Source organism: Rouxiella aceris (assembly GCF_012933545.1).
Taxonomy (GTDB): domain Bacteria; phylum Pseudomonadota; class Gammaproteobacteria; order Enterobacterales; family Enterobacteriaceae; genus Rouxiella; species Rouxiella aceris.
Genome location: NZ_JAADJU010000007.1, coordinates 1 through 57,671 on the forward strand (window position 1 = coordinate 1; position 57,671 = coordinate 57,671).

45 protein-coding genes (1 of these 45 running past the window's edge) are annotated in these 57,671 nt (G+C 51.4%); 23 read left to right on the plus strand and 22 right to left on the minus strand.

Going from position 1 to position 57,671, the window contains the following annotated elements; all coding sequences use genetic code 11:
- The coding region (locus tag GW590_RS24205) for a hypothetical protein (RefSeq protein ID WP_211186777.1) at positions 1 to 204 on the plus strand (204 nt) is incomplete at its 5' end.
- A 990-nt stretch (positions 205 to 1,194) separates the two neighbouring features.
- On the opposite strand, the gene GW590_RS13705 is transcribed toward GW590_RS24205, so the two are convergent.
- From GW590_RS13705 to GW590_RS13715, 3 genes are all read right to left on the minus strand, one after another.
- A complete protein-coding gene (locus GW590_RS13705) occupies positions 1,195 to 2,850 on the minus strand; it encodes a methyl-accepting chemotaxis protein (protein ID WP_169403618.1) in 1,656 nt (551 codons plus the stop codon).
- Between the two features lie 661 nt (positions 2,851 to 3,511).
- Positions 3,512 to 4,384, minus strand: a complete 873-nt coding sequence (rluF, locus tag GW590_RS13710) for a 23S rRNA pseudouridine(2604) synthase RluF (protein ID WP_169403619.1) — start codon at positions 4,382 to 4,384, stop codon at positions 3,512 to 3,514.
- Positions 4,385 to 4,478: 94 nt separating this feature from the next.
- Entirely contained in the window at positions 4,479 to 5,585 is a 1,107-nt protein-coding gene (locus GW590_RS13715; RefSeq protein ID WP_169403620.1) for an ABC transporter ATP-binding protein, read from the minus strand.
- 365 nt (positions 5,586 to 5,950) lie between these two features.
- Here GW590_RS13715 and GW590_RS13720 point away from each other — a divergent pair, with 365 nt between their 5' ends.
- From GW590_RS13720 to GW590_RS13745, 6 genes are all read left to right on the plus strand, one after another.
- Positions 5,951 to 7,186, plus strand: a complete 1,236-nt coding sequence (locus tag GW590_RS13720) for an extracellular solute-binding protein (protein WP_169403621.1) — start codon at positions 5,951 to 5,953, stop codon at positions 7,184 to 7,186.
- 59 nt (positions 7,187 to 7,245) lie between these two features.
- Positions 7,246 to 8,553: a carbohydrate ABC transporter permease gene (locus GW590_RS13725; RefSeq protein ID WP_408014938.1), complete on the plus strand. Its 1,308-nt coding sequence runs from the start codon at positions 7,246 to 7,248 to the stop codon at positions 8,551 to 8,553.
- 10 nt (positions 8,554 to 8,563) lie between these two features.
- Complete coding sequence (locus GW590_RS13730; RefSeq protein ID WP_169403622.1) at positions 8,564 to 9,415, plus strand: sugar ABC transporter permease; 852 nt, start codon at positions 8,564 to 8,566, stop codon at positions 9,413 to 9,415.
- 4 nt (positions 9,416 to 9,419) lie between these two features.
- Complete coding sequence (locus tag GW590_RS13735) at positions 9,420 to 10,622, plus strand: glycoside hydrolase family 53 protein (protein ID WP_169403623.1); 1,203 nt, start codon at positions 9,420 to 9,422, stop codon at positions 10,620 to 10,622.
- A gap of 53 nt (positions 10,623 to 10,675) precedes the next feature.
- Positions 10,676 to 12,736, plus strand: coding sequence for a beta-galactosidase (locus GW590_RS13740; protein WP_169403624.1), 2,061 nt, complete (start codon positions 10,676 to 10,678; stop codon positions 12,734 to 12,736).
- A 71-nt stretch (positions 12,737 to 12,807) separates the two neighbouring features.
- Positions 12,808 to 13,128: a PTS transporter subunit EIIB gene (locus GW590_RS13745; protein ID WP_169403625.1), complete on the plus strand. Its 321-nt coding sequence runs from the start codon at positions 12,808 to 12,810 to the stop codon at positions 13,126 to 13,128.
- Positions 13,129 to 13,321: 193 nt separating this feature from the next.
- On the opposite strand, the gene GW590_RS13750 is transcribed toward GW590_RS13745, so the two are convergent.
- Entirely contained in the window at positions 13,322 to 14,584 is a 1,263-nt protein-coding gene (locus tag GW590_RS13750) for a maltoporin (RefSeq protein ID WP_169403626.1), read from the minus strand.
- A gap of 266 nt (positions 14,585 to 14,850) precedes the next feature.
- Here GW590_RS13750 and GW590_RS13755 point away from each other — a divergent pair, with 266 nt between their 5' ends.
- A complete protein-coding gene (locus GW590_RS13755; RefSeq protein ID WP_169403627.1) occupies positions 14,851 to 15,924 on the plus strand; it encodes a LacI family DNA-binding transcriptional regulator in 1,074 nt (357 codons plus the stop codon).
- A gap of 836 nt (positions 15,925 to 16,760) precedes the next feature.
- Here GW590_RS13755 and GW590_RS13760 read toward each other — a convergent pair.
- The 3 genes from GW590_RS13760 to GW590_RS13770 are packed head-to-tail and all read right to left on the minus strand — an operon-like array spanning position 16,761 to position 19,345.
- Positions 16,761 to 17,573, minus strand: a complete 813-nt coding sequence (locus GW590_RS13760; protein WP_169403628.1) for a PfkB family carbohydrate kinase — start codon at positions 17,571 to 17,573, stop codon at positions 16,761 to 16,763.
- An 11-nt stretch (positions 17,574 to 17,584) separates the two neighbouring features.
- On the minus strand, positions 17,585 to 18,562 hold the full coding sequence (locus tag GW590_RS13765) for an SIS domain-containing protein (protein WP_169403629.1): 978 nt from the start codon (positions 18,560 to 18,562) through the stop codon (positions 17,585 to 17,587).
- A gap of 3 nt (positions 18,563 to 18,565) precedes the next feature.
- The gene (locus GW590_RS13770) at positions 18,566 to 19,345 is read right to left on the minus strand and encodes an ABC transporter substrate-binding protein (protein ID WP_169403886.1); all 780 of its coding nucleotides are present in this window, start codon (positions 19,343 to 19,345) and stop codon (positions 18,566 to 18,568) included.
- 236 nt (positions 19,346 to 19,581) lie between these two features.
- Here GW590_RS13770 and GW590_RS13775 point away from each other — a divergent pair, with 236 nt between their 5' ends.
- From GW590_RS13775 to umuC, 6 genes are all read left to right on the plus strand, one after another.
- The gene (locus GW590_RS13775; protein ID WP_169403630.1) at positions 19,582 to 20,352 is read left to right on the plus strand and encodes a GntR family transcriptional regulator; all 771 of its coding nucleotides are present in this window, start codon (positions 19,582 to 19,584) and stop codon (positions 20,350 to 20,352) included.
- 194 nt (positions 20,353 to 20,546) lie between these two features.
- Positions 20,547 to 21,149 carry a TetR/AcrR family transcriptional regulator gene (locus tag GW590_RS13780; RefSeq protein WP_211186778.1) on the plus strand — a complete coding sequence of 201 codons (603 nt, stop codon included), beginning with the start codon at positions 20,547 to 20,549 and terminating at the stop codon, positions 21,147 to 21,149.
- A gap of 76 nt (positions 21,150 to 21,225) precedes the next feature.
- A complete protein-coding gene (locus tag GW590_RS13785; RefSeq protein ID WP_169403631.1) occupies positions 21,226 to 22,335 on the plus strand; it encodes an efflux RND transporter periplasmic adaptor subunit in 1,110 nt (369 codons plus the stop codon).
- Positions 22,332 to 25,421 carry an efflux RND transporter permease subunit gene (locus tag GW590_RS13790; RefSeq protein WP_169403632.1) on the plus strand — a complete coding sequence of 1,030 codons (3,090 nt, stop codon included), beginning with the start codon at positions 22,332 to 22,334 and terminating at the stop codon, positions 25,419 to 25,421. Before GW590_RS13785 ends, GW590_RS13790 begins: the two co-directional genes overlap by 4 nt.
- 106 nt (positions 25,422 to 25,527) lie before the next feature.
- Positions 25,528 to 25,950, plus strand: a complete 423-nt coding sequence (gene umuD / locus GW590_RS13795; protein WP_169403633.1) for a translesion error-prone DNA polymerase V autoproteolytic subunit — start codon at positions 25,528 to 25,530, stop codon at positions 25,948 to 25,950.
- Positions 25,950 to 27,215, plus strand: coding sequence for a translesion error-prone DNA polymerase V subunit UmuC (gene umuC, locus GW590_RS13800; protein WP_169403634.1), 1,266 nt, complete (start codon positions 25,950 to 25,952; stop codon positions 27,213 to 27,215). The genes umuD and umuC overlap by 1 nt, the downstream gene beginning before the upstream one ends.
- Here the strand turns inward: umuC and GW590_RS13805 are convergent.
- Positions 27,212 to 27,538: an EthD family reductase gene (locus GW590_RS13805; RefSeq protein WP_169403888.1), complete on the minus strand. Its 327-nt coding sequence runs from the start codon at positions 27,536 to 27,538 to the stop codon at positions 27,212 to 27,214. The genes umuC and GW590_RS13805 overlap by 4 nt on opposite strands.
- Before the next feature lie 282 nt (positions 27,539 to 27,820).
- Here GW590_RS13805 and GW590_RS13810 point away from each other — a divergent pair, with 282 nt between their 5' ends.
- Positions 27,821 to 28,732 carry a LysR family transcriptional regulator gene (locus GW590_RS13810; RefSeq protein WP_169403635.1) on the plus strand — a complete coding sequence of 304 codons (912 nt, stop codon included), beginning with the start codon at positions 27,821 to 27,823 and terminating at the stop codon, positions 28,730 to 28,732.
- A gap of 355 nt (positions 28,733 to 29,087) precedes the next feature.
- Here GW590_RS13810 and GW590_RS13820 read toward each other — a convergent pair whose 3' ends face one another.
- Positions 29,088 to 30,281 (minus strand): pyridoxal phosphate-dependent aminotransferase, encoded by a 1,194-nt coding sequence (locus tag GW590_RS13820; RefSeq protein WP_169403636.1) that lies wholly within the window; start codon positions 30,279 to 30,281, stop codon positions 29,088 to 29,090.
- A 292-nt stretch (positions 30,282 to 30,573) separates the two neighbouring features.
- On the opposite strand from GW590_RS13820, the gene GW590_RS13825 reads away from it, so the two are divergent.
- On the plus strand, positions 30,574 to 32,262 hold the full coding sequence (locus GW590_RS13825; protein WP_169403637.1) for a sensor histidine kinase: 1,689 nt from the start codon (positions 30,574 to 30,576) through the stop codon (positions 32,260 to 32,262).
- The gene (btsR, locus tag GW590_RS13830) at positions 32,256 to 32,975 is read left to right on the plus strand and encodes a two-component system response regulator BtsR (protein ID WP_169403638.1); all 720 of its coding nucleotides are present in this window, start codon (positions 32,256 to 32,258) and stop codon (positions 32,973 to 32,975) included. The genes GW590_RS13825 and btsR overlap by 7 nt, the downstream gene beginning before the upstream one ends.
- Positions 32,976 to 32,998: 23 nt before the next feature.
- On the opposite strand, the gene yjiA is transcribed toward btsR, so the two are convergent.
- From yjiA to GW590_RS13855, 5 genes are all read right to left on the minus strand, one after another.
- Positions 32,999 to 33,952 (minus strand): GTPase, encoded by a 954-nt coding sequence (gene yjiA / locus GW590_RS13835; protein WP_169403639.1) that lies wholly within the window; start codon positions 33,950 to 33,952, stop codon positions 32,999 to 33,001.
- 13 nt (positions 33,953 to 33,965) lie between these two features.
- Positions 33,966 to 34,169, minus strand: a complete 204-nt coding sequence (locus GW590_RS13840; protein WP_169403640.1) for a YbdD/YjiX family protein — start codon at positions 34,167 to 34,169, stop codon at positions 33,966 to 33,968.
- An 81-nt stretch (positions 34,170 to 34,250) separates the two neighbouring features.
- On the minus strand, positions 34,251 to 36,404 hold the full coding sequence (locus GW590_RS13845) for a carbon starvation CstA family protein (RefSeq protein WP_169403641.1): 2,154 nt from the start codon (positions 36,402 to 36,404) through the stop codon (positions 34,251 to 34,253).
- Between the two features lie 339 nt (positions 36,405 to 36,743).
- Positions 36,744 to 37,664 carry a L,D-transpeptidase family protein gene (locus GW590_RS13850; protein WP_169403642.1) on the minus strand — a complete coding sequence of 307 codons (921 nt, stop codon included), beginning with the start codon at positions 37,662 to 37,664 and terminating at the stop codon, positions 36,744 to 36,746.
- Between the two features lie 413 nt (positions 37,665 to 38,077).
- Positions 38,078 to 39,238 carry an epoxide hydrolase family protein gene (locus tag GW590_RS13855; protein ID WP_169403643.1) on the minus strand — a complete coding sequence of 387 codons (1,161 nt, stop codon included), beginning with the start codon at positions 39,236 to 39,238 and terminating at the stop codon, positions 38,078 to 38,080.
- Between the two features lie 307 nt (positions 39,239 to 39,545).
- Here GW590_RS13855 and surE point away from each other — a divergent pair, with 307 nt between their 5' ends.
- Positions 39,546 to 40,466 (plus strand): 5'/3'-nucleotidase SurE, encoded by a 921-nt coding sequence (surE, locus tag GW590_RS13860; RefSeq protein ID WP_169403644.1) that lies wholly within the window; start codon positions 39,546 to 39,548, stop codon positions 40,464 to 40,466.
- A 119-nt stretch (positions 40,467 to 40,585) separates the two neighbouring features.
- On the opposite strand, the gene GW590_RS13865 is transcribed toward surE, so the two are convergent.
- Both GW590_RS13865 and GW590_RS13870 read right to left on the minus strand, forming a co-directional pair.
- Positions 40,586 to 41,107, minus strand: a complete 522-nt coding sequence (locus tag GW590_RS13865; protein ID WP_169403645.1) for a chromate transporter — start codon at positions 41,105 to 41,107, stop codon at positions 40,586 to 40,588.
- Positions 41,104 to 41,688: a chromate transporter gene (locus tag GW590_RS13870; RefSeq protein ID WP_169403646.1), complete on the minus strand. Its 585-nt coding sequence runs from the start codon at positions 41,686 to 41,688 to the stop codon at positions 41,104 to 41,106. The genes GW590_RS13865 and GW590_RS13870 overlap by 4 nt, the downstream gene beginning before the upstream one ends.
- Positions 41,689 to 41,798: 110 nt before the next feature.
- Between GW590_RS13870 and GW590_RS13875 the strand changes: the two genes are divergently transcribed.
- On the plus strand, positions 41,799 to 42,725 hold the full coding sequence (locus GW590_RS13875; RefSeq protein WP_169403647.1) for a LysR family transcriptional regulator: 927 nt from the start codon (positions 41,799 to 41,801) through the stop codon (positions 42,723 to 42,725).
- Here the strand turns inward: GW590_RS13875 and GW590_RS13880 are convergent.
- On the minus strand, positions 42,722 to 43,081 hold the full coding sequence (locus GW590_RS13880; RefSeq protein ID WP_169403648.1) for an ArsR/SmtB family transcription factor: 360 nt from the start codon (positions 43,079 to 43,081) through the stop codon (positions 42,722 to 42,724). The two genes, GW590_RS13875 and GW590_RS13880, sit on opposite strands and share 4 nt — an antisense overlap.
- A gap of 326 nt (positions 43,082 to 43,407) precedes the next feature.
- On the minus strand, positions 43,408 to 44,205 hold the full coding sequence (locus GW590_RS13885; RefSeq protein ID WP_169403649.1) for a helix-turn-helix domain-containing protein: 798 nt from the start codon (positions 44,203 to 44,205) through the stop codon (positions 43,408 to 43,410).
- A 131-nt stretch (positions 44,206 to 44,336) separates the two neighbouring features.
- Here GW590_RS13885 and cfa point away from each other — a divergent pair, with 131 nt between their 5' ends.
- Positions 44,337 to 45,485: a cyclopropane fatty acyl phospholipid synthase gene (gene cfa, locus GW590_RS13890; protein ID WP_169403890.1), complete on the plus strand. Its 1,149-nt coding sequence runs from the start codon at positions 44,337 to 44,339 to the stop codon at positions 45,483 to 45,485.
- Between the two features lie 242 nt (positions 45,486 to 45,727).
- Here the strand turns inward: cfa and GW590_RS13895 are convergent, their stop codons facing one another.
- Positions 45,728 to 46,078 carry a YebG family protein gene (locus GW590_RS13895; RefSeq protein ID WP_169403650.1) on the minus strand — a complete coding sequence of 117 codons (351 nt, stop codon included), beginning with the start codon at positions 46,076 to 46,078 and terminating at the stop codon, positions 45,728 to 45,730.
- A 460-nt stretch (positions 46,079 to 46,538) separates the two neighbouring features.
- Here GW590_RS13895 and GW590_RS13900 point away from each other — a divergent pair, with 460 nt between their 5' ends.
- The gene (locus GW590_RS13900) at positions 46,539 to 47,921 is read left to right on the plus strand and encodes a diaminobutyrate--2-oxoglutarate transaminase (protein ID WP_169403891.1); all 1,383 of its coding nucleotides are present in this window, start codon (positions 46,539 to 46,541) and stop codon (positions 47,919 to 47,921) included.
- A gap of 13 nt (positions 47,922 to 47,934) precedes the next feature.
- On the plus strand, positions 47,935 to 49,407 hold the full coding sequence (locus GW590_RS13905; RefSeq protein WP_169403651.1) for a pyridoxal phosphate-dependent decarboxylase family protein: 1,473 nt from the start codon (positions 47,935 to 47,937) through the stop codon (positions 49,405 to 49,407).
- 224 nt (positions 49,408 to 49,631) lie between these two features.
- Here GW590_RS13905 and GW590_RS13910 read toward each other — a convergent pair whose 3' ends face one another.
- Positions 49,632 to 50,336, minus strand: coding sequence for an SDR family NAD(P)-dependent oxidoreductase (locus GW590_RS13910; RefSeq protein WP_169403652.1), 705 nt, complete (start codon positions 50,334 to 50,336; stop codon positions 49,632 to 49,634).
- A 160-nt stretch (positions 50,337 to 50,496) separates the two neighbouring features.
- Between GW590_RS13910 and GW590_RS13915 the strand changes: the two genes are divergently transcribed.
- On the plus strand, positions 50,497 to 51,432 hold the full coding sequence (locus GW590_RS13915; RefSeq protein ID WP_169403653.1) for a LysR family transcriptional regulator: 936 nt from the start codon (positions 50,497 to 50,499) through the stop codon (positions 51,430 to 51,432).
- 47 nt (positions 51,433 to 51,479) lie between these two features.
- Here the strand turns inward: GW590_RS13915 and GW590_RS13920 are convergent, their stop codons facing one another.
- On the minus strand, positions 51,480 to 56,186 hold the full coding sequence (locus GW590_RS13920; RefSeq protein WP_169403654.1) for an SET domain-containing protein: 4,707 nt from the start codon (positions 56,184 to 56,186) through the stop codon (positions 51,480 to 51,482).
- Positions 56,187 to 56,295: 109 nt separating this feature from the next.
- On the minus strand, positions 56,296 to 57,671 hold the 3' portion of the coding sequence (locus GW590_RS13925; protein WP_169403655.1) for a TraB/GumN family protein. Its footprint extends 1,192 nt past the window's final position; the window shows 1,376 of its 2,568 coding nt (coding positions 1,193-2,568); the start codon falls outside the window, past its right edge; the stop codon is at positions 56,296 to 56,298.

Genomic DNA, 57,671 nt, shown 5'->3' on the forward strand with positions numbered 1-57,671 from the left:
AGAACTCGAACCGAGGGCACGACACTTATCAATTTGGACAAGGCGCAGGATTCCAAAGGAGGCGCGCCTTCGCCTCCTTTGGGCGGTCTGGGCCGCCGCCCAGTGAGCGCAGCGAATGCCCTTGAAGTTGACCTTGACCTAAACCTTAAAAGCAATTTTGCAATTAAAACCGAAACTCTCTCCTCACAGCCAATTACCTTTTAAGCCCCGCCCCAAAAATAAAAAAAAACCCGCCAGCTGGCGGGTTAAATAGCACAAATTATTTATCATCAGGGACAGGATGTTGCTAATACACCCTGAAAATAAGTATAGGTAGCACTTTTAATTCCTTCAATTAAATCGCTTGAATATGTGATCCACGAAAGATTTTAAATTTTATAACGATACTTATCCCAAATTTTATTGTCTGCACGATACTTCAATACTCCCTTGTGATGTAAATAAGCTGAAATTCTTGAAGGGATTTCTAATTTCGCAGATATAAATAAGTAAGAAAACAAAAAAACATGATGGCCATTTAATGTTCAATAAATATAGTCAGAAAATTAGCCTGGTAATAGTGATTTTGTTTACGGTCACTCAGGTTGCTGTGTTTAATCATTTTTTAAGTTTTTGCAGTAATAGCAGTAATTATCATTAGCGAGGACTAATCATTATGAGGGAAGTGGGCGGATATGAGCAGCCACAGGCAAACCCGCAAGTACCGATGTTGCTGGGGACAGGAGTATAGCTGGCAGGAGTCACGGTATTACCAGTACGCTAAATCTTTAACCTTCTCGGTTTCCGGCGATGCAGGCGGGGGCTGACTGGCCGCGTAAAAGTCTCGCAACAGATTGTGGTGTCTCTGTGCTATTGGAAAAGTAACTGCAAAGCGTCAGCGTTAACACTGTTTTAGAAAAATAAGATGTTTTTTAGAAATGCCCTGGTGTAGGCGTATAAAAAGGCGTTGTTAACAAAACATTCTTTTTAAAAAATCTATTACTCGGATATTAGTCACGGTGTTTATTTTTTTAGTCGTTAAAAGTCAGAGCGCAATATAAATACCTTTACACTGTATCTATGTCCAATCCCTGCTTGATTTCTATCAAGTTTAGTTATCAGCTAAATGAAGCAGTGGCAGATTGAAGATATCTGTCACTGCTGCTGCAGGATTATCGAAACATAATCCTGCAATTTAAAGTGCTTTATTGGCGCTTAAAACTTCGACCAGCCACCTTCCTCAATGGCTAATACCTTGGTTTTTGCTCGCGGAGCAGGCCTTTTAAGCGCCAGCACTTCAGAGCGGTTACTTGACTGGCCAATTTTAAATATTGAAACAATCTCGGTCAGCTGACGAGCCTGCTCTTCAAGCGAGGCGGCGGCCGACGCCGATGCCTGTACTAACGCCGAGTTTTGCTGGGTCACACTGTCCATTTGTACGACTGCGGCCCCAATCTGGCTGATGCCTTTGCTTTGTTCAGTCGAGGCTGAGGCGATCTCACTCATAATGTCATTAACATGGGTGACCGAGGTGACAATTTTGCTCATTGCCTCACCGGCATGGGTGACCTGCTCGGAACCTGATTTTATATTGTCAACCGACTCATTAATCAGCACACCAATCTCTTTCGCGGCTTGCGCACTACGCTGTGCCAGGCTGCGCACTTCGCTGGCGACCACGGCAAACCCACGGCCTTGTTCTCCGGCGCGAGCGGCTTCAACGGCAGCGTTCAACGCAAGGATATTGGTTTGAAAGGCAATGCTGTTGATCACGCTAATGATATCGACAATTTTATGCGAACTGCCACTGATTTTAGTCATGGTCGCGATCACGCCACTGACGATATCGCCACCGCTATTGGCTTCTTTCGTCGCCTGACTTGCCAAGGTACTGGCCTGTCCAGCATTATCCGCATTCTGTTTAACCGTGGAACCAAGTTGCTCCATGCTGGCGGCGGTTTCTTCCAGCGCCGAGGCTTGTTCTTCAGTGCGTGAGGAGAGGTCGGTATTACCGATTGAAATCTCGGTGGACCCCTGGTAAATCGCATCTGCACTGGTTCGAATATCCTGCACCGTCTGTGCCCAGTTCCCTTGCATCTTGTTGATGTAAGGAACCAATTGACCGAGACAGTTTCTCCCTTGATCAAGGATATTATTGTCCAGTACGCCTGCTGCCAGGGATTCAAGATGACCTTTCAAAATATTAGAAGGCTTAACCAGGAAATTAACCAGATAACGATCGCCCGCCAGAATGATCACCACACTGACAAACAATGCCCAGATAAGAATATACTGACACCACTGCACCCACAGGCCGATTCTGTCGGTTGCCTGGCCATTCAACGTCGCAATTTTGGCATTGTATTTATCAATAGCGGTGCTGAAATCGCGTCTTAGCTGCAGATATTTATCAGTTTTAATTTGCTGGAAATCACTGAATTTTTTATCTTTTGCTGCATCAAATAATGGCAGCATGGCGCTATTGAACAGGCTGAATGAACTGTTATAGATTTCATCCGTAATGGCAGTATCTAATTTCCCGTGGTCAATGGCTTTAAAGTCCATCAGTCCCTGTTTCAGGCTGGCCAATTCGGCTGCTGTCGCCTGCATTTCGAGATTGTAAACGTCAGTATTGCCTTTATCGGCTCCGGCCACGGCGCGCTCAAGCGCAGTGATTGCGCGGTAATATTGTGCGTTGGCACCATTAATAATGTCGCCATTTCTTTGCTGAACATTACTGACAGCCAGTTCCATTTTTAATTCTTTAAGCGAGTACAGAGCAAAACCTGAAGCCGCTGCCCAGAGAAGTGAGAAAAAGATGAGAATGAGTACTAGTGCTGTTCTTATTTTAATATTGCGCAAAAAATTCATATTCTTGAACCTCGTGTGGCGCATGCCTAAAGATCGCTATATAACAGACCATGACAAAGTGTCCGCCGGTCAGTCAGGAGGCGAGGTATTGTTGTGGATGAGATTTTTCCTCTTCTTTGTTATCGGTTCATAAATCTTTATCTTTAGTTGTTTAAGACAATTCTGGTGGCAAATCTCGGTTATTTTATCGAAGGCAGTTAACTGTATGATTAATTTATAGACTTTTAAAGAAAAGCAAGATCTTAGTTAGTTTGGTAATTAAAAAAATTGGCATTAAGGAGAGTGAAATAACACCTGTTATTATTTCTTGCATAAGAATCACTTGAGAAATGTGATTTACTCCATAAATAAAACGGGTATGCCACTTTAGTGGTGTGCCAGGCTTGCTATTGGCATATGGGCAAGATATTAGAGATTTAAATAATTTGGCAGGAGATATAAGTTTATCAATAGCATAAATTTACCTAACTTAAAAATCACCGGAGACACACCCGGCAATATTTATAATAAATCGGTTATTAGCTAATTTGTGATATTTATGGATAAACCTGCGCAATAATATTATGTAAATAATTGGCAATCGCATCTTACCCCCGATAAAGGGGGTTGGAAGGGCGAAACACAGCCTGTATAGAGGAGGGGCTACGAGGATAAGAGACGCTTAACGCCCCTTTTTCTTACGTCCGGGTTGGGCAAAACGCTTGCGGGAGGCGGCGTTATTATCGGTTTTTTCGGCACTTTTGGGGGGGCTGATACTCACCTTTTTGATTGCTACCGGCTTGGCCTGCGCTTTTTTTGCCGGTTTTTCGTCGGAAGATGAGTTTTCAACCAGTTTGAACAACACCTTTAGTTCCTCGTCGGTCAAATCTCGCCATTCGCCTGGTGGCAGCCCTTTGAGGTTGATGTTCATGATACGGGTACGCTCAAGCTTGGTGACTTCATAGCCAAAGTGTTTGCACATGCGGCGGATCTGACGATTAAGCCCTTGTACCAGGGTAATACGGAAGACAAAGGTGGCGTCTTTCTCTACTTTGCATTTTTTAGTTACCGTGCCCATCATCGGCACACCGGCACGCATGCCAGCAATAAACTCGTCGGTTACCGGCTTATTGACGGTCACCAGGTACTCTTTTTCGTGATCATTGCCGGCGCGCAGGATCTTGTTGACCAAATCGCCGTGATTGGTGAGGAAAATGAGTCCCTGCGAGTCTTTATCCAAACGCCCGACAGGGAACACGCGTCGACTATGGTTAACAAAATCAACGATATTGTCTTGTTCGGTATTTTCCGTGGTACTGATGATGCCAACCGGCTTATTCAGCGCAATTAACACCAGATTTTCTGCGTCACGTGGCTCGATAAGCTGGCCGTTAACTTTTACCACATCTCCGGCAAACACCTGAGCGCCAACGCCCACCCGTTTGCCGTTAATAAAAGCGTTTCCTTGTTCTATGTAACGATCGGCATCGCGACGAGAACAGATACCACTCTCACTGATGTATTTATTGAGACGAATGGAGGAGTTGGTCAGCATGCTACCTTCATAAAAAGCGCACTATACCCTATCCAGGTCATTGACGCACGCCTGCAAGTGTGGTGTGCGTCATGATTCTGCTGTTTAATCTGCTTCAGGGGTGGGGCACGGCGATCTCGGCGCTGATCCGCAGGCCATCGGCATTGAATACCATGCATTGGCTGGCATCAAATCCTGGCTGCAATTTCTGATAGGGCTGGAAATGTGCATCCCCCGGCAACAGCATTTTGAAGCCATCATGGCCATGGCATTGGCCGAATAAATAGGTGCTGTTGCCCAAACGCTCAACTACCTCGCATTGAAACTCCAGACGCAGGGGCGAATCACTCAGCGTCGACAGATGTTCCGGACGAATACCCAGGGTAACTATTTCACCGGGGGCTACCGGCAGGGTTTTTAGCGCCAACGACAGCGTTTGATTGTTGCCAATGCTGACGGTCAGCAACTCTTCTGCCCAACTGACCACGGTAACCGGCAGGAAATTCATTTTCGGTGAACCAATAAAACCTGCGACAAAACGGTTTATCGGGTTGTAATACAGTGCCATCGGGGAACCGACTTGTTCCACCTTGCCATAGTTCATCACCACAATTTTGTCGGCTAGGGTCATGGCTTCAACTTGATCATGGGTGACATACACCATGGTAGTTTTTAGTTCGTGGTGCAATTTGGCGATATGCAAACGCATTTCGACGCGCAACTCGGCATCGAGGTTAGACAGCGGTTCATCAAACATAAATACCCGCGGATCGCGCACGATGGCGCGGCCAATCGCCGTGCGCTGGCGTTGCCCGCCGGAAAGCTCTTTCGGTTTTCTGTCCAGCAAATGGGAAAGCTGCAGGGTTTTGGCCACCATTTCCACCTGATGACGGACCTCGGCTTTCGGCATACCGTTCACTTTCAGTCCGTAGCCCATATTTTCTGCCACGGTCATATGCGGATAGAGCGCATAGGACTGAAACACCATCGCCACACCACGGTGCGCCGGGGCGACATCATTCACCCGTTCTTCATCAATCAGAATATCCCCTTCTGTTACCTCTTCCAGCCCGGCAATCATCCGTAACAAGGTGGATTTACCGCAGCCGGAGGGACCGACAAATACCGCAAACTCACCGTCATTGATCTGCAGATTGATGCTGTTGAGGGTCACGGTTTTACCAAAATGCTTGGTGACGTTATTGAGTCTTATGCTGGCCATTTAGGGTTCCTCGAAAAATTGTCAGTGATTGGCCATATCAGTCGGTGTCTAAACGTGTAATTCAACTTGTATGTAATACGTATAACAACCATAGGGCAAGCCAACGTGGTCAATGAAAAAGCGTGCTATGACTATAACTGCGCATGATTCCTGGCTATATCTCCGCTTTTCATTTCTGCAATCATGATCACATAATAGCGATATTCGCATAGTGTTATCAGCCACCTGGAGGTAACGTATAACAAAACAGGGCGAAGAAGGACTCTTCAGGATATGGCTTTGTGCAGAAGGATCTAGACTCTGGTTTATTTTAAAAAATCCGATGGCGAAACCAACAAATGTAATACCTTCACATGAGGCAGGAAATGAAAACCAATAAAATCACCGCTTTGGTATTGGTCGCACTGGCCGCCGGTCAATATTCTGGTTTTGCGTCAGCTGCGGCCGGTCAGCAGCTGACGATCTGGGAAGACATTAAAAAGTCTGATGGTATCAAACAGGCAATCAGTGATTTCGAAAAGCAAAATGACGTCAAGATCACCGTGCAGGAGATGCCTTTTGCCCAGCAGATAGAGAAACTTCGACTGGATGGACCGGCGGGTATTGGTCCTGATGTGTTAGTGATCCCCAACGATCAACTGGGGGCTGCGGTGGTTCAGGGGTTGCTGGCACCGATGAAGGTGGACCAGGCAAAAATTGACCTGTTTACCCGGCCATCCATCAACGCTTTCACCATGAATAACCAGCTGTATGGCTTGCCAAAAGCCGTTGAAACGCTGGTGCTGATTTATAACAAGGATCTGCTGCCAAAACCGCTGGCTACCTTAACCGACTATTACGACTTCTCCAAAAAAATGCGTGCGGAGAATAAATACGGCCTGCTGGCGAAGTTCGATCAGATTTATTACAGCTGGGGTGTGATGGCCGCAATGGGCAGTTATATCTTCGGCAAAGATGATAAAGGAGCGCTGAACACCCTGGATATTGGTCTGGCGACGCCAGGCAGTATTGCTGCGGTGAATGAGCTGAAGAAATTTTATCACGACGGCCTGTTTCCAGCGGGGATTATCGGCGACAGCGGGTTGAATGCCATTGACTCCCTGTTTACCGAGAAAAAAGTCGCGGCGGTAATCAACGGTCCCTGGGCCTTTAAACCCTATGCTGAAGCAGGCATTAATTATGGTGTCGCGCCGCTGCCTAAACTGGCCAATGGCAAGCCGATGAATTCATTCCTCGGTGTAAAAGGCTACGTGTTGTCAACCTGGAGCAAAGACAAGGTACTGGCGCAGAAATTTATTGAATTCATTAACCAGCCGCAATATGTCAAAACCCGTTACCAGGTCACCAATGAAATTCCCCCGCTGCTGGCGATGATTGACGATCCGCTGATCAAGAATGACGAGAAAGCCAGCGCCGTTGCCGTCCAGGCCAATTTTGCCAACGCCATGCCAGGCGTTCCTGAAATGCAGGAGGTCTGGGGACCAGCCAATGCCGCTCTGGAGCTGAGCATGACCGGAAAGCAACAGCCTGAGGTCGCGCTGAAAGAGGCGGTGAAGCAGATCAAAATGCAAGTCGAAGCGATGAAGGCCAGCAACCAGTAAAACCTGGCTCATCTCAGCTGAACGGGAGGGGTTCCTCCCGTTAACACAAGGAACACTCTGTGATTATCACTCCCAGTGAAAATTTTGTCGCCGACAAGGTGAGCCGTCGCCATGCCATGACTGGGCTATTGCTGGCGCTGATACCCGGCTGCGGCCAGTTCTATCACCGGCAATGGGCCAAGGGCCTGATCTTTCTGCTATTACTTAGCAGTTTTATCGGCATATTTCATGATTTTCTCAGCGAAGGGATGTGGGGGTTATATACCCTCGGTGAAGCCGTCCCACGGGATAACTCGATCTTTCTGTTGGCTGAAGGGATTATCAGCCTGTTGGTTATTGCTTTTGGGCTGGGAATTTACGGCTTATCACTGCATGACGCCTGGGTAAACGGCAAAAAACGCGATGAGGGCAGGGAACTGAACAGCGTGCGCCGTCAGTACCAAATGCTGCTCAGTGAGGGCTTTCCCTATCTGATGATCACCCCGGGTTTTATCCTGCTGGTGTTTGTGGTGATTTTTCCGATCCTGTTTGGTTTTTCCATCGCCTTTACCAACTACAACCTCTATCACACACCGCCGGCCAAGCTGGTTGATTGGGTTGGCCTGAAAAACTTCGTCAATATTTTTACCTTGTCGATCTGGCGCTCAACCTTCCTCGATGTCCTGCAATGGACCGTGGTCTGGACACTACTGGCTACCACGCTGCAATGCACGGTAGGGGTAATGCTGGCCATTCTGGTCAATCAGAAAGATTTACGCTTTAAGGCGATGATCCGTACCATTTTTATTCTGCCATGGGCGGTGCCGGGTTTTGTCACCATTCTGGTGTTTGCCGGGATGTTCAACGACTCCTTTGGGGTGATCAATAACTCGATTTTGGCCTTTTTTGGCATTGCTCCCAAGGCGTGGCTGACCGATCCCTTCTGGACCAAAACGGCGCTGATCCTGATGCAGACCTGGCTGGGTTTTCCGTTTGTCTTTGCCATGACCACCGGCGTGTTGCAGGCCATTCCCGACGATCTCTACGAGGCCGCCACCATGGACGGTGCCAGTAGTCTGACCAAGCTGCGCACTATTACGTTGCCGCTGGTGCTTTACTCCATTGCGCCGATCATCATTACCCAATACACCTTCAACTTTAATAACTTCAACATTATCTATCTATTTAACAACGGCGGACCTGCGGTGGCCGGGTCAAATGCGGGAGGCACCGATATTCTGGTGTCATGGATTTATAAACTGACGATGTCTTCCTCGCAGTACGCTATTGCCGCCACCATCACGATTTTGTTGTCGATTTTTGTGGTGGGTATCGCGCTGTGGCAATTCCGCGCCACGAAGTCATTTAAAAATGATGAGATGGCTTAAGGAGAACCGCATGGCAACCTCAAAAAGTATCAAGCAAGAGAAATGGGTGCGGTTATCGCTCTCCTGGCTGGTGATCCTTACTGTTTCGGCAATCATTATCTATCCGCTGGTGTGGACCATAGGCGCGTCACTCAATGCCGGCAATAGTTTGCTCAGTAGCTCGATTATTCCCGAAAATCTGTCATTTCAGCACTACGCAGATTTGTTCAATGGTCAGGTCAATTATCTGACCTGGTACTGGAATTCGATGAAAATCAGCTTTATGACCATGGTCCTGACACTGATCAGCGTCAGTTTTACCGCCTATGCCTTTTCCCGCTTCCGTTTTCGCGGGCGGCAGAATGGCCTGATGTTGTTTCTGTTATTGCAGATGATCCCGCAGTTCTCCGCGCTGATTGCCATTTTTGTGCTCTCGCAGTTGTTGGGACTGATTAACAGCCATCTGGCCCTGGTGCTGATTTACGTCGGCGGAATGATCCCGATGAATACCTATCTGATGAAAGGCTATCTCGATGCTATCCCCAAGGATCTGGATGAGTCGGCGCGGATGGATGGGGCCAGTAACTTTCGTATCTTTATCGAGATCATTATGCCGCTTTCCAAGCCGATCCTGGCGGTGGTCGCGCTGTTCTCTTTCACCGGGCCGTTGGGGGATTTTATTCTCTCCAGCACGATTTTACGCACCCCGGACCAGTACACCCTGCCGATCGGCTTGTACAACCTGGTCTCGCAGAAAATGGGCGCCAGTTACACCCTCTATGCGGCGGGCGCGGTGTTGATTGCCGTCCCGGTAGCGATTTTATATCTGGCCTTGCAGAAGTATTTTGTCTCCGGCCTGACCTCTGGCAGCACGAAAGGATAATGTGATGAAAACGTTTCAACCCGCATTTTTGAGCCTGAGTCTGGCGCTGGCTATCAGTTGTTCCACCGCCATGGCCGCCTCGGTGATTATCAAACCGTTGGTGAATCAGCCCGCCGACTTTATTAAGGGCGTCGATATCTCCACACTGACCGACGTTGAAAAACACGGTGGCGTATTTTATGACGAGCACAATGTCAGGCAGGATCCGCTGGTTATCCTCAAACACGACGGGGTCAACTATGTGCGTCTGCGCCTGTGGGTCGATCCCAAAGACAGCGCCGGCAATCCTTATGGCGCCGGTAATAACGATCTCGCCACCACTCTGGCCCTGGCCAAACGCGTCAAAGCTCAGGGGATGAAGCTGTTACTCGACTTTCATTACAGTGATTTTTGGACCGACCCCGGTAAACAGGTTAAGCCAAAAGCCTGGGCCAAGCTAAACAATGAGCAACTGAAAAAAGCCATTCACGACTATACCCGTGACACCATTGCCACCTTTAAACAGCAGGGCGTATTGCCGGATATGGTGCAAATTGGTAATGAAATAAATAGCGGTATTTTGTGGCCGGAAGGCAAAAGCTGGGGACAGGGCGGCGGTGAATTCGATCGTCTGGCGGGATTGCTGAACGCGGCGATTGCCGGTCTACGAGAAAATCTCGACTCGCCGTCGCAGGTCAAAATTATGCTGCACCTGGCCAAAGGCACCAAGAATGATACCTCTCGCTGGTGGTTCGATGAAATTACCCGGCGTAATGTGCCGTTCGATATTATTGGCCTGTCGATGTACACCTATTGGGATGGTCCAATCTCGGCGCTACAAAGCAATATGGATGACATCAGCCAACGTTATAATAAAGATGTCATTGTGGTAGAAGCTGCTTACGGTTATTCCCTGGAAAATTGCGACGATCTGGAAAATAGCTTTACGGCAAAAGAAGCCAAAGAGGGCGGGTATCCCGGCAGCGTACAAGGGCAGGCTGACTATCTTCACGATATTATGCAAAGTGTTATTAATGTGCCAAATAAACGCGGCAAAGGATTATTTTATTGGGAACCTACCTGGATTGCAGTAACCGGAGCAGGTTGGGCGACACCTGCGGGCATGAAATATATCGGGGAATCTGGTAAGCAGGGTAATGCCCGCGAAAATCAGGCGCTATTTGACTGCAAGGGTAAAGCGCTGCCTTCGCTCAAAATGTTTAATTAACCCATGCCATACGTCATATATGATTTCTGTTGTTAATCTTTAAGGAATTAGTAATGAATAAATTTCCTCCTTTAAGTGCAAAGGTTCATGGCCTGCTGCATGGAGCGGATTATAATCCCGAACAGTGGATAAATATTCCGGGGGTGATTGAACAAGATATTCCGCTGATGAAACAGGCCCACTGCAATGTTATGTCGGTGGGTATTTTCAGTTGGGCAATGCTGGAGCCGGAAGAGGGAAACTATCAATTTCAGTGGCTGGATGAGGTGCTTGATAACCTGTATGCGCAGGGTATCCACGTTTTTCTGGCGACCCCCAGCGGGGCACGACCAGCGTGGATGTCACAACGCTATCCTGAAGTGCTGCGCGTCGGCCGTGACCGGGTGAAAGCACTGCACGGAGGACGGCATAACCATTGCCTCTCTTCGCCGCTTTACCGTAGGAAAGTGCAGGCTATTAATCAGCAACTGGCGCAGCGTTACAGCCATCATCCGGCAGTCATTGGCTGGCATATTTCCAATGAATACAGCGGAGATTGCCATTGCGAGCTGTGCCAGCAACAGTTTCGCCACTGGCTACAGCAGCGTTATCAGACGCTGGATCAGCTTAATGCTGCCTGGTGGAGTACGTTCTGGAGCCACACCTACAGCGACTGGTCGCAGATCGAGTCCCCGGCACCGCAAGGGGAAGTCTCCATTCATGGCTTAAATCTCGACTGGCGGCGTTTTTGTACCGCCCAGGCCACGGATTTTTGTGCACAGGAAATCGCACCACTCAAGGCTGTCAATCCGCAGTTGCCGGCTACCACCAACTTTATGGAATACTTCTACGACTACGATTATTGGCAGATGGCGCAGGTGATTGATTTTATCTCCTGGGACAGCTACCCGATGTGGCATAACGCCAAGGATGAAACCGAACTGGCCTGCTACACTGCCATGTACCATGATCTGATGCGTACCCTCAAGCAGGGCAAACCCTTTGTGCTGATGGAATCCAGCCCGAGCGTCACTAACTGGCAGCCGACCAGTAAACTGAAAAAACCGGGAATGCATATTTTGTCCTCGCTGCAGGCAGTGGCTCATGGGGCTGATGCGGTGCAATACTTCCAGTGGCGCAAAAGCCGTGGCTCGGTAGAAAAATTCCACGGCGCGGTGATCGATCACTCCGGGCGTCTTGATACCCGCGTGGGTAAAGAGGTTAGCGAACTGGGGCGTATGCTGGCGGCCATGGCACCGCTGGCCGGTAGCCGGGTCGAGGCGCAGGTAGCCATTATTTTCGACTGGGAAAACCGCTGGGCGATGGACGATGCACAAGGGCCAAGAAATAGCGGTCTGTATTACGAAAAAACCGTGGCTGAACACTATCGTCCGTTCTGGGAACAGGGGATCGCGGTCGATATTATCAATGCCAACTGCGATCTTAGCCGCTATAAACTAGTGATTGCGCCCATGCTGTATATGGTGCGTCAGGGCTTTGCCGAAAAAGCCGAGGCGTTTGTCAGCCAGGGCGGTCAATTTGTTGCCACTTACTGGAGCGGCATTGTTAATGAAAGTGACCTTTGTCATCTTGGCGGATTTCCCGGGCCGCTGCGGCCGCTGCTGGGTATCTGGGCTGAAGAGATTGACTGTCTGACTGACAATGAAACTAACACCGTGCGCGGATTGCCCGGTAATGCTCTGGGATTACAGGGGGCTTATCAGGCTCACCACCTTTGCGAGCTGGTTAATCTGGAGGGGGCTACGGCGCTGGCAGTGTATGGCGATGATTTCTATGCCGGACATCCAGCGGTCACGGTCAATGCCTTCGGTCAGGGTAAAGCCTGGTATATCGCTTCACGTAATAATATCGCCTTCCAGCGAGACTTTTTCCTGCGTATTGCGGCGGATCTTGCCTTGCCGCGGGCGATAGCGACCGATTTCCCACCGGGAGTTACCGCGCAACGGCGCAGCGATGGCGAAAGCGAGTTTATCGTTGTGCAGAACTACAGTGAAAAAGCGAAAACCCTGCATCTACCTGTGGCTTATCAGGATATGGTCGCCGGGGAACCGCTTGGTGGTGACCTTAGGCTGCCCCCCTGGGGTTGCCGGGTACTCTCCCGCCGGTTGGTCTGATTTATCCCACCAATACCTGTTCAATTGAACGGGTATTTTTTTCTCATTGTTAAACCTGTAAGGAATGGCTTATGGTCAGTCTAAAATCTTTTATTCACTATTTTACCCAGCCAGCAAAACCGGAAAAAGATAATAATGTCGATAGTCAATATTTAGCCAATCTGCTGACCTGTTTTGGCGGTCGGGATAATATTGTTCATATGGATGCCTGCATTACCCGTCTGCGGGTGACGGTAAAGGATCTCGCCCGTATTGATTCAGAAGGCTTACAGAAAGCTGGCGCGCTGGGGGTGATTATTATTGGTCAGGAGGTACATGCTATATTTGGCAAACAGTCAGATAATTTGCGTGAACTGCTGGCTGCTCGTTTTTCGGTAAATAAAGACCAATAAAAAAATGGATAACCACCGAGAGGTGGTTATCCATTGACGACAATAGCCGGAGAGCATTATTAATCTTGATGAGGGATTAATAACCTACGTCAATAAAATTTACTAGCGACACAGATTAATCATAAATAGGGTAATGAGCTTTTAGAAAGTATATCTGTTTAAGTAAATAAGAAACCTTTAAGCGTAAATATTATTACCACCAGGCTTCTACCTGCACACCAAAGTTCCAGGTGTTATTGGCGGTATTGTCCTTAAAGGATTTACCGTTTTCGCTGTCATTGAGATAGGAGGCAAATACGCGCAACTCAGGACGAGACATAAATGCCGGGCCATCAGCCAGCGCCAGGGCAACGGTGTACTTTTCGCCGCCTTGTTTATAGTGGCTGCCATCACGGTTATCATCTTTTTGGTAGAAACCGCCGACTTCACCAATACCACGAACATAATTGGTGAACTGATACTGCGCGCGCCCCACCAGAGAAAGCAGGCGACTTTTGTCGGTATCCTGGGTGATCTTATCGGCCGAACCCCATGTCAGCACATGGTTAAGAGAGAATTTTTCGGTGATTGGGATCAACCCGGTATTGATCACGCGGTAACCGGTGGCCTCTTCGGTGTTGTGCCAGGCGTCATACCAGCCGCCGCCCTGGGAAATCATATTCTGCGCCAACCCTTTGGTGGCGTACTGCAACACCGTCTTGTTGGAGGAACCTTTCCACATATCCTGGCTGATTTCACCGGTCAGCATCACACCGTTTTCGGCATTGTACAGTCCGCCGTACTCTTTTTGTTTGCTGGTTGGATTAGGCATGGCGTAGTCAATACCAAATTCGGTCCAGGCACCGGTCCACGGCTTCCAGCCGGCATAGCGAGCATCGAGGTAGTTGATATTCAGATTGTTGTCGTTATCTACCCGATAGTCGATATCGTTATTGTCGCCACGGATCCAGGCGACAGACACTGCGCCGGGGCCGAAGGAGACATTTTCAATCCCCGCACCGGAACCGGAGATATTCCAGTATTTGGTATCGATGATATGCAGATCGTGGCGCTGGTAGTAACGTTTACCGCCCCAAATCACTGCATTAGGATCTCCCGGGACCAGACCTTTGACCTGCAGGTTAAGCTGACGCAGGCCGAACTGGGCGTCATTGTTGACGGTCGATTCACTGTCGTTGGAACCGTCCGACACCATGCTGATCATGCTGTCTACGTAGAAGCTGACATCGTCCTTTTTATACACCTGGCTACCCAGCTCAATTTCGCCATAAGTGTCGGATTCATTGCCCAGGCGGCCGACTTTATTTTTTTGATACTCCTGCAAGGCACCATCGCTGGAGACACCGACGCCGGAACGGAAATAGCCATGAAAATCAACGGAATCAATATCAGCAGCGAACAGGGTAGGAGAGGTCATCGCCATTGCCAGCGCCAGAGTGTGTAGCTTAGTCTTCATGTATGCCCCATATTTATTTGTAATACGTTCACATTAGGAGGCTATAAAATGACAAAACGTGACAAACAAACAATTTGTTTATCGATTTATTGTGAGTTACTGCAAATAAAACAACGGGATTTATACTTTTTAGTGAAGGGGATCACTATGTGATGTAATGTGAACGAATGACTTTTGTGCCATTTTCTTAGTCTTTGGCAAGGGGACTATGTTGACCTGAAGCTGCCTGTTACAATCGCAGCAGGATTAAACGCAGAGAACTTAAGATGAAGTCCAGAAACACCACGTTAGAGGATGTTGCCCGTCATGCCGGGGTGTCGTACCAGACGGTTTCGCGCGTACTCAACAAGTCGGAAAGTGTATCGGAAACCACGCGCCGCAAGGTGCAGCAGTCTATTGAGCTGTTAAGATATGTACCCAATCGCCTGGCCCAGCAACTGGTAGGCAAAGAGAGCAAGACGCTGGGGCTGGTGACTATTTCCCTGGCTCTGCATGCTCCATCGCAGGTGGCGGCCGCGGTAAAAAGCTATGCCAATGCCGAAGATTATCAGGTGCTGATTTCCATGATTGATGAGAACGTCAATTATGCCATACAAGATTCGATTAATGAGCTGAAGTCGCAGCGGGTAGAAAAGGTGATTATCAACGTTCCGCTGGAAACCGCGGCCGCCGAAAAAATCGCTGCGGATAACAATGATATTACCTGCCTGTTCCTCGACGTTGACCCTTACAGCTCGGTGTTCAACGTCTCTTTCAATCCGGCAGATGGTACCCGCGCCAGCGTGAAGTATCTGTATGAGCTTGGTCATCGCGATATCGCCTTGCTGCCCGGCCCCAAACGTTCCATTTCCGCCAATTTGCGTCTGAAAAGTTGGCTGGAAGCACTGAGTGACTATGGTCTTAACCCGGTGAATACCGTGCACGGCGAGTGGGATGCCAAGAGCGGCTATGCCGGTGTCTTGCAGATGCTGCGTGAAACGCCCAATTTCTCGGCGCTACTGGTGGGCAACGATCAAATGGCCCTCGGGGTGCTGAGCGCCTTCCATCAGAACCAGATCACCGTGCCGGGACAAAAGTCCATTATTGGCTACGATGACACCAATGAAAGTGCCTTCTTCTCCCCGGCATTGACCACCGTTTCTCTGGATCTGGATTTACAGGGCAAAGAGGCGGTCAGGCGCGTATTGAGCGCCAGTGAAAATGAGATGCAGCGATCCTCCTCGATACTGCCGGCGCGGCTGGTTATTCGTCATTCAACCGGGCCGAAAGTTCATGAGGAAAAAGATTTACACAGTATTGCTGAAGCATTACGACTGATCGCGCAACGTCTGGAGCATTGAAGGTAGCGGTGAAAACAAGGGAAGAAATATTGTAGTCTCTTGTTTTCACAGTATTTGCTGTTTCTCTGCCAGTATGCGGAATAGCGACTGGGGTCACAGCATATTATTATTATCCCTGATGGAAGTGAGCGGACAGTTTAAAAGCCCTGGCAGGAATACTGGTAATAAAAGCATGTTATTAAAAACAGTGTTGACACGGCGCTGAGAGTGAGTAGATTAGAACTCAGCACCGGCGCAAACGGCAATAAAATGTTCTTTAACCCGGTCATTAAAATAACTGTAAAATCAGTTATCAGTACGGAAGTAAATACAGTGCGATACAGGCCACGTAATATTTTAGTTTGGGATCGTCGATATCGGGTTTACCCTTTTCGACCCTGATTTAAGGCCACGTAGTCAGTATCTATAATCGCATGCTGGGACAAACGCGATGATGTAAGGCCTTGTTGTGAAGAGTAATGTTCGCGATTTTGGGTGTACAATTTGAAATCGAGAATATCGCGACGAAAGTAAGGCAACGCATCAAAGAGTATATATCGCGAGGGTGATGTACCTCACATAACCAGATTATTTTTTGAAATGGTTAAGTGAATTAAACAGGATTACCATCTCGTTCAATTATTTATCGGAGGAAATGTTTAAATAGCGTTACCTATATCCTGTGAGAAAAGTACATCTTTGAAGAAATATCAAGTGTAGTGTTATGTTACTAAGTTGATTAATGTTAAATATCAAGTCTGTAGTTCCTTAAAAGCCCTGGCAATCTCGCCGGGGCTTTTTTTATCTCTTTTTTCTCGTCATCGCTTCCCTTTACTCACATCCTGGCAGCAGGGAAATCAGTAGTTTATACCTTCGCCAAAAGCGCCTTCCATCAAGCAGATCTGAGCAGCAAATCGGCTTCCCTGATCCAGGCTTGCGGCCAGCGTTTGCCCCTGGCTATGAGCCAGCAGGAAAGCGGTAATAAACGCATCCCCGGCCCCCAGGGTATCTACCGGGGTGATAAGCTCCGGCAACTGGCTAAGCCATTGGTTGCCGTCGAACAGTAACGCCCCCTCGGCACCACGGGTGGCAATTGCCAGTCGACAGCCCGCCTGCTGTGCCGCCTTCAGCAGCGTACGCGTATCCTCGAGGCTTTGCTCTGCACAGGAGAAAAAGCCGTAATCCAGATGCCGACACAGCGGCAGTGCCCGCTCGATAACAAAATCATCTGAAAAATCATAAGATAAACGGCCGGGCAATATATCAAGCGCTGGCAATAGATCATCGGCATAGCTATAGGCACCGGTATGTATCAGTGCAAACTGCCTTAGCCAGGGGATATCCTCCAGCACAAAATTCATGGAGGTTGTCTGACGAATCCCGCCAGCGTTCGATGCCAGAAATCGGCGTTCTCCCTGTTCAATGGTCAGGCTGGCATGGCCATTTTCACCCGCTACCACCAGGCAGTGAGAGATATCCACGCCTCTTGCTTGTAGCACACGGCGAATATGCTCTGCACCGCGATCGTCGCCAAACACCCCGAGATAAGCGGCGTTCGCCGACAACAACCGGGCGTAGACGCTAAAGTTAAGGGCGTTTCCACCTGGATAACCGATACCGGTGTGGGTATAACGGTCTATCACATTATCGCCAAGGCCGAGTACTTTCATTATGTTATCCCTTAGTAGGCAACCTGGCCCATATATCGCCGTGTCTCCAGCGGATGCTGGCGTACCTGCGCCAGCGCGGCGCGGTATTCACACATGACGCTATAAAACAGTACCGGGTTAAAATACTCTACGACGCTTGCTGGTACTACGCCAAGTCCCAGCTCCCGGGCATCGACAATCTCGATCTTCTCGCCATACTGCTGCAAAAAGCTGCGCGCACGTTCGTCAAGCGCTCGGGTGCGGCCTTCGTTGATCATCAGGATCCACGGCGTAGTGGCATCGGTAACTTCAAACGGGCCGTGAAAATACTCGCCGCTATGGATGGATGCGGCGTTAAGCCACTGCATTTCCATAAGCGAACAAATGGCAAAACCGTAGGCATGGCCGTAGGACGCACCGCTGGAGAGGATATAAAACAGTGATTCCTGCGCATAACGATCGGCAAAGGCAGCACTGCGCGCCTGAACCTGACGGCGTGCTTTGGCAATAACCTCATCGATTTGCGTCATTCCCGTGAGGAAATCGCTATAGCCGGCAAACCCTTCACTCTGCTGCAGGGCTTCGACACAGAGGCTGAGGATTATCGCCATCGGATTATTAATTACCTGACTGTCTTCTCCCCAGGCATACAGCAGATTACTGTCAGAGAAATTGATCAGGCTGGCGTGCTCATTGTGGGTCAAGGTGACAGTGACGCTGCCCCGGCTCTGCGCCAGTTTTGCTGCTGCTACCGACTCTGGGGTGTCGCCACCGTGGGAACACACAATGGTCAGCGATTGCTTGCCCAGCGTCTTTGGTGCGGCATAAACAAACTCATTGGCGGTCATCATATAGCTGTGCAGGGTGGTGGCTTCACTATTGAGGAAATAATTTGCCGGGTACATATCTACCAGCGAGCCGCCGCAGGCCACCAGAAATACCTGGCGTAGCCCACCCTGTGGCAGGAAACGCTGTTCGATCAGAGACGAAATAATTGCCGCAGTATTCATAAATCACTCACCATACACATTGAAATTAAAATATTTTTTTGCCAGTCGGTCATAGGTGCCATCGCTGCGTATTGCCTTGATGGCACCATTAAGCTGCGTCAGTAACTTCTCGTCCTGCTTGGCAACGCCAATGCCGGTGCCGGGACCAAAAATGGCTTCATCCTTAACCTGCGGATCAATCAGGGCGAAATCCTTGCCCTGCGGTTTGTTCAGCAACGCTTCGCTGACCACAGTGGCATCATCGAGGGTGGCGTCCAGACGTCCTACTACCAAATCGGCATATACCGCGTCAGCACTGGGGTAGGAAACCACTTCGACCCCCTGGTTTTGCCAGTATTTTTTCGCATAGCTTTCAAATACCGAGCCTTGTTGCACGCCCAGGCGTTTACCACGCAGGGTGTCGAGCGTAGGTTTAAGGCCGCTATCCTTTTTGGCGACCAGAAACGCCGGAGTATTGAATAATTTATCGGAGAAGTTGATGGCCTTTTTACGTTCATCAGTAATCGACAGCGAAGAGATAATGGCATCGAACTTGCGGGCATGCAGGGCAGGGATCAGACCATCAAAACCATTCTCCACCCAAACACATTTGGCCTTGAGTTGAGCACAGATGGCATTGCCGAGGTCAATATCAAAGCCCTGCAGAGTGCCATCAACAGCTTTAGACTCAAAAGGGGGAAAGGTGGCATCGGTGCCGAAACGGATTTGTTGCTGGGCCGATACCTGACAGGAAAGGCCAGCAAAAATCAGGCCGATGGATAACAGGGTAAGCGCTTTTTTCATCATTCACTCCCAATAAGTGTACCGTAAAATAGACCACATAAGGTATACCCTTGCCGTCAAAGCTTCGCAACTCATTTTTATATTTTATTCAACTATAATAATATCTTATGTAGCCATGGTCTGATTGGTGTTTGTTATTTCTTCGCCGCAGTCGGCGAATTTTCGGTGACAGATCAAGCGCTGGCTGGCTATACTACGGTCTTTATTTGCGTAAGTTTCGGACTATAAAACAGACCATGAGTGAGCCGATTGAAGGTAAGCGCCGTCCGCGAAAAGCCTATTTGCAAGCCCGACAAGCATTGCTGAATTTATTGAACACCCCAGAGTTCAACGATGGCGATCAAATTCCGGCAGAACGCGATCTCTCGTCCCTGCTGGGTATTAGCAGAATGACATTGCGCAAAATCATTGATGAGCTGATCGCCAGTGGCGTCCTTGAGCGGCGGGGGAATCAGGGCACCTGGCTGACCCATACCACCATTGAGCGTCCACTGACTCAGACAATTGAACATGGTATCAGCAAGATCACCGAACTTAATGGCGCGGTGCCTGGTAGCCGATTGATCTATTTTCAGGACACCCTAGCCAGTTCTCGCCTGGCACTGCTACTTAAAATTAGTGCCGGTGATCCTTTGGTGATGATCAAACGCCTGCGCCTGGCCGACGGTGAGCCATTTTGTCTGGAGACCAGCTACCTGCCGCGCGCCCTAATCCCGGATTTGACTGCCGAGATGCTGGAACAGAGCGGCTCACTGTATCGTCTGCTGGCGGAGCAATATCGCATTTTTGGCGTGTCTGACGAGGGGACTATCCGGGTGGCGATAATGAATGAAGAAGAACAGGCGCTATTGAATGCGCCGCCAGATAGTCCGGCACTGGTCTATCGCGGGGTGATTGCCGACCGTTTTCAGCAGCCCGTGGAATATCTGGTATCCGTTAATCATCCGCAGCGGGTGTCGTTTCGCATTAGCCACAGTCAGGATGCCGGGCAATTGATAAAGCCCTAATGATTAACGAGTCCCCGGGAATGATAATCCGCTTTAACTGTGCAATCTGCCCATCGGCCTGTACTGACAAACAAGAGTACAGGGGGAAATATAAGGGGATCCTTGAGTCGTAGACAATACGTGACTATATTACCATTTGGTCACATGCTATCAATCAGGGCTCATCGAGCCAAGCCAGAGAAATAATTAAAAATATGAATACACATCAGACGCGTGGGCCATTGGACCACAGCATTCGCGATCAGGTCGTGGAAGCTGCCACCGAGCACTTTGGACACTTTGGCTATGAGAAAACAACGGTGTCAGACCTGGCTAAAGCCATCGGTTTTTCCAAGGCATACATATACAAATTTTTCGATTCCAAACAGGCCATTGGCGAGGTGATCTGTAAAAATCGGCTGGGTATGGTGATGGATATTGTCAATGCCGCAATCGCCGACGCCCCCACTGCTTCAGAAAAATTACGCAGATTATTCAAGTCAATCACCGAGGCAAGCGGCGATTTATTTTTCCACGATCGCAAGATTTACGATATCGCAGCCGTCGCTTCTCGCGATCAATGGCCTTCGGCAACTGCCTATGAACAACGTCTGCATCAGTTGATCCAGCAAATTATTCTCGAGGGACGACAGACGGGAGAATTTGAACGCAAAACGCCGCTGGATGAAGCTGCGCATGCCATATTTCTGGTCATGAAGCCTTATATCAGTCCGGTGCAATTACAATATAACCTTGAGACTGCCTCATCGGCAGCGGTCCTTCTGTCGGCGTTGATATTGCGCAGCATGGCGCCTTAAATTTAGTGACTATTGACATTATTGGTCACTAGTCTGAGAATGCGGTTACTGTCTTGCTAAATAAATAAGGTAACCCATGCTCAGGCTTAAACCTGTTACATTTGCCGTTTGTCTGCTGCCTTTTGTTCTGGCAGCGTGCGGCGACGCTTCCGGTATCGACGACCCGCGCAATCAACCACCTTTGGTCAGGGTGGCGAGTGTGGCCAGCGCTGTCGATACATCTCGCGCATTTACCGGTGTTATTGTCGCGCGTATTCAGAGTGATCTTGGTTTTCGGGTGCAAGGCAAAATACTTGAACGTCTGGTGGATACCGGCCAGAACGTTAAACGCGGCCAGATATTAATGCGTTTGGACCCCGTCGACCTTAACCTGCAGGCGCAAGCTCAGCAGCAGACGGTTTCTGCCGCTCGGGCGCGCGCCAAACAGACAGCTGCGGACGAGGCTCGTTATCGCAGTCTGGTCACCGCAGGGGCAGTTTCAGCTTCGGCCTATGATCAGATAAAGGTCGCGGCAGATACCGCCAAAGCGGATCTCAGTGCTGCTCAAGCCCAGGCTGATGTTGCGCGTAACGCCACCGGCTATGCCGTCCTGCTGGCCGACGCTGACGGCGTGGTCATGGATACACTCGCCGAACCCGGTCAGGTGGTCAGCGCAGGGCAGGCGGTGGTCAGACTTGCCAGGGCCGGGCAACGTGAGGCCATCGTGCACTTACCCGAGACGCTGCGCCCAAATATCGGCAGCGAGGCACTGGCGACGTTATATGGCACCAGTAAAGCGTCAACGTCCGCCAAACTGCGGCAACTTTCCGATGCAGCCGATCCGCTGACCCGCACCTTTGAGGCCAGATATGTCCTTGAGGGGGCGTTGGCAAATGCACCACTCGGCTCTACCGTGACGCTGCAGATTGCTGAAGGAAAATTACCCGTCCAGGTGGTGCAGGTGCCGATAGCCGCCCTCTACGATGCAGGCAAAGGGGCAGGGGTCTGGCGCATTGCAGGCAAGCCGGCAAAAGTCTCATGGCAGCCGGTTCAGGTGCTTGGGCTGGGGGACGATGCTGCGCGGGTAACCGGTAACATCAAGCCCGGTGAACAGATTGTCGCCCTGGGGGCACATTTGCTGCACGACGGAGAGGCTGTTCGCCTGCTTGATCCGCGCGATAACGGTGCTGCGGGGAGCCAACCATGAGTGAAGGACGGTTCAATCTTTCAGCCATCGCCGTTCGTGAGCGCGCGATCACCTTATTTCTGATTATCCTGATCACCGTGGCCGGTATTTTCTCGTTCTTCGCATTGGGGCGCGCCGAAGATCCACCGTTCACGGTCAAGCAGATGACCATTATCTCGGCATGGCCGGGAGCCACCGCCCAGGAAATGCAGGATCAGGTGGCTGAGCCACTGGAGAAACGCCTGCAGGAGCTTAAATGGTACGACCGCAGTGAGACTTACACACGTCCGGGTCTTGCCTTTACCATGTTGTCATTGCAAGACAGCACCCCGCCTTCACAGGTACAAGAAGAGTTCTATCAGGCACGAAAGAAAATCGGCGATGAGGCAAAAAATCTTCCTGCCGGTGTTATTGGACCGATGGTTAACGATGAGTTCTCGGATGTCACCTTTGCGCTCTTTGCGTTGAAAGCCAAAGGCGAGCCACAGCGCTTGTTGGTGCGTGATGCCGAATCCCTGCGTCAGCGTCTGTTGCATGTGCCGGGCGTCAAGAAGGTGAATATTATCGGAGAGCAGGCAGAGCGTATCTTTGTTTCCTTCTCTCACGATCGGCTGGCGACATTGGGCGTCTCTCCACAAGATATTTTCTCGGCGCTGAACAGCCAAAACGTACTGACCCCCGCCGGTTCAATTGAAACGCAAGGATCGCAGGTATTTCTTCGTCTGGATGGTGCCTTCGACAAGCTTGAAAAGATCCGTGATACGCCGATTGTCGTTCAGGGACGAACGCTGAAACTTTCCGACGTGGCAACCGTTGCACGTGGCTACGAAGATCCGGCAACCTTTATGATCCGCAATCAGGGTGAGCCAGCGCTACTGCTGGGCATTGTGATGCGCGATGGCTGGAACGGCCTGTCGTTGGGTAAGGCACTGGATGCCGAGACGGTTAAAATCAACGAAGGCATGCCGCTGGGTATGAGCTTTTTAAAAGTCACCGATCAGTCGGTGAATATCAGTTCGGCGGTTGACGAGTTTATGATCAAGTTTTTTGTCGCGCTGCTGGTGGTGATGGTGGTGTGTTTCGTCAGTATGGGCTGGCGGGTAGGCGTTGTCGTGGCGGCTGCGGTTCCGCTGACATTGGCTATTGTCTTTGTGGTGATGGAGTCATCAGGCAAGAATTTTGACCGTATAACCCTGGGTTCACTGATTTTGGCGCTGGGGCTACTGGTCGACGATGCCATTATTGCCATCGAAATGATGGTAGTGAAAATGGAAGAAGGGTACGACCGAATCAAAGCCTCGGCCTATGCCTGGAGCCACACCGCTGCCCCTATGCTCGCCGGTACGCTGGTGACGGCCGTCGGTTTTATGCCCAACGGTTTCGCGCAGTCTACCGCGGGAGAATACACCAGCAACATGTTTTGGATCGTGGGTATTGCCCTGATTGCCTCCTGGGTGGTTGCCGTGGTGTTTACGCCTTATCTGGGTGTCAAGATGCTGCCCAACATCAAAGTGGTTGCCGGAGGACACGCGGCTATCTATAACACCCGCCATTACAACCGTTTTCGCCGAGTCCTTACCTTCGTTATCGCCCGCAAATGGGGGGTAGCAGGCACGGTGATTGCGATGTTTGTGGTGGCAATTGTCGGCATGGGGTTGGTCAAAAAACAGTTTTTCCCGACCTCTGACCGCCCGGAAGTCCTGGTTGAAGTGCAGATGCCTTATGGCACGTCGATTGAGCAAACCAGTGCTGCCACGGCGAAGATTGAAGCCTGGCTAAAAACCCAGAGTGAAGCAAAGATCGTCACCTCTTATATCGGCCAGGGCTCACCACGTTTTTATCTGGCAATGGCGCCAGAGCTGCCCGATCCGTCGTTTGCCAAGATTGTCGTGCTGACCGACAGCCAGCAAGCGCGTGAGGCACTCAAGTTCCGTCTTCGCCAGGCGGCGGCCGACGGGCTGGCACCTGAAGCGCGTGTCCGTGTCACGCAACTGGTCTTTGGCCCTTATTCACCCTATCCGGTGGCCTACCGGGTGATGGGGCCGGATGCGGTCAAACTGCGCGAGATTGCCGACAAGGTGGCCGGGGTGATGCAGGCCAGTCCAATGATGAGGACCGTCAACACCGATTGGGGACCGCGAGTGCCGACGCTACATTTCACGCTCGATCAGGACCGTTTGCTGGCGGTGGGATTGACATCGAATGCGGTCGCTCAGCAACTTCAGTTCCTGCTTTCCGGCGTGCCGATCACCTCGGTGCGTGAAGACATTCGTTCGGTGCAGGTGATGGGACGCGCGGCCGGGGATATTCGGCTCGATCCTGCAAAAATAGCCGGTTTTACCTTGGTGGGTGCTGCCGGTCAGCGTATTCCGCTGTCGCAGATTGGCGATGTCGAGGTGCGCATGGAAGACCCGGTTTTGCGGCGGCGTGACCGAACCCCGACTATTACCGTTCGGGGAGACATTGCCGAAAATCTGCAACCACCTGATGTGTCCACGGCGATGATAAAAGCGCTACAGCCGATCATCGACACCCTTCCTGGCGGTTATCGCATTGAGCAGGCCGGCTCCATTGAGGAGTCGGCAAAAGCCACCGCGGCGATGGCACCGCTGTTTCCTATTATGATTGCCATGACGCTACTGATCATCATCCTGCAGGTGCGTTCCATGTCCGCGATGGTGATGGTATTTCTCACCGCCCCTCTGGGACTTATTGGCGTGGTGCCAACGCTGTTACTCTTCCACCAGCCATTTGGCATCAATGCCCTTGTCGGGTTGATCGCACTGTCTGGCATATTGATGCGTAACACTTTAATTCTGATAGGGCAGATCCATCATAATCAACAGCAAGGGCTAGATCCGTTTCATGCCGTGGTGGAGGCGACAGTTCAGCGCGCCAGACCCGTGTTGCTTACCGCGATGGCCGCCATTCTGGCGTTTATCCCGCTGACTCATTCGGTGTTCTGGGGCACGCTGGCTTACACATTGATTGGTGGAACCTTTGGCGGAACCCTGATGACATTGGTATTTTTGCCGGCGATGTATGCCATCTGGTTCAAAATACGCTCAGGCAATCATCAGCAAGCCGTAAAACAGGTATCGGCATAAACCATAAAATATGATCAGCGTGGCAGGCAAAGCGGATTTCTTGCTTTTACGTTCGCGGTAGTTATGCGTATACTGTATATATAAACAGTATTCATAGGTACTACAAATGAAAACGTATAGCGCCAATGCGGAACCTGCCAAACTGCTGATCCCGCTTTTTCAGGATAAGGTCCCGGCAGGCTTTCCGTCACCGGCGCAGGACTATATCGAAAAAGGCCTCGATCTTAATGAGCTCTGTATCCGGCATCCGGCGGCCACCTATTTTGTGATGGCCACCGGCATGTCGATGGTTGATGCCGGTATTTATGAGGGATCGTTGCTGGTCGTTGACCGCAGCCTGCAAGCCAAACATGGCGATATTATTATTGCCGCGTTGGCTGGCGAGTATACCGTGAAGCGGCTTTGTACCCATCCGGTGGTGCAGTTGATGCCGATGAATCCCGATTTCCCTCCCATTGTGCTGCATGACGGTGGCGGCGATCTTGAGGTTTTTGGTGTTGTAACCTTTAGTATTAACGGATTGCAATAATGTTTGCCCTGGCTGATGTCAATTCGTTCTACGCCAGTTGCGAAAGCGTATTTCGCCCGGATTTGCAGGGGCGGCCAGTTGTTGTGCTCAGTAATAACGATGGCTGTGTCATTGCCCGCAATGCCGAGGCCAAGTTATTGAACATCCCGATGGGCGCTCCCTATTTTAAAATACGTGCCCAGTTTGAGCGCGATAAGGTAGCGGTTTTCAGCAGCAATTACGCACTCTATGCCGATATGTCTACCCGCGTGATGACCATTCTCGAAGCCATGGCTCCCGCGGTGGAAATCTACTCCATCGATGAAGCCTTCCTCAATCTTCAGGGCGTCAGTAACTGTCAGGATCTCGAGGCCTTTGGCCATGAAGTGCGAGCAAAGGTGCGCCAGTGGACCGGCCTGACAGTGGGCGTCGGTATCGGGCCGACCAAAACGCTGGCCAAGTTGGCCAATTACGCCGCTAAAAAATGGTCACAAACCGGCGGGGTGGTCGATCTGTCGCTGATGGCGCGGCAGCGTAAATTGATGACGCTGGTCGACGTGGCTGAAGTATGGGGGGTGGGGCGTCGAATCGCGAAAAAGCTTAATAATCTGGGCATTAACAAGGCGCTACAGCTGGCCGATGCGCCTACCGCACTGATTAGAAAGCATTTCAGCGTGGTGCTGGAACGCACGGCTCGCGAGCTGCGTGGTGAACCCTGCCTGGAGATGGAGGAATTTGCGCCCACCAAGCAGCAAATTATCTGCTCGCGCTCATTTGGTGATCGGGTGAGTCAATATGAACTGATGCGCGAAGCCATTTGCAGCCATGCGGTACGCGCGGCGGAGAAGCTACGGGCAGAGCATCAGTACTGCCGCTATGTCTCTGCATTTGTTAAAACCAGTCCCTTTGCCGAAAATGAAAGCTATTACGGCAATACCGCAGGCACCAAAATCCAGATCCCCACGCAGGACAGCCGCGATATTGTGGCCGCCGCAACAACCTGTCTGGATGCTATCTGGCAAGACGGCCACCGTTTTCAAAAATGTGGCGTTATGCTTGGTGATTTCTACAGTCAGGGGGTGGCGCAACTGGGGTTATTTGACGACTATCCGCCTCGTCCTGGCAGTGAACGATTAATGGCCGTGCTGGATACCATTAATCACAGCGGCAAAGGGCAGGTTTGGTTTGCCGGGCAGGGGACACAAAAAAGCTGGGAAATGAAACGGCAGATGCTATCACCTGCCTATACCACCCGCTTTAGCGATCTGCTGCGGGTGAAGCTCTAGAATTTTTTGATTTCTGAAATATAAGTCACGGCAACATGATCGGTAAAGTTGGGCACATCCTTAAAGGCCAGTAAGCCAACAGGAGAGTTGAATGCTGCTATTGCATCGTCAATTGAGTCAAACCATAGCTCCGAAAAACCATCAATCGGCGAGTCTGGATATTGACGTCGGTCTATAGGATTTAGAACGTAACCGCGTAAGCCTGGGAGTTTTAAGGCGATCTCGGTATGCACCTCATTCCAATGCTTAACAAAATCGTCAAAGCTCTGACCTATTTTTTTGGTGAGCAAACCGACGTGTTTAAACCCTTTTTTTTCTGACATAACAGCCTCTAATTTCTCTGGTTTTTGGTAAAAATAATTAATATGCAAGCTTAAGAAGATATCTGTTGCCACCCCAGGAACTGGTTTCTAATCGCGGGGGCGGCTTGCCGATGTCACCGTTTGCCTTATAAGACAAAACAGCCATCCGGAACGGTACTATGATTGATTTTTTATAAATGATAAATTGGCTTAGACTCCATTCTATGTAGACATAAATTCTACAATTTGATGGGCGCAGCAAAGCCTATCTCGATCCTGCTTAAACCTGACGGCTATAAAAACATGCGAAATACAGACCATCTTGGCGGTATAAATGCATTTGTCACTACAGCCCGGCATGGGAGTTTTACTGCGGCGGCAGAGCGCCTTGGACTGACAAAGTCAGCGGTTGGCAAAAGTGTTGGCCGCCTTGAAGACCGCCTGGGGCTGAAGTTGTTTCAGCGTTCGACACGCCGCCTCAGTCTGACACCCGACGGAGAGCGATTCCTGCAAAGTTGCCAGCATGCCATGGATATTCTGCAACAGGCTGAAGCAGAACTGACATCCCATATTGCGCATATTTCCGGAAGACTAAGGGTAGATTTACCCGCCGCTTTTGGCCGGCAACGTATTTTGCCTTTGCTGCTAAATATTGCTCGCGGCTATCCGCAACTGGCACTCACTGTTACCTTTAGCGAACGTTTTGTCGATCTGATTGAAGAGGGAATTGACTTGGTTATTCGCATTGGTGAATTGGCCGATAGCAGTGGTTTGGTTGCGCGTCGTTTGACGACACAGAAGCTGGTAATCTGTGCTTCCCCGGAATATTTGTTACAACAAGGGGAACCCATTATCCCTGAGGAACTGTCTCAGCATAAGTGTGTCGTCGGCTTTCGCCGAGATCAGCCAATATCATGGTTACTCAAGGACTGTCGTGGCGAGGTAAACCGCTATGTTCCACCGGCGACTTATGAATTTGCCGATGGTGACGCGATGCTCGCGGCGGTATTGGCCGGATGCGGATTATCACAATTGCCGCTGTGGCTGGTTGGTCGCTATCTTGCCAGCGGAGAACTGAAAGAGGTGCTGACTGGCCACTCTGGGGGGGAGATGCCCATTAGTGTGCTCTGGCCGAAAAGCCGTCAGTTACTGCCAAAGATCCGCCATATTGTCGATGCGTTGATCAAGGCGGCAGAAGACGGCTTACTGGATTAACGACTGTGTTAGTGTTCTTCATTCGTTCAACAAGGTCGGGGTTGGAAATATATGGACGCCCGAACCCAATCAAATCGGCATCTCCCTCAGCCAGGCCGCTTCCTCGCCTTCAAAGGCATGCATAGCATTTTTTGCTGCGAGAACATAATCCTGAATAATAGACCGAATACCCTTTAGTGGCTCGCGAGCGTGTCATGGGTGCCATTATCACAGGGTTTGATAACTCAACGTCACCTAATGGGTAGGCAGTAAATAATTTTTCCATTTGAAGCGCCTTAAAAAAGTCGCATCAATAATGGAAGGGAGACTCTGCGATTGAAATACCTGCCTACGCCGAAAAGATGTTCCATATATTCTACAATACGCGTGGATCATCCGTGATGGTGGGTCTGCCTATGGGCCGATTATTGCCTGGTGCAGGTAAACGCTTTAGCGCGGTAAGCAATGGCTCGGTTTTACCGGCCAGACAGATACGTATCCAGCCTTCTCCCATCTGGCCAAAAGCCACTCCCGGCGCAACCGCCACATGCTGAGTCAGCAAAAAATGTTCGGCCCAGGCGGCAACGTTGCCATCGCTGACATGGGAGACGTCAATCCATAAATAGAAAGCCCCCTGCGGTCGTTGATAGCGGATCCCTGACTGGTCGAGCTGGGCGCAGGCAACTTCAATATTGCTGCCGTAATGCTCACGCGCCTGGATAACATAATCCTGGGGACCCTCAAGCGCCGCCAGCACCGCCAATTGGGCCGGGGCATTAACGCAACTGACCGTCGCCTCCTGCGCCGCGCGAAAGGTGGCGGCGATACCCGGCGGCGTGACCAGATAACCAACGCGGGCACCGGTAAGCCCATAGGTTTTCGACACCGAATAGACGCTGAACACCCGGTTATCAGTATCAAGCGAGGCGATGCTGGTAAAAGGCACGCCAAAGCTAAAATATTCGTAAACTTCGTCACTGATCACCCAGAGGTCGTGGCGGGCGGCAAAGGCCAATAATTGGGCCAGCTGCTGCGCACTATAGACGACGCCAAGAGGGTTGGATGGGCTGTTAATCAGCAGTACGCGGGTACGGGATGTGACGCATTGTTCAAGTTCGCTCAGTGAAGGGGCAAAGCCCTCGGCGGCCGTCAGGCGATAGGGTACCGGCGTAACGCCCAGCAGTCGGGGGATCATCGAGAAGGTGGCGTAACCCGGATCGGGGATCAAAATTTCATCACCAGCGGTCAGCGTCAGCGACATGGCCATATGCAGCGCCTGCGAACCGCCTGTCGTAACGTGGATCTGATCGTCATCGACGGAATAATGATTATCGCGCGCCAGCTTGCTGGCAATGGCGGTGCGCAGCAGGGTCATACCGCTGTTTGGCGTGTAGTGGGTGATGTCGGCCTGCCAGGCGCTGGCACCCGCTGTGAGGATATGCTGCGCCACGGGTCTCTCGGGCTCGCCAATGCTCAGTTGGATCACATCAGCAAGTTCGCCGGCTAATTCATAGATACGACGAATACCGGAAGCGGGAATGGCCAGGGCATTGGCAGAAATTTTGGGCATAGGAACTCCAGATAAACCGCATGCCATACAACCCGGATGGGCAGTCATCCGGCTACAGCAGTACTATTATTTACTGAAGATTAAAAAATAAGTAAAGCGATCAAACTGCTGACAACGCCGGTTATTCGGGAGAGCGCCCCGTTGGGGGCTGCCCGCAAAAGCGACCGGGGGTGAAGAGAGATAACGGCAGCGTAATCTTTTGGCGCCGTGGCGTAATCTTCGGGCGGGTTCAAGGTAAATTTTATCCGGGCAAGATATATTGCTGGCTTGTTGGATTTGGGACACTCCGGGAATGTACGAATTTAATTTGGTGTTGCTGCTTTTACAGCAAATGTGCGTGTTTTTGGTAATTGCCTGGCTGATGAGTAAAACGCGGTTGTTTATTCCGCTGGTTCAGGTCACCGTGCGGCTGCCGCATAAACTGCTGTGCTATATCACCTTTTCCATTTTTTGCATTATGGGAACCTACTTCGGCCTGCATATTGAGGATTCTATTGCCAACACCCGCGCCATCGGTGCGGTGATGGGCGGGTTACTCGGCGGCCCGCTGGTCGGGGGATTGGTGGGGCTTACCGGCGGGATCCACCGCTATTCAATGGGCGGCATGACGGCACTGAGTTGCATGATATCCACCATCGCAGAAGGTTTAATGGGCGGTCTGGTACACAGCATTTTGATCAAACGCGGACGCATCGATAAGTTGTTTAATCCGCTGGTGGCCGGCGGTGTCACCTTTGTCGCAGAAATACTGCAAATGCTGATCATCCTGCTGATTGCCCGACCGTTTCACGATGCGCTTAATCTTGTCAGCAGTATCGCCGCGCCGATGATGGTCACCAATACGCTCGGTGCCGCGATGTTTATGCGCATTCTGCTGGATAAGCGGGCGATGTTCGAAAAATATACCTCGGCGTTTTCGGCGACGGCACTGAAAGTGGCGGCCTCCACCGAAGGTATTTTGCGGCAGGGTTTTAACGAAGAGAACAGCATGAAAGTGGCGCTGGTGCTGCTTAAAGAGCTGGATATCGGTGCCGTGGCGATCACCGATCGCGAGAAGTTGCTGGCCTTCACCGGGATTGGCCGCGATCACCATCTGGTGGGGCAGCCCATCGCTTCCGAATATACCTGGCGGGCTATCGACAACGATGAAGTGGTGTATGCAGACGGCAACGAGGTGCCGTACCGTTGTTCACTGCATCCTCATTGCAAGCTGGGTTCAACGCTGGTTATCCCGCTGCGCGGCGAAAATCAGCGGGTGATTGGTACCATCAAGCTGTACGAAGTGCGCAATCGGCTGTTCAGTTCCATTAACCGGACCCTGGGAGAGGGGATAGCCCAGCTCCTGTCGGCGCAGATCCTCGCCGGTAAATATGAACAACAGAAGGCGCTGCTGGCTCAGTCTGAAATCAAGTTGCTGCATGCGCAGGTAAATCCGCATTTCTTATTCAATGCCCTCAATACCCTGATGGCGGTGATCCGCCACGACAGCGATAAGGCCGGGCAATTGGTTCAGTACCTGTCGACGTTCTTTCGCAAGAACCTGAAACGCTCCTCCGAGATAGTCACCCTGGCCGACGAGCTTGAGCATGTGAATGCCTACCTGCAAATTGAGCTGGCAAGATTCCCGACCCGGCTGAAGGTGGATTTACAGGTGCCGGAAGGCTTGTCCGAGCAGAGTCTGCCAGCGTTTACTCTGCAACCCTTAGTGGAAAATGCCATCAAGCACGGAACATCTCAGTTGCTGAGCAATGGTAATATTGTTATTCGTGCTTACAGTGAGGGAGAAATGGTGATCGTTGAAGTGGAAGATAATGCCGGGTTGTATCAGCCGGGAGAAAGCGGTGATGGCTTAGGCATGAGCCTGGTCGATAAGCGCCTGCGGGCGCGCTTTGGCGATGATTACGGCATTACAGTCAGCTGTAAACCCGATGATTTTACCCGCATCACCTTACGTCTGCCGGTTGAGAGAGCAATATGTTAAGAGTTCTGATTGTCGATGACGAGCCGCTGGCGCTGGAGAACTTGCGTTTACAGCTAGAGGATGAAAGCGATATTGATATCGTTGGTGAATGTACCAACGCCATTGAAGCGATCGGCATGATCCATAAAATCCGCCCCGACGTTGTGTTTCTTGATATTCAGATGCCGCGTATCAGCGGGCTGGAAATGGTCGGCATGCTCGATGAGCAACATCGCCCGCACATCGTTTTCCTCACTGCGTTTGAGGAATATGCGGTGCAGGCCTTTGAACAGTGTGCCTTTGACTACCTGCTAAAGCCGATTCAGACGCTGCGGCTACAGAAAACATTGGCCCGCTTGCGTCAGGGATATCAGGCGCAAGACGTCACCCAGTTACCGCAATACCAGCAACCGTTGAAGTTTATTCCCTGCATCAGCAACAACCGTATCTGGCTGTTGCAAATGGAAGATGTGGCTTTTGTCAGCAGCCGGGTTGGCGGGGTCTATGTCACGGGGCAGGATGGCAAAGAGATGTTTACGGAACTGACCTTGCGTACGCTGGAAGTCCGCACGCCATTATTACGCTGTCACCGGCAGTATCTGGTGAATATGGATTATCTGCAGGAGATCCGCCTGGAGGACAAGAATCAGGCGGAACTGCTATTACGCAATGGTCAGGTTGTGCCGGTCAGCCGTCGCTATCTGAAATCGCTGAAGGAGACGGTGGGGCTGTAAACCCCGCCGATGATTCAGAGCGGTCACAGTCGGGCAAAAGCCTCGCGGATTTCTGTTTCAGGAAGCTGCATGCCAATGAACACCAACGCACTGCGCGGCGTTTCATCCGGCTGCCACGGGCGATCCCAGTCAGCGCTGTACAGCCGCTGCACCCCCTGAAACAGCAGGCGACACGGCTGGTCTTCTATCCACAACATGCCTTTATAGCGCATCAGATTGTTGGCAAAACTGGCGAGCAGTTCTTCCATCGCCACTGAAATCGCAGCCAGCGCGACCGGATAATCCAATTCCACTACAATGGACGTGACGGTATTTTGCTGCGGTGCAATGCGATGGAACAGCGGTTTTACCGCGACCACCTCTTCTTCCAGCATAAATCCGCGGGTATTAAACAGCAGTGCCGGATCGATATCGCCCTGAACCATCGTATAAACCGGTGCGCGCGCGTTAATCCGTTGCAGCCGCTCAGTCAGTTCAGCGCAATCACCGGCGACGTCGGTTTTGGTTAGCAGAATGCGGTCAGCATAACCAATCTGCGACTGGGCAAGCGGGAACTGATCGAGCTGTGACATGGCATGAACAGCATCCACCAGCGTGATAACACCATCTAATAGATAACGCTCGCAGATAATCTCATGGGCGAAAAACGCCTGCAGGATCGGGCCGGGATCGGCCATGCCGGTGCATTCAATGATCAGCCGTTCAAACTGCACCTCGCCTTTGTCGACACTGTCGAGCAAGTCCAGCAGCGCTGACTCCAGTTCACCTGAACGGGTGCAGCAGATACAGCCATTGGCAAGGGTGGTGATACGGGTAGCGCGGTCACCTATTAGCTGGTTATCGATGGGCATTTCACCAAATTCATTCTCGATCACCGCAATTTTCATCGTCTGCTGGGTGTGTAAAATCTGGCGTAAAAGCGTGGTTTTCCCGGCACCCAGGAATCCTGTTAATACTGTGACTGCAATCGGAGTCATGATTTTTTTCCTCTTAGCAACAGCGCATTCCGCCTTTACCGTCTCCGCCATAACGCGCTTGCTGGCGTTCGCGGAAAAATTCTTCGTAGGTCATCGCCGGCGTGTCAGGGTGGTTGGTTTGCATATGCAGAACGTAGGTCTCGTAATCCGGTATGCCTACCAGCATACGTGCGGCCTGACCAAGGTATTTCTTCGCCGCACCTAAGTTGTCAAACATACGTACTCCTTGCAATGTCTTCTGTAAACGCCTGATCGACAGTAGAAAAACCCCGCAGTGCGGGGTTTTGCTGGCCGATGATCAGTGCCCGGAGGAGGTTTTGATGCCTTCTGCCGGAACCGGAACATACGGGGTTTCTTTATCGGTACGCTTTTCTGTGTTGCGTGCCTGCAGACAGGCGCGGATACCGTAGAAAATAATACTGTACACCACAATCAGGAACAGAATACTCAGTCCGGCATTGGTGTAATTGTTGGTCACAATATGCTGCATATTGCTGATCTGAGTGGCGGTCAGGTTTGCGCCGCCCGCGTTGATGCGTTCTTTATACTGACCGGCCATGTAGAAGAAGCCTTCCATCTGTGGATTGGTGCTGAATAATTTCATACCCAGCGCCCAGGTGGTGCAAATCAGTAACCAGATAGCAGGCAACATAGTGACCCAGATGTACTTGGTGCGCTTCATTTTAACCAGCACCACGGTGGCGAGGATTAACGCAACGGCAGCCAGCATCTGGTTTGAGATCCCAAACAGCGGCCACAAGCTTTTCACGCCGCCCAACGGATCAACCACGCCTTGATACAGCAGATAACCCCACAGCCCGACACAGCCTGCGGTACCGACCACACCGGCGACCAGCGAATCGGTTTTTTTCAGGAACGGGACAAAGTTACCCAGCAAATCCTGCAACATAAAGCGCCCGGAACGGGTGCCGGCATCCAGCGCGGTGAGAATGAATAACGCTTCAAACAGAATGCCGAAGTGATACCAGAAACCCATATCGGCCAGCGGCATAATTTGGTGGAATACATGTGCAATCCCGACGGCCAACGTTGGCGCGCCACCCGCACGGTTGAGCACTGAGGGTTCACCGATGTCTTTCGCCGTTTGCATAATCTGCTCAGGAGAAATGACAAATCCCCATGAACTGACGGCGGCGGCGGCATGCGTCGTCACGTCCTTCAACTGCGCCAGGATCATCGGCGCATTACCGCCACCCAGTTCGTGCAGGTTTGGCATGGTAATGCCCAGACCGGCAGGCGGGGTATTCATGGCGAAGTACAGACCCGGCTCAATGATCGAGGCCGCCACCAGCGCCATCACCGCCACAAAGGATTCCATCAACATGGCGCCGTAACCGATAAACCGTGCATCGGTTTCGCAGGCCAGCAGTTTAGGCGTGGTGCCGGAGGCAATCAGGGCGTGAAAACCGGAGACCGCACCACAGGCAATAGTGATAAACAAGAACGGGAACAACGCCCCTTTCCATAACGGGCCGGTACCATCGATATACTGGGTCAGGGCCGGCATTTTCAGTTCTGGATTGAGGATAACAATACCGATCGCCAACCCGACGATAACGCCGATTTTCAGGAACGTCGCCAGATAGTCGCGCGGAGCCAGGATCAGCCAGACCGGCAGCAGGGCGGAAACAAAGGCATAGCCAATCAGGGTAAAGGTGATGGTGGTGTCTTTAAAGGTCAGTGCCGGACCCCAGTACGGATCGCGTGCGATTACGCCACCGAACCAGATCGCCGCGACCAGCAAGATCACGCCAATTACCGAGACTTCGCCCACGCACCCCGGACGGATAAAGCGCATGTAGATCCCCATAAACAGGGCGATCGGCACGGTGGAACAGACGGTAAACACCCCCCAAGGACTTTCTGCCAGCGCTTTCACGACGATTAATGCCAGCACCGCCAGAATAATAATCATGATCAGGAAGCAGCCGAACAGGGCAATGGTGCCCGGAACCGGCCCCATCTCTTCTTTGATCATCTCACCCAGAGACGCGCCGTTGCGGCGGGAAGAGATGAACAGCACCATAAAGTCCTGCACGGCACCGGCCAGTACCACCCCGGCCAGCAGCCACAAGACGCCGGGCAGATAGCCCATCTGTGCTGCAAGCACCGGGCCGACTAACGGACCGGCACCGGCGATAGCCGCAAAATGGTGACCGAACAGCACATTGCGGTTGGTAGGCACATAATTCAGACCATCATTGTTCAGTACAGCGGGCGTTGAGCGTGAAGGGTCAAGTTCCATCACCTTCTGCGCGATATACAGGCTGTAATAGCGATAGGCCACCAGATAGACCGAGACCGAGGCCACGACTATCCATAAGGCGCTGATATGTTCACCCCGCCGCAAGGCAACGACGCCCAGACAGCAGGCACCGAGGAGGGCAATGATTATCCACGGAATGTGCTTGAATAATGCTTTTTTATTCATAAATAACCCGGTTATTTTAAAAAACTGACGAAACACCCTTCTCTGTTTTCTTTATTGAGCATCGCTGGTCCAGAGGCGGGGACTTGTTTTATTGCACATTTTTATTGCCCATATAGGGTGCCAAATTCAGCGGGACGCAGGGGGGAAACCTGATTAGCGGTCACAGGGAAAGATAAGCGGTTATTACGCGGGTTAAACGGTGGGCGATGAAATTTATGCTACAAAATCTGTGAGTTAGATCACGAGGCGAGCCTTCCCTTCTCGGGTTATCAAAACGAGGGCAAAAAAAAAGCCCCCGTAGCAGCGCATACGGAGGCCTGGTGAACCAATAAAGCGGACTTAGTTAACCTGAGTCGGCATACCGGAACGCAGTTGCATTGCTTTATCCAGCACTTGCTGGTTAACAATAGGATCCATCAGCAGTTTGGCATTGCTGCCAGTCAGCGTAATCGGCAGTGGTTGCTGAGAGTCAAACTCTTGCTGGTTGGCAGACAGCGGGTTATGCACTTCTACATAACGAGAGCCGTCAGGCTCAACGGTGGATTTCACCGGTTCATTGATAAACTGAACGCGGGTGCCAACCGGAACATTTTCGTACAGCCATTTGATATCGGCATCACGCAAACGGACACAGCCATGGCTGACGCGCAGACCAATACCGAAGTTGGCATTGGTACCGTGCACGGCAAACAGACGACCCACGTACATGGCATACAGGCCCATTGGGTTATCAGGACCGGCCGGGAATACGGTTGGCAGATATTTGCCTTCTGCGGCATATTCTTCATGCATTTTTGCCGTAGGTGTCCAGGTTGGACCGGCTTTTTTATGTTGTATCGTGGTCACCCAGTTCAGCGGGGTATCTTTACCCAGCTCACCAATACCAATTGGCAGCACAACCACGGTATGGGTGCCTTTTGGATAGTAGTAAACACGCATCTCGGCACTGTTGATCACCAGACCTTCATGTGGGGTATCTGGCAGGATCAATTGATGAGGGATGGTCAGTACGGTACCTGAGGTTGGCAAATAGGTATCTACGCCTGGGTTTGCTTCCAGCATATTTGACAGACCCATTTGATACTGTGCAGCAAAGTGCTCCAACGGCAGTTTATTATTTTGCGGAACGACAACGGTCAGGTTTTCGCCTACCAGCCGACTATTGTTGGTTGGCAGAGGATAGACAACTGCAAAAGCAGCCTGACTATACGCAGCAACAGCTAAAACCAAAGTAAAGATCGCGCGAATGCTCATTTTCATATTTTCTAAGGTTATTCTTGCCACACAGGCAGTAGTTTATGGGATTTCCCCGGGGAACATCGTCCGGAATTGCCGTTATATTGTATGTACACAGCCGCTTGAGACAGAATCAAGATGTGTAACCAATCACTTTTCAGGGCCGCTAATTATAAAGAATTATTTCAAACAGGCCAAAACTTTCTCAATAATCTGATGAAGATCGCTGTTTATGCCATACGACGGGGCTTGCCACGTCCCGCGCAGAAGACCTACGCAATGTAATCGGCTGAAAATAGCCGGTTATAACGTCCGGTTTTTTCCTGTTTAAGCAAAAATTGCGCTCAGCGTTGCTCATAATCTGAAACATATCCACGTGAACTTTATTCTTGCCTCGGGATTTAAAAATAATCTTCAGACCTGAAAAGCCTAACGACTCAGGACGTTGCCCGTAGTGGACGGAAAAAGGCGCGGATGTCGGCTGCCAGATCGGCGGGATATTCCAGTGCGGCAAAATGACCGCCGCGTGGCATGGTCGTCCAGCGCTGCACCGAATAACTGCGCTCCACCCACGAGCGTGGTGGCATCGGCAACTCGGCGGGAAAGAGAGCAACGCCCAGCGGCGGTAGAATACGCTCTCCCCGGGCAAAACTAAATGGCGCGGCGCGTCCTTCTACGTACATACGAAATGAGGAACCAATGCTTTGCGTAAACCAGTAGAGGGAAATATCTGTTAGCAGGGCATCGAGGCCGATACCACTTTCGATATTGCCATGACAGTCGCTCCAGGCCTGGAATTTTTCGCTGATCCAGGCCGCCAGCCCCGCCGGAGAATCATTTAAGCCCACCGCCAGGCTTTGTGGTCGGGTGCCCTGAATATGGCCGTAAGCGCCTTCGCTGGCTGCCCAGGCGGCAACCTGGTCGAGAAAAGACTGCTCCTGCTCAGTTACCGCTGGCTGATCGCTGGCGAGGTAGGGCCGATAGGAGCCGGGAATAAAGTTTAGATGTAAGCCCACCAGGCTTTGCGGATAATTGCGCGCCAGCCAGCTTGCTACCCCGGCACCGATATCACCGCCTTGTGCGGCAAACTGCTCATAGCCCAGAGCGCGCATTAACTCGGCCCAGAGAGCCGCGGTCTGCTGAGTGCCAATTCCGGTGGTGCGCGGCGCCGAGGAGAAACCATAGCCCGGCAAAGAGGGAACGACGACGTGGAAGGCATCCTGCGCATCGCCGCCGTAGCTTGCCGGATCGGCCAGCATGGGAATAATCTCGGCCATCTCGATAAAAGAGCCCGGCCAGCCGTGAGTAAGCACCAGTGGCATCGGGTTCGGCCCCTGACCCGGCTGGTGGATAAAGTGGATCTGCTGTTCGCCTATCTGTGCCATAAATTGCGGTAACTGGTTCAGCCTGGCTTCCTGCTTGCGCCAGTCAAATTGATGCTGCCAGTAGCTGAGCAGCTTTTTAAGAAAGTCGCTATCTGTCCCTTCGCGCCAGCCAAGATTATCGATACCGGCTGGCAGGCGGGTGCGAGCCAGGCGTTGACGTAAATCATCAAGCTCGCTATCGCTAATGGCGATATGAAAAGGTTGAATATCCAAGGCGGGTCACCCTCAGGTAAGTGGAAATTGCATAGAAATTAACATAGCCGTTATTGACGCCCTGATCCAGCAGACATTTATTGTCAAGTTAAGCGACTAAAAGAGTTTTAAATAACCTGAACTGCTCACCGGCTTATTATGTTTTTTTTAATAAATCGTGAGTTATTTAAAAAGTCGTAGCTAATAATCCGAAATTTATCACAATATCGCGGCTTATTTATAACACCCCCTTCTGTTCCTCGCTAACAGCCATTATTATCGCGGTGAAAATTCCGTCAGGAAATAGCATTATCAATAAGGATATTATATGAAATTAAACATTGCAGCTGGCGTCATATTCAGCGTATTAACATTTGCGGCGCAGGGGGCGGAACGGCCAATGCGTATTTTGATTGTTAACGATGACGGCTGTCAGTCAATGGGTAGCACCTCGTTGCAAGATAAACTGACGGCGAAAGGTTTTGAAGTGTGGCTGTCGGCACCAGCCAGTAATCAAAGCGGCATCGGATCGGCCATTACCTTCAAGCCAGGGGCGATTTTTGATGTTAAAAAGGTGGGCAATAAACGCTACTGCTTCCCGGGCACCCCGGCAGATGCGCTGGACTTTGCCTTGCTGGGGCTATTACGGGGGACACCGCCAGATTTGGTGATCTCCGGAGTCAATGACGGACCCAATACCGGCATGGCACAGATCAATTCCGGCACCGTCTCTGCTGCCGCGCGGGCCGTGCGCTACGGTTACCCGGCGCTAGCGGTCAGCATCGGGATGATCCCCGATCCGCAAGAGATGGCGGCGGGCTGGCCTGCTACTAAAAAGCATTGGCCTGATGCCGTGGACTATACGGTTAATCGCGTGGTGGAGTTGGCGAAACAATGGCATGGGCAACAAAGTCTGTTGCCGGCAGGAACCGGGTTAAGCATTAATTATCCACCATTACCCGCGTCGCAAATTAAAGGTATTAAATATATCCATAGTCCACAGCAGTTGCAGCCACAGCTGGAATATAAAATTTTGCCCGATGGTAAGGCGCAGCAATTTATCGCCAAAGAGGTTCTGCAACCGACCACAGACAATAGCGATACCGGCTGGTTGGATCGTGGATATATCACCTATACGGTGATTGACGGCAATATCAGTAATACGGCGTATGATCAACAATATCAACAGCGGCTGGATCGCAATATTCTGCCAATACCCGAGATAAAAAATTCAACCGGAGATAAATAACGTTTATTTTTGTCCAGACTGGCATTTGCCAAAAGGGTCAACCGACAAGCGCTTCCTCCCTGAAGCAGCTTGTCAGTTGTCGCAACGCGGTTAATCCTCCGCGGGTGATGGCTGGTCAGCTACGCCAACGCCAGCCCGAGCACGGCACCGACGGCCAGCACCCACAGCGGATGGATTTTTTTATTCATGGCCAGCAGCGTACACAGGGCGATAACGCCGCCAAGGGCGAGGCTGGTGGCCGAAGCCTTGGCGATCAGCAGGCCGCTGGAAAGCACCAGACCGACGGTCACCGGTACCAGACCCCCTTGCACCAGGCGACGCCAGGGCTTGTCTTTGTAGCGTTTCCAGCCGCCCATCACGATCAGCGTGATCAGCGAGGAAGGACCAAACTTGGCCAGCGAAGAGACCAGCAGCCCGGCCCAGCCGGCTACCTGCCAGCCAATCAGCGGGACGATCATCATGTTCGGTCCAGGTGCCGCCTGTGCCAGAGCAAACAGGGCGCTGAACTCCTGGGCACTCATCCAGTGATGGTTCTGCACCACCTGACGCTGCATTTCCGGCAAAATGGTATTACCGCCACCAAAGGCCATAACCGACAGCTGAGTAAACAGCAACGCCAGAGCAATTAATACGCCGCTCATTTCTGGCTTCTCCACAGCAGAAAAATGCTCACCGGTGCCAGTACCAGCATTACCGCCAACATGGGCAGCCGCAGCCCGGCGATGGCGATAATGCCGACGGCGACAATGGCCAGTTGCAGCCATTTGCCTTTTAGCGGCAGCAGCATCTTGAAACCGGTGGATAACAGCAGACCTGCCGCACCTGCGGCCAGCCCGGCAAACAGATGTTCAACCAGCGCATCGTTTTGATAGCGGGCATACACCATCCCCAGGGCGACAACAATCGCCGTCGGCGCGCATATCAAGCCGAGAATGGCCGCCAGCGCCCCGCGAAGGCCGCGAAATTCCATGCCGAGGGCCACCGATAAATTAATAATATTGCCGCCAGGTAAAAACTGGCACAGTCCGAGTAATTCGGTGAACTGCTCGCCGTTAAGCCACTTTTTCTTCTCGACGATCATGCGTCGCGCCATGGGCAAAACACCGCCAAAACCGGTCAGCCCAAGTATAAAAAAGCCCATAAAAAGCGTACGGCATCCCGGTGCAGGCGGGGTTTCGCTGTGCTGATCGCTGCTGAGATTGCTGTTTAACTGTGCCGACATAGCTGGACTCGGTATGAAAAGTGAATTGAGGTATGGTTTTTTGTCATGATGCACGCTGATATGCCATGATGTCTAATGCATTTAACGATGATAAAGGATACCTGAAAGGTATGGCAACTATCGAACTGCGGCGTTTACGTGCCTTTGTTACCGTGGTGGAAGAGGGCAATATTACCCGCGCCGCCCAGCGACTGTTTATGCAACAACCGCCGCTGACCCGTCTGTTACAGGGGTTGGAAGAGGAGTTTGGCGTAAAGCTGTTGCAACGCTATCCACGCGGTGTGGGGCCCACCGAGGTGGGTCGCGTATTGTTTCAGGAAGCGAAAGCTTTGTTGGCGCGCGCCGATGGTCTGAGTGCCGCCATGCAACGAGCGACCGAAGGCCGGCAGGGTAATATCCGCATTGGCTTTACCAGCTCTGCTGCGCTGCACGCCTTTGTGCCCAATGTGCTGCGCCGCTATCGTGAGGTCTACCCGCAGGTCACCGCTCAGCTTGAAGAGTCAGGCAGCAGCGAATTGTTGCAGGCGTTACGCAACGGCCGACTGGATGTGGCCTTTGTGCGTACCCCGGTGCTGGGCATGCCTGAGCTGAAAATTGAACGTATATTGCAAGAGCCGATGATGGTGGCCTTGCCGGAGGGGCACCCGCTGGTGTCGGACAGTCAACAGCCGCTGGCGCTGCAAGCCTTGCTGAACGAGGGGTTTATTTTGTATCGCCGTCCGGCGGGGCAGGGATTATATGATGCCATATTGGCTGCCTGCTATCGGGCTGGGTTTAGCCCGCGCATAGTGCAGGAAGCACCGCGCCTGACCTCCTGTCTGAGCCTGGTCGGGGCAGGGCTGGGAGTTTCTATCGTACCGGCCAGTATGGTCAGGCTCGGTGGTGATGGTATTGCCTATCTACCGTTATCGCTGCAGGCGGAACTGCATGCACCGCTGTATCTGGCCCAGCGCAAAGAGAGTCAGGCTACGGCGATGATTGCGACCTTTTGTGAACTGGTAAAAAATCAGCTGCAGGACGCTTCGGCGGCAAGTTAATCTTCCTCCGCGTCAGTGCGCAGATGCTGCGCTGTGGCTTGCCGGGTGATGTGATCATTTTCCGCAGCATGTAACAGCGAATCCAACAGCCCCGGAAAACGTGCGTCCAGATCTTCACGGCGCAGCGACAATAAATTGGCGCGGCCATCGGGGCGCTGCCAGATAACACCGCTATCTCGCAACACTCGCCAGTGATGGGTGAGCGTCGACTTGGACAAACCCTGTAAAAGCGTGCCACAGGGATGTTCACCGCCGCTGGCCAGTTTTTGTACCACTGCCAGACGCAGGGGATTGCCCAGAGCTGTCAGCACATGTTCTAAGCGGATCTGTTCGCGTTCCGGATGATTGGCGATCATGGCGTTTGGGGTTCTCTTCCTGCTGCAGGCAATCTTTGTCTTCACGGCAGCTCGTCGCGGTTAACCGACAGCAGGACCCAGCGGCGAAGACAGAAGAAAGCAATAATAAGTCAATTAACCCTCAATATACCCGAAGAGTGAAGTTGACTAAATGTCTTTGCCCTGCGCGCCAGGTTTTTATGATCAGAAACGCAGATCTTGCGCAGAGGCACAAGATGTGTGTACTGAAAAAGCAACCAGAAATCTGTATGCCTGTGTTAAAGACGATGTCTATAACCTGCCTGAAAATGAGAAGCAGAACTCTGACGCTGTATAGCAGGTAAGGATTAATATCGCGTAGGCGGCATGCCGAACATCTGGCGAAAGGCGAAAGTAAAAGAAGCCGGGCTAGAGTAACCCATATCCAGCGCTACCTGAGTGACGCTACGATTGTTTTTTAACATCACAATCGATTCAAGCAACCGCACGCGCTTTTTCCACTCGCTGAACGCCACACCGGTCTCCTTTTTGAAACGCCGGGAAAACGTGCGCACCGACATACCGCTACAAGACGCCCAGTGTTCAATAGCATGCGCTTCGCCAGGGGATTTCTGTATCTGACGACACACCTTCATCAGCAAAGGTGACCAGGGCCATGATAGCGATAACCCGGCGTCCGGTAAATGCCTGAGTAGTGTGACCAGCACATGCACAAGTTGAGCATCTTCCCCTTCGCAGTCGTACATTTCCGGCACATGTGCTGTTGCGTAGTGAATAAACTCGCGAATGAAATCACTGACTATCACCACCTTACTGCCACTGTGTTCAATACTGGCGAAGTCCGCTTCCACGTAGAGGCTTTCAAGTAGCACATTGCCACAGGCAAGAACACGATGTGGCACTAAGGCTGGGATCCATACGCCGTAAAGAACCGGCACAACCAGGGTCTTGCCTTCAATTTCCACCCGCATATTTCCTTCCCGGGCATAGAGGAATTCAGCAAAAGGGTGCTGGTGTTGATCCACTCCCGTCTCGTTCATTAATGGATAGCTGCGAAAGTAGACCGGGCGCGGCAAAGACATCAGTACGGGGGCAGGTTGCCCGCAAACGGGCTGGCATGGCGGTGACAGAAGCTTGGGATACATTAAAACCTGACCTCTATTCGATGAAGTTTGTCTTGATACAGCAGCGCAGCAATGGTGGGTTTACTGAATAATGGGCTGGAATTAAGCAAGTTTCACCCAGTTATGAATAATTTACCACCGAAGGAAAGATGATGGCTAACGAATGTACCGTCGATGTTATAAGTAAACAAAGCCACTGGTTGCGGATCGTGCAGGAGCAGTTATCACAGGCCGGTATTGTTATTAATGGGCTCAATCCCTGGGATATCCGGGTGCATGATAAACGCTTTTTTAAGCGCGTGTTACAGCAGGGCTCCCTTGGCCTGGGTGAAAGCTATATGGAGGGGTGGTGGGATTGCAAGCGGCTCGATATCTTTTTTGAGAAATTGCTGAGGGCCGGACTGGATGAGCAGTGTCCTTCCCGTCTTTCCGACCTGGCCCGTATCGCATTTGCACGCATCACCAATCCCCAGTCGCGCCGCCGCGCCTGGCAGGTCGGCGAAGTGCATTATGATCTCGGCAACGACCTGTTCAGCCATATGCTGGATCCCTACATGCAATATTCCTGTGGCTACTGGAAAGACGCAGAAGATCTGTGCGAGGCACAACAAAACAAGCTGGCGCTGATTTGTGAAAAGCTCCAGCTTGAGCCGGGCATGACAATGCTGGATATTGGCTGTGGCTGGGGGGGATTAGCGCTGTATGCCGCCAAACATTATGGCGTAAAAGTCGACGGTATTACCATTTCTGCTGAGCAAAAGGCCTATGCGGAAACGTGCTGCTCGGGGATGAATATTCAGATCCTGCTCGAGGATTACCGCAATTTGCATAAGCAATATGACCGTATAGTCTCCGTTGGCATGTTTGAGCACGTGGGCCCCAAAAATTATGCCACCTATTTTGAGGCGGTGAATCGCTGTCTGCAGCCTGATGGTCTTTTTCTGCTCCACACTATCGGATCAAATCAAACGCGGCATAACGTTGATGCATGGATCAATAAATATATTTTTCCTAACGGCTCCCTGCCTTCGATAAAACATATCGCTAATGCCAGTGAGTCGGATTTTGTTATGGAAGACTGGCATAACTTTGGCGCGGATTACGATAAAACTCTGATGGCCTGGCATGCCCGCTTTAATGAGGCCTGGCCGCAGTTATCAGACAATTACACCAAAGAGTTTCACCGTATGTTCAACTACTACCTGACCGCCTGCGCCGGGGCATTTCGCGCAAGAGATATCCAGCTCTGGCAAATTTTGTTTAGCCGGGGAGTAACGGGTGGGCTTCGCGTCGCACGCTAAAGCGTGTCCAATCTGGTCAGGTAAATCTGCCGCCGCCCCTTGGGCTTGTGGCTGTTAGGTTCTACTGTCTTGTGCAGCTTATGCCCTGGCGGTGCATAAGCTTTTGATACCCGTCAGCCGCTGGAGATGCAAGGGCAGGGGATTATCTGCAAGGGCGCACGGCATGGCGACGATAAAAAACCCTTTAGGCCTTCTCGTCGCTATGAATGGGTCACCTGCTGCGCGCCTGATAGCTTGTCAAATCACGCCGCTTTTACCGCGCGGATTTTTTTATCTCCGGTCGCTTCATTACCACTGTTGTCAACCTCGGCGTGCTCTGCGGTCTCGACGGCAACTGTTGCCGCAGTACCCGGCGCTTCCGGCAACTTGCTGGTACGCAGGATATGCTGGAGGCCATCTTTTTGCTCAGCGAGGAAAAGCGCAATGTTTTCCGCCTGTGCTTCATCAAGGGCAAGCTCGCTCTGCAACAACCAGTCGGTAAAGGCTTCCGCCATATCGAGCATTTTGTCGTAGGCATCTGCTTCTTTTTTGCTGGCAAAAGTCATTTTTTCTTCACCTTTTCTGACAACAACAAATTTTGTTTCAACAGCCATGATCTACTCCTTATACTGTAATTACATACAGCATACCAGTATCGGCAGCAGGATGCTGCATTCGTTGTAAAAAATAAATGTATTTCTTAAAGGAGACATTTTCCATTGTCACCCTGTTTGGCGACCTATACTTAAGTCAAACCCGCTTGCCCGGTTGTGCCGGGAGTCGGTGCCTATTTTCTGCGTTATTTGCCTTATTGCGGCCGTATCTGGCGGCGAGGTGCGGTTTTTTTGTGCTTTATTGCAGGCCCGGAAGCGCAATGAAGGCGGCATGAACGGTCATAAAATCATCAACATATTGATTCATATGAAAAAAGGGGACACAAATCTAAACAAAATAAATTATTGAGTAGAGACCTAAAAAGCCATATATTGGCCGCGTTTTATTCATGGCCATTATTTTTCAATTTAATTATTCAACTGCGGCGTTCTCGGCAACCCCAGTTGTAGGAGTGATATGATGACGGATGAAGTCCGTATTGATACTTTAGGTGCAAATTCATTAAATGGAAACAATGAAACCTATTTAGCAAGACAAGCTGAATTTGAATCGAACGTAAGGAGTTATCCACGTAAGTTGCCATTTGCTATTGCTCAAGCCCATGGTGTTTGGATAACCGATGTTGAAAATAATCAATATCTTGATTGCCTGGCCGGTGCGGGAACGCTGGCGCTTGGTCATAATCATCCCGACGTATTGCAAAGCATCCAAAATGTCATTACTAGCGGCTTGCCGTTACATACACTGGATCTGACAACGCCGTTGAAAGATCAGTTCTCAGCTTACCTGCTCTCGTTACTGCCAGGGCAAGGCAAAGAGTACTGTCTCCAGTTTACTGGTCCTTCCGGCGCAGATGCCGTTGAAGCAGCCCTCAAGCTGGCAAAAAAATACACCGGCCGTTCTGGCGTGATCAGCTTCTCCGGCGGCTATCACGGTATGACGCACGGTGCGCTGGCGGTGACCGGCAACCTGTCACCAAAAGAAGCCGTTAACGGCATGATGCCAGAAGTGCAGTTTATGCCTTATCCGCATTTGTACCGCTGCCCATTGGGTATTGGCGGTGAAGCCGGGGTCAAGGCATTAACCTACTATTTTGAAAACCTGATTAATGACGTGGAAAGTGGCGTACGCAAACCTGCGGCAGTCATTCTGGAAGCGGTTCAGGGTGAAGGCGGCGTTAACCCGGCGCCAATCGAGTGGTTGCAGCGCATTCGCAAAGTGACACAAGAACACGGCATTATGCTGATTATCGACGAAGTTCAGGCTGGTTTTGCCCGTACCGGCAAACTGTTTGCCTTTGAACACGCCGGTATCGAGCCAGATATTATCGTGATGTCAAAAGCTGTTGGCGGTGGTTTGCCTTTGGCCGTATTGGGTATCAAGAAACAGTTTGATGCCTGGGCACCTGGTCACCATACCGGTACCTTCCGTGGTAACCAATTGGCGATGGCCACCGGCCTGACAACCTTAAAACATCTGAAAGATAACAAGATTGCCGATAAAGTTGCCGCCCAGGGCGAGTGGCTGAAAGGCAAACTGGCCGAGTTGCAAAAACGCTATCCGGTCATTGGCAATGTGCGCGGTCTGGGTTTGATGATCGGCATGGAAATTGTCAAGCCTTACGAAGCGGCAGACCATATGGGTTGCTACCCGGCTGATGGTCAGTTATCTGCCCTGTTGCAGAAAAAATGCTTCGAAGCTGGTCTGATCCTTGAACGTGGCGGACGTAACGGCAGTGTATTGCGCTTGTTGCCTTCGTTGCTGATCACCAACGACGAATTGAATATTTTCCTGGATAAATTTGAACACGCGCTGCTAGCCGCTGGCATCAAACCTGTCTGAGTGGAGAGCATTGATGTCCGAGTTAAACCCGATTCTGGCGGCCTCAGCGCAAAGCACTGAGGCATACCAGCAAGCGATCGCCCAGAGTAGCCAGGCGGTAGTGCAATGGCTGCAACAACCTGAGATGTATCAGGGAAAAACCGTTGCCGAACTGCGTGAACGCATTACGCTGGATTTCAATCCGCAAGGCCTGGGCAACCAGGTGGCGATTGAACGTGCGATTGAATACTTTTTAAAAGACAGCCTGTCGGTACATCACCCACAGTGCGTCGCGCATTTGCATTGCCCAAGCCTGGTGGTCAGCCAGGCTGCCGAGGTTTTGATCAACGCCAGTAACCAAAGTATGGACTCCTGGGATCAAAGCCCGTCGGCGACCATTATTGAGATGAAGCTGATCGAATGGTTGCGTAGCCAGGTAGGCTATCAGCCTGGCGATGCCGGGGTGTTCACCAGCGGTGGCACCCAGAGTAACCTGATGGGCTTGATGTTGGCGCGCGACGCCTTCTTTGCTCGCCAGGGACACTCTATCCAGCAAGATGGGCTGGTGGGTAACCTGAAAAAGATTAAAGTATTATGTTCGGAAAACGCCCATTTCTCGGTGCAGAAGAACATGGCTTTGCTGGGTCTGGGTTATCAGTCGGTCACATTGGTGAAAACCGATCGCTTTGCGCGCATGGATGTTAACGATTTAGCCGAAAAACTGGCGCAATCGAAAGCCAATGGTGAGCAGGTGCTGGCCATTGTCGCCACGGCGGGTACCACCGATGCCGGTGCTATCGATCCTCTGCGGGCTATTGCCGCACTGGCGGCCGAATATCAGATCTGGTTGCACGTTGATGCTGCCTGGGGTGGCGCTTTATTGCTGTCCGAGAAGTATCGCGATTATCTGGACGGCATTGAATTGGTGGATTCCATTACTCTGGACTTCCATAAGCAATTCTTCCAGACCATCAGCTGCGGCGCTTTCCTGTTAAAAGAAGCCCGTCACTATGAGCTGATGCGTTATCAGGCGGCTTATCTGAACTCTGAGTTTGATGAAGCGCAAGGTGTACCAAACCTGGTGTCGAAATCGTTGCAAACCACCCGCCGTTTTGATGCGTTAAAACTGTGGATGGGGCTGGAAGCCCTGGGGCAAAAGCAATACGCCGAGATCATCGATCACGGTGTTACGCTGGCGCAACAGGTGGCGCACTTTGTTGCCGAGCAGCCGTCCCTGGAGTTGGTGATGCAGCCGCAGTTGGCCAGCGTACTCTTCCGTTATCGTCCGGCGCAGTTGGCGACGGGTAGCGATGAGGCCGTGGCGTTGCTTAACCAGCGTATTGGTGATGCTCTGCTGGCGTCCGGTCGTGCCAATGTCGGTGTTACCGAGTTTAATGGCATTACCTGCCTGAAGCTGACGCTGCTGAACCCAACGGTCAGCCTGGACGATGTCAAAGTCTTGCTGGCTCTGGTTGACAGCACCGGGCAACAGTTGCTGAACGCGTAACAACGCCGTTGCTTGCAAAGCCGATAACCTTTAGGGGTTATTGGTTTGAGTTTACAGACAACGTTGTCTTAAAGATCGAGATACCCGGGCATAGCACACCTAGGGGCGCTCCGGCGGGCAAGCCCGCTACGACCCCAACGGTGTACTCTCCCTAAAAATTGACTTTGTCAGTGTCTGAAGCCGATAACCTTTACAGGTTGTCGGCTTTTTTATTTCCGCTGCCTTTACCAGGGAACCACGCGACCCAGGTAATCAAGGTAGTGTAATCCGCCACGCCCCTGATAGTTCTCCATGGTATTGACCAGATTGGGAATGCTTTCGTCGATGGTTAAACGTGCCTGCGGCCCGCCCATATCGGTGCGTACCCAGCCGGGGGCCATGAGCAGCAAGGTTCTCGGATCGTCGCTGTGACGTGCGGCAAAACTGCGCATAAACATATTCAACGCCGCTTTACTGCCGCGATAAAGTTCGTAATGACCCACGGTGTTATTGGTAAGGCTGCCTTGCCCCGATGACATCACGCCGATAGTGCCGGTGGCTACCACCAGATGCTGAAAGGTTTCGATAACCCGCATCGGGCTTAGCGAGTTGGTGACCATCACCCGCATAAATTCGTCGGTAGTGACATCGGCTATGGTTTCATTATCGGCATTTTTGACGCCGGCGTTGATAAAAAGCAGATCAAAACGTTGTTGGCTCAGGCGGCTATGCAGCGCCGCAAGCTGCTCGGCATCGGTAATATCGAGGCTCTCAATTTGCAGCGATTGCGGATATTGTGCAGCAAGCGGGGCGAGCCGCTGTTTGGAGCCTTCGCGCCCGGTGGCGATCACCTGATAACCTCGGCCGAGATACTCTGCCACCATGGCAAAACCCAGACCACGGGTAGCGCCGATAAGCAGGATCGTCTTTGTTGCCGCAGATGTTGGCATGGATCATTTCCTCAAAGTTGATGGGAGCTAAAAATAATGATTGGGCTGCTCGCCTGTTTGATGGAATATACGCGTTATACGACAGGGCGGAAGACGCAGCTTATGCAGTGATAAGTTGCATGCCACGCCTGCTTCTATTTTAGCCTGAGAAAACCAACGCATGACCGATCCCGACCTCAATTTGCTGATAGCGCTCGATGTGCTGCTTGCCGAAGGCAGCGTGGTGGCGGCGGCCCGTCGCCTTGGATTGAGTACCTCGGCAATGAGCCGGACTCTCAGTCGCCTACGTCACGTAACCGGTGACCCTTTACTGGTCAGAGCCGGGCGAGGCATGGTACTGACTCCCCATGCCGAGCAGATCCGCGCGGGCACGCAACACGTCGTTGCCGAGGCGCGATCAATGCTACGCCCCTCATCGGCAGCCCTGAATTTATCGACACTGACGCGAACTTTTACGCTACGCACCAACGAAGGGTTTGTCGAGGCCTTTGGCGCTGTGCTGATAGCCGCTGCGGCAGCCGAGGCACCTGGCGTCTGTTTGCGTTTTGCCCCCAAGGCGGAGAAAGATGCGCACTATCTGCGAGAGGGGTTGGTGGATCTGGAGATTGGTGTGCTGGGGGAGATGGGGCCGGAAATACGCTTACAGGCGCTGTTTCGCGATCGTTTTGTTGCGGTAGTCAGAAAAGGCCATCCGCTGGACGGGCAAGCTGATATCAGTGCCAGACAGTATACGGCTTATGCTCATGTTGTGGCTTCTCGCCGCGGATCACTCACTGGTCCGGTGGATGACGCGCTGGCAGAGTCAGGATTGCAACGCCGGATTGCCGCGGTGGTACCAAGCTTTCCGGCGGCTTTAAAGGTGGCGCAGGCGTCGGATCTGCTGGCCCTGGTACCGGCCTCTTTTCTGATCAACCAGGGGGAGAATAGAGAGCAGGGGAGGTTGGCGACATTTTTTGCCTTTGAACTCCCAATAAAAACCCCGGGTATTACCGTTTCACAGATGTGGCATCCGCGCTTTGAGGTGGATCCGGCACACCGCTGGTTGCGCCAGTTGGTGCTCAAGATTTGCCGACAACAGTTGCCCGCGCCAGAGTGATTTGGCGCGGGCCGGGTAAATATTAGCGCGCCGTATTGGCAGTGAAATTAATTCTCGGGGTGATCTGTATTTTCTGGCTCCTGCTTAATGTCGATATTTTGCTGTGGTGTTTCCAGTTGCTTTATTTTTTGTATATCCAGCTCGGCGACCGGTTTGCCGGGATTGAGCACTTTTGCCAACGCATAATAGATACCCTCATCATTACGCGGCACATTTAAAATGACTTTTAACTTTTTGTTGTGCATTTGCGCCGGATCGTAGACCAGGGCATTTTTCACGTTTTGCGCCACCAGCAGATATTTATTGGCTTGAGGTGGGATGACCGCCTCGTTGTTTAGCAAATTGCCATCGGGACCGAAACGATGCAGTATCTTTCCTGACTGATTTTTTATAATAAAATAGCACTGATTTTCCTGTGCCACCTTGGCGATAATGCCATGATATCTGCCGGTTTGGATATCTAATGACGGGTTATAGGACGCCCCATAATCCAGCCACAGTGTTTCTCCCTGTTTGATGTGCTTTGCTCCGCTAACAATAACGGGTAACACGCCTTTCTGCTGGTTTTCACCTTTGGCATAGAGTACTGCAACATTGGCCTGGGCATAGACCTCCCCATCGCGGTACTGCGGGGTGTTGATACAGGCTACCTTATTACCATGCCCAAAGGCGCTAACCGTGGCTTTACCGACACCTCCCCCCATGTCTTCCGGCACCTCATATAAGTAGGCATTGGCATTGTAAGTTCCCACTTTCCTCATTTCTTGCGACAACGACTCCAGGCTATTATGCAGTCTGCCGCGATAAACACTCAGGAAACTGTAGGGCGGGATATCGTTTTTTGCTCTTACTTGCCGCCCAAGTTCCGGTTGCTTTTCATCCTCAAAAATTTCCAGATATTTATCCCCCATGCCGGCATAGCGGCTGTCACTGCCAGGGAGTTTACTGTCCTGTTCGGCACCGTCGGTCATAACCACTTCCCGTAACGTATTGAGTATTTCACTCTTGTTATGCTGGGGAATAGCTTTCCATAACGGACTCTCGGCCATGGAGATCTTGCTACTGTCGCCCATCACCTGCGCAGTGATACTTTTTCCTGTGGCATCAACCAGCAGGGGGGCATTATTTTCAATCTTCAGGCTGATGGGCCGGGCAGGTAAATAGCCCCGGTAGCCATCAGCTTCCAGCTTGACGGCGTTTTTCTGCTCAGCTTTGGTTATTTCCGCCGCGAGCTTCTCGGGATCCAATTCATAGTATTGTGCCAGGTGATCACGGGAGATCTGTTTCTCGGTTAATGCATTATTATTATCAATAAACAGTTGTGCGACCTCTTCTATTTTATCTTTACCCTGCTGAATGGGATTATCTTTAAGCCACTGTTTTGCTCCTTTTGATAATTCCGGCAGGGTAGGCCTGCCGCGTAATCGCCAGAGAGCAGTGAGCAGGGAGCCATAATTGGCAATATTATAATGGATGGCTAAATCTCCCAGCGAAATATCCAGCTGATCTAATTTGGTTTTATGCTGTAAATAAAACTGTGCAACGGATTTTACTTTTCCATATGCGCGCATCTCTCCGGCGTTATCCGTCAGCCACTGCCTGGCTTCTGCCGATAATTCAGAAAGGTTTTCTCGGTAAGAGAGTCGCGATATGGCCGAATTGAGGGTTTCATGGCCGATGCCATAGTGTCGTGACAGCTGTGAGCGACTGATATTGAGTGCTTCCAGCTCGCTCCGGTGTAGTAGATAGAGTTTGGCCAAGTCAGTGCCGCGGCCATAGCCGTGGTTTGTGGTTAACTGATGATCGTTAAACCACTGGTTTCTTTTGCGCTGTTTTTCCTTCATTGCCTGTTCTGAAAGCGCGGACAGAGTGGCGAAATGATCTTTAATGGCCGCTTCCACAGTGTCTCGTTCAAAACCGTAGTAATTTGCCAACTGTTCAAGGGTAATATCTAACCGCTGCAGCGTGGTCTTATTGGTCACATACTGCTGTGCCACGGCATTAAGTTTGTTGCTCGCCGGGATATCTTCCAGCTTATTGTCGTTAAACCACTGCTCTGCCGCATAGGATAAAACGAAGGCAGGACGTTTGGCCGGTGCGGGTACCTCGTTATCTTGCGGGTACGGACGTTTAGCTACCGGCGGTGAAAATGACTCGTTGTGGCCTTCTACAATATAAAATGACTTATCGCTGTTTCTTTCGGCGAGCGGCATGCTTTGTACATATTGCCCATATTTCATCCGTACTTCGCTATTACTTTCCGGCAAGGTTTTTTGCGTTGCCGCTACCGTGGCAATAACGTTATGAATCGCATTAATCGCCGTGCCTTTAAGGGTAATATTCTGTTGGTAACCGAGAGTGTGCTTGCCGGTTAGCTTTGCCAGCTCCCTGGCGATATCTGCCGAGAAAGGGCTGATAACTCTGATTTCCTGATAATCACCAAGGTTGATATTATTATTTTTTAAGGCCGCCACCAGGTCGGCAGCCGGATATTGCCCGTCGCCTATTTGCAGACGTCCCGACTCATGACTCCCCGGGATTTCGACCCGATGGGCAACGATATTTAACCGGCTTTCTCCTTTAGCGTTCACATCCCGGAAGCGATAGGCGATATTTTCCGCCATGCCGTCAATTTTTATTAATGGATACTTGGGCTGTGCTGTCGAGATACCTAACAGGCGAGGTTCTCTGAACTGTTTTTCCAGCTCGCTATAATTTCGTCGCTGTATGCCTGAGGTTCCCGGTTGTAGCGGGTTTATTCCTCCCGCCAGGCCGATAACTCGCCCGTCGGCAGCGACGGATTTTCCGCTAAGACGAAAGCTCCGCGTAGAGGGATCGAACAGATACACCTCTTTAACGGCGTGCTCACCTACTGTGCTGTAGCCACGGCCCGGGCTACCGTCGCGATGGGTAAAGGTAATTAGCTGAAAATTACGCTGCGACAACTCTTGCACCGTGGGCTGTTCTGCCCGGTAGACCTTGAGTTCTGCGGCCGTCATTTCCCGCAATTGTCCGTCATTGCCAGCAGTAAAGTGTCGGCCTTCGCCTTTATCCGTCGGGCGCAGCTCGCTAAAGGTCTGACTATTTTCTTCAATTAACGGCAGATACTGTAACTGTTGCTCGGGCTCTTTCAGGTAAAGTTTACCCTCCGGGTGTCGCCACAGATTAGTGTAGCGCCGGTCCTGTAGCAGCGCCTGGGCATCAACCACTTTTGATTCCAGCCAGTGCAGGCCGGGGATCGGCGTTTTGCCTGCCGTTGGCTGTGCTTGCCCCTGTAGCGGAATATCTGCGCTATAGCGCAAATTTTGCAGCGACTGATAGGCACTCAGTAGCTCCTCCACGGTAAACTCCTGCTTCAGCAAGGCTTTGCCAATGGCGGTGGCTATCCAGCTCATCAGCTCAATATTGGCAGCCCCTTTCGGCGACTTGGCAAAAAAAGCCAGGCCGAGAACACCATCGGCGATATTGGCGATTTTTCCCCCGGTGCTGCTATCCTCGGCGCTCACCCCGGTTTGGATCAGTTGTCCCAGCCTCTCCTGAGCGGCGGCATCTCCCGACATCGCCTTAATCAGGTCGACGGAGCTGTGGATCGGATCGCGGACCATAATACCGAGCACCATCAAGCGTATTCCCCAACTCTCCCTTTCGGTAAAGGTGGGCGGGGTAAAAGCCTGCGGATCAGAAAGAATATAATACCTTTTATGCAGCGGGTCCCAGCTCAGGGGGACCGGCGGTAGCCGCCCACGGTGATGTATGGCGGCGGGCAGGGTGACCCCGGGCAGCTTAACGGTAATATTGTTGGCCACATGCAGGAGGTTTTTGCCTGCCTGCAGCCGGGTATAGCCTGGCACCTCGTCCTGTTGTTTGCCAATGCCGTACAACCCGGCGTTGCCCAGCAGTTCGAGCAGACTATTGATATGCACAGGACTTAATATCGGTGTCCATTTACCGGTGCTGCTGTCCCTGACAACCGGCAGCGGCGGCCAGTCGGCAATATTTTTATCGGGCGGCGTTTTAATAAAGTATTCAGTGATTTCGCGGGTTAATGGTGATTGTTGGGGAATAATGGTTGGCGCGAAATTACTCAGGGTGGGTGAGAACGGGACAAGGACCGTTTTTTTCTCTTCGGCAACCGGAAACAGCTGGCCATCGATATCAGCCCAAAGTAACTCTCCCTGTCTGCGCAGGCCGGTTTCTTTATCAACTGGCGGTACTTCCGGTCCACCACGATAAAAGTAGATACTCTGTGCCATGGCGCGCAGAAAATCGTTGGCTTCTACCGTCCAGCCGCCGTCCAGCGGGTTAGCCACAACTTTTAGCGGCGGGTACCCCGGTTGTGTTAAGGCCTTCTCCCAGGTCTCCTGAATGGGAAACTCGCGCCATTGCACCAGATAGCGTCTTGTGGCCTGCACCTGATGGCCGGTCAGCGGGTCGGTCTTTTTACTGGAGACATTAAACACCGACTCTGACTGATTGTTGCCCAGCGGCCGATCCTGCACGCCACGAGACTCCCTTTCCCCGGACTGCAGTGCATACGCAGATAGGGTAATATTATCGACATGCGCAAAGTGTAAACGGCCATCGGCCTGACGGGTAAGGATGTGCGGGGTAACGGTATCTGTCCAGCTGTTGACTGTTGGTTGTACCTTAGTTGGAGAGGCCGATTGATTGCCACTCTGCGGGGTTGCTCCCTGATTATTTTGCGATAAATAGAAGATATTTGAATTATTGGGCGGCGGGGTTGATAAAGACATTTTTCGCTCCTGACTCAGGTAAAAAATAAGCTAAATCAGTGAGTGGTTTACCAAAAATAACAAGTTCCTTTTTTGCCCTTGTAGTTCTCTCTCCGTTAATCCGCTGTTTTTAGTTAAATTTGCCAATATTCACCGTGCTAATTTCCACTTGTCCGGCGCGATTGGCGACGGGTTTTACCTGGGGAATAGACATTTCATTGACCAGCGAAACGGGAAAGCCATTATTAAGTTCGGCAATACCGGCCACTCCTTCGCTGGTGGCAATATGCTTGTGGCCGGAAAGGCTGATCCATTTTCCACTGCGGCTTTTTATTTCACGGGTGGTTAAATAGTTGTAGGTTTCCAGACGCTGCCGTCTGGCGGCAAGATCGTTTTGGCTGATACTTTCGCGGATCTGCCATTCACCGGTCTGAACCTTGATATTCAGGCTGATGGCGGTGTCTACCGGCACCACCTCAATCTCTTTTCCCAGCATGGCAATAATAAGATCGGCGATATATTGATTCTGCCCCTGGCTAAACAGGCGTTTTATATCAGGGATATTTTTATGTTTGATTGCCGCCAGCAAGGCTTGGCTTTTCGGTATATTTTCTAAATAAAGGGTTTTTACGCCGCTGCGACTAAAGGTTGGCAAATGCTGTTTAAGAAATTTGGCCGCCCCTTCGATAGCGGCATCGTACGCATGGCTATCGACTGAATGGGCTTCACCAAAGGCAATGCCGTTATGGGTTTGTAATATGCTTTCCAGTCCGGCCTCAACACTCCCGGTGCGAGGGAAGCTTGCCTGATGCCAGCCTGTTTTGTCGGCGTTACCGATAAATTCTTGTGCCTGAGTACAGAGATCGCCCCAGCGCTGATTGATCTGCTGCTGTAAGAAATCCAGCCAGCCTTGCTGACTGCCGGAGGTGTGCGTTAGCGCCAGTTGTTGCCGGTAGTCGACCTGCAATTGCGCGAAATCGAGATCGTAGTGGCTAAGGGCGGGTGCAGAAGCATGGGATACCACAGGGCTAGCTGTAGCCAGTTCCTGGCCATCGGTACCACCCGCCAACCCAACCACCTTATCATCCGGGCCGATAAATTTGCCGGTAGGCCGAAAGCTGCCGGTTTCGCTGTCATAGCGATAGCTGGCTTTGGTCTGTTCCTGTGTCAGCGGGACATATTCTGTTGCTCGGGTTCCGTCACGATTGATAACGTCGACTGATTGCATATGCGCCCGGGCCAATTTTTCGGCGGCGGGTATGGCGTCAGCGGTCGGTGTCGATGCTGTCTGTGGTTGCTCAATACTCTTTTTTATCTGCGGAATACCGGTTTGTTTTACCGCTGTGGCCAGCACGCGGCCAGATGTGAGCGGCTTGCTGGTGGCCTGGTTAATCGCCTTGGTGGTAATTTTGCTCAATGTCACTACCCCTTTTGCGCTGACAATTGTCTGTCGCATCATCGGCAGACTATCGAGCAAGAGCGAAAGGGAACCTTGCTGGTAGTTAC

Bases quoted from the DNA above. Each gene is read 5' to 3' on its own strand.
- GW590_RS13885 (WP_169403649.1), bottom strand. From the start codon at position 44,205: ATGTATCCCAAGCTTCTGTCACCGCCATGCCAGCCCGTTTGCGGGCAA.
- yjiA (WP_169403639.1), bottom strand. From the start codon at position 33,952: ATGACTCCGATTGCAGTCACAGTATTAACAGGATTCCTGGGTGCCGGG.
- umuD (WP_169403633.1), top strand. From the start codon at position 25,528: ATGAAAACGTATAGCGCCAATGCGGAACCTGCCAAACTGCTGATCCCG.
- cfa (WP_169403890.1), top strand. From the start codon at position 44,337: ATGGCTAACGAATGTACCGTCGATGTTATAAGTAAACAAAGCCACTGG.
- GW590_RS13900 (WP_169403891.1), top strand. From the start codon at position 46,539: ATGACGGATGAAGTCCGTATTGATACTTTAGGTGCAAATTCATTAAAT.
- GW590_RS13735 (WP_169403623.1), top strand. From the start codon at position 9,420: ATGAAAACGTTTCAACCCGCATTTTTGAGCCTGAGTCTGGCGCTGGCT.
- surE (WP_169403644.1), top strand. From the start codon at position 39,546: ATGAAATTAAACATTGCAGCTGGCGTCATATTCAGCGTATTAACATTT.
- GW590_RS13920 (WP_169403654.1), bottom strand. From the start codon at position 56,186: ATGTCTTTATCAACCCCGCCGCCCAATAATTCAAATATCTTCTATTTA.
- GW590_RS13825 (WP_169403637.1), top strand. From the start codon at position 30,574: ATGTACGAATTTAATTTGGTGTTGCTGCTTTTACAGCAAATGTGCGTG.
- GW590_RS13790 (WP_169403632.1), top strand. From the start codon at position 22,332: ATGAGTGAAGGACGGTTCAATCTTTCAGCCATCGCCGTTCGTGAGCGC.
- GW590_RS13870 (WP_169403646.1), bottom strand. From the start codon at position 41,688: ATGTCGGCACAGTTAAACAGCAATCTCAGCAGCGATCAGCACAGCGAA.
- GW590_RS13850 (WP_169403642.1), bottom strand. From the start codon at position 37,664: ATGAAAATGAGCATTCGCGCGATCTTTACTTTGGTTTTAGCTGTTGCT.
- GW590_RS13865 (WP_169403645.1), bottom strand. From the start codon at position 41,107: ATGAGCGGCGTATTAATTGCTCTGGCGTTGCTGTTTACTCAGCTGTCG.
- GW590_RS13715 (WP_169403620.1), bottom strand. From the start codon at position 5,585: ATGGCCAGCATAAGACTCAATAACGTCACCAAGCATTTTGGTAAAACC.
- GW590_RS13720 (WP_169403621.1), top strand. From the start codon at position 5,951: ATGAAAACCAATAAAATCACCGCTTTGGTATTGGTCGCACTGGCCGCC.
- GW590_RS13740 (WP_169403624.1), top strand. From the start codon at position 10,676: ATGAATAAATTTCCTCCTTTAAGTGCAAAGGTTCATGGCCTGCTGCAT.
- GW590_RS13780 (WP_211186778.1), top strand. From the start codon at position 20,547: ATGAATACACATCAGACGCGTGGGCCATTGGACCACAGCATTCGCGAT.
- GW590_RS13895 (WP_169403650.1), bottom strand. From the start codon at position 46,078: ATGGCTGTTGAAACAAAATTTGTTGTTGTCAGAAAAGGTGAAGAAAAA.
- GW590_RS13755 (WP_169403627.1), top strand. From the start codon at position 14,851: ATGAAGTCCAGAAACACCACGTTAGAGGATGTTGCCCGTCATGCCGGG.
- GW590_RS13910 (WP_169403652.1), bottom strand. From the start codon at position 50,336: ATGCCAACATCTGCGGCAACAAAGACGATCCTGCTTATCGGCGCTACC.
- GW590_RS13750 (WP_169403626.1), bottom strand. From the start codon at position 14,584: ATGAAGACTAAGCTACACACTCTGGCGCTGGCAATGGCGATGACCTCT.
- GW590_RS13845 (WP_169403641.1), bottom strand. From the start codon at position 36,404: ATGAATAAAAAAGCATTATTCAAGCACATTCCGTGGATAATCATTGCC.
- GW590_RS13765 (WP_169403629.1), bottom strand. From the start codon at position 18,562: ATGAATACTGCGGCAATTATTTCGTCTCTGATCGAACAGCGTTTCCTG.
- GW590_RS13905 (WP_169403651.1), top strand. From the start codon at position 47,935: ATGTCCGAGTTAAACCCGATTCTGGCGGCCTCAGCGCAAAGCACTGAG.
- GW590_RS13760 (WP_169403628.1), bottom strand. From the start codon at position 17,573: ATGAAAGTACTCGGCCTTGGCGATAATGTGATAGACCGTTATACCCAC.
- GW590_RS13785 (WP_169403631.1), top strand. From the start codon at position 21,226: ATGCTCAGGCTTAAACCTGTTACATTTGCCGTTTGTCTGCTGCCTTTT.
- btsR (WP_169403638.1), top strand. From the start codon at position 32,256: ATGTTAAGAGTTCTGATTGTCGATGACGAGCCGCTGGCGCTGGAGAAC.
- GW590_RS13875 (WP_169403647.1), top strand. From the start codon at position 41,799: ATGGCAACTATCGAACTGCGGCGTTTACGTGCCTTTGTTACCGTGGTG.
- GW590_RS13880 (WP_169403648.1), bottom strand. From the start codon at position 43,081: ATGATCGCCAATCATCCGGAACGCGAACAGATCCGCTTAGAACATGTG.
- GW590_RS13705 (WP_169403618.1), bottom strand. From the start codon at position 2,850: ATGAATTTTTTGCGCAATATTAAAATAAGAACAGCACTAGTACTCATT.
- GW590_RS13770 (WP_169403886.1), bottom strand. From the start codon at position 19,345: ATGAAAAAAGCGCTTACCCTGTTATCCATCGGCCTGATTTTTGCTGGC.
- umuC (WP_169403634.1), top strand. From the start codon at position 25,950: ATGTTTGCCCTGGCTGATGTCAATTCGTTCTACGCCAGTTGCGAAAGC.
- GW590_RS13820 (WP_169403636.1), bottom strand. From the start codon at position 30,281: ATGCCCAAAATTTCTGCCAATGCCCTGGCCATTCCCGCTTCCGGTATT.
- GW590_RS13730 (WP_169403622.1), top strand. From the start codon at position 8,564: ATGGCAACCTCAAAAAGTATCAAGCAAGAGAAATGGGTGCGGTTATCG.
- GW590_RS13745 (WP_169403625.1), top strand. From the start codon at position 12,808: ATGGTCAGTCTAAAATCTTTTATTCACTATTTTACCCAGCCAGCAAAA.
- GW590_RS13775 (WP_169403630.1), top strand. From the start codon at position 19,582: ATGAGTGAGCCGATTGAAGGTAAGCGCCGTCCGCGAAAAGCCTATTTG.
- GW590_RS13805 (WP_169403888.1), bottom strand. From the start codon at position 27,538: ATGTCAGAAAAAAAAGGGTTTAAACACGTCGGTTTGCTCACCAAAAAA.
- GW590_RS13915 (WP_169403653.1), top strand. From the start codon at position 50,497: ATGACCGATCCCGACCTCAATTTGCTGATAGCGCTCGATGTGCTGCTT.
- GW590_RS13840 (WP_169403640.1), bottom strand. From the start codon at position 34,169: ATGTTTGACAACTTAGGTGCGGCGAAGAAATACCTTGGTCAGGCCGCA.
- rluF (WP_169403619.1), bottom strand. From the start codon at position 4,384: ATGCTGACCAACTCCTCCATTCGTCTCAATAAATACATCAGTGAGAGT.
- GW590_RS13810 (WP_169403635.1), top strand. From the start codon at position 27,821: ATGCGAAATACAGACCATCTTGGCGGTATAAATGCATTTGTCACTACA.